This is a genomic window from Kitasatospora sp. NPDC058492 (assembly GCF_042720685.1).
Lineage (GTDB): Bacteria > Actinomycetota > Actinomycetes > Streptomycetales > Streptomycetaceae > Kitasatospora.
Map to the genome: position 1 here is coordinate 1 of NZ_JBHXMU010000031.1, position 55,733 is coordinate 55,733.

48 protein-coding genes, 1 tRNA gene, 1 rRNA gene and 1 pseudogene (1 of these 51 running past the window's edge) are annotated in these 55,733 nt (G+C 73.3%); 20 read left to right on the forward strand and 31 right to left on the reverse strand.

All coding sequences use genetic code 11. The features are described 5' to 3' along the window. A 5S ribosomal RNA gene (rrf, locus tag ACFWPI_RS21025) occupies positions 1-87 on the forward strand; the annotation flags it as partial. A 96-nt stretch (positions 88-183) separates the two neighbouring features. On the opposite strand, the gene ACFWPI_RS21030 is transcribed toward rrf, so the two are convergent. Both ACFWPI_RS21030 and ACFWPI_RS21035 read right to left on the reverse strand, forming a co-directional pair. After that, positions 184-636: a GNAT family N-acetyltransferase gene (locus ACFWPI_RS21030; protein WP_380377804.1), complete on the reverse strand. Its 453-nt coding sequence runs from the start codon at positions 634-636 to the stop codon at positions 184-186. Positions 637-725: 89 nt separating this feature from the next. Further along, on the reverse strand, positions 726-1,517 hold the full coding sequence (locus ACFWPI_RS21035) for a VOC family protein (protein ID WP_380377806.1): 792 nt from the start codon (positions 1,515-1,517) through the stop codon (positions 726-728). Between the two features lie 236 nt (positions 1,518-1,753). Here ACFWPI_RS21035 and ACFWPI_RS21040 point away from each other — a divergent pair, with 236 nt between their 5' ends. The 3 genes from ACFWPI_RS21040 to ACFWPI_RS21050 all read left to right on the forward strand — a co-directional run bounded on the left by ACFWPI_RS21040 (position 1,754) and on the right by ACFWPI_RS21050 (position 6,759). Further along, positions 1,754-3,988 (forward strand): ATP-dependent RecD-like DNA helicase, encoded by a 2,235-nt coding sequence (locus tag ACFWPI_RS21040; RefSeq protein ID WP_380377808.1) that lies wholly within the window; start codon positions 1,754-1,756, stop codon positions 3,986-3,988. Between the two features lie 225 nt (positions 3,989-4,213). Next, the gene (locus ACFWPI_RS21045) at positions 4,214-5,503 is read left to right on the forward strand and encodes a citrate synthase (protein ID WP_063349392.1); all 1,290 of its coding nucleotides are present in this window, start codon (positions 4,214-4,216) and stop codon (positions 5,501-5,503) included. A gap of 536 nt (positions 5,504-6,039) precedes the next feature. Next, positions 6,040-6,759 (forward strand): SDR family NAD(P)-dependent oxidoreductase, encoded by a 720-nt coding sequence (locus tag ACFWPI_RS21050; RefSeq protein WP_063349393.1) that lies wholly within the window; start codon positions 6,040-6,042, stop codon positions 6,757-6,759. Between the two features lie 63 nt (positions 6,760-6,822). Here the strand turns inward: ACFWPI_RS21050 and ACFWPI_RS21055 are convergent, their stop codons facing one another. From ACFWPI_RS21055 to ACFWPI_RS21065, 3 genes are all read right to left on the reverse strand, one after another. After that, positions 6,823-9,039 (reverse strand): heavy metal translocating P-type ATPase, encoded by a 2,217-nt coding sequence (locus tag ACFWPI_RS21055; RefSeq protein WP_380377840.1) that lies wholly within the window; start codon positions 9,037-9,039, stop codon positions 6,823-6,825. 176 nt (positions 9,040-9,215) lie between these two features. Beyond that, positions 9,216-9,545 (reverse strand): heavy-metal-associated domain-containing protein, encoded by a 330-nt coding sequence (locus tag ACFWPI_RS21060; RefSeq protein WP_380338027.1) that lies wholly within the window; start codon positions 9,543-9,545, stop codon positions 9,216-9,218. A gap of 38 nt (positions 9,546-9,583) precedes the next feature. Continuing rightward, positions 9,584-10,522 carry a PrsW family intramembrane metalloprotease gene (locus ACFWPI_RS21065; protein ID WP_380377810.1) on the reverse strand — a complete coding sequence of 313 codons (939 nt, stop codon included), beginning with the start codon at positions 10,520-10,522 and terminating at the stop codon, positions 9,584-9,586. A gap of 160 nt (positions 10,523-10,682) precedes the next feature. On the opposite strand from ACFWPI_RS21065, the gene ACFWPI_RS21070 reads away from it, so the two are divergent. Next, entirely contained in the window at positions 10,683-11,855 is a 1,173-nt protein-coding gene (locus ACFWPI_RS21070) for a PP2C family protein-serine/threonine phosphatase (protein WP_380377812.1), read from the forward strand. 51 nt (positions 11,856-11,906) lie between these two features. Here ACFWPI_RS21070 and dhaL read toward each other — a convergent pair whose 3' ends face one another. Together dhaL and dhaK are read right to left on the reverse strand one after the other, a co-directional pair. Further along, positions 11,907-12,566, reverse strand: a complete 660-nt coding sequence (gene dhaL / locus ACFWPI_RS21075) for a dihydroxyacetone kinase subunit DhaL (RefSeq protein WP_380377813.1) — start codon at positions 12,564-12,566, stop codon at positions 11,907-11,909. Between the two features lie 13 nt (positions 12,567-12,579). After that, complete coding sequence (gene dhaK, locus ACFWPI_RS21080) at positions 12,580-13,575, reverse strand: dihydroxyacetone kinase subunit DhaK (RefSeq protein ID WP_380377814.1); 996 nt, start codon at positions 13,573-13,575, stop codon at positions 12,580-12,582. A gap of 157 nt (positions 13,576-13,732) precedes the next feature. On the opposite strand from dhaK, the gene dhaM reads away from it, so the two are divergent. Next, complete coding sequence (gene dhaM, locus ACFWPI_RS21085) at positions 13,733-14,125, forward strand: dihydroxyacetone kinase phosphoryl donor subunit DhaM (protein ID WP_380377816.1); 393 nt, start codon at positions 13,733-13,735, stop codon at positions 14,123-14,125. Between the two features lie 34 nt (positions 14,126-14,159). Here dhaM and ACFWPI_RS21090 read toward each other — a convergent pair whose 3' ends face one another. Continuing rightward, positions 14,160-15,875, reverse strand: coding sequence for a bifunctional 3'-5' exonuclease/DNA polymerase (locus tag ACFWPI_RS21090; protein ID WP_380377818.1), 1,716 nt, complete (start codon positions 15,873-15,875; stop codon positions 14,160-14,162). Between the two features lie 155 nt (positions 15,876-16,030). Here ACFWPI_RS21090 and ACFWPI_RS21095 point away from each other — a divergent pair, with 155 nt between their 5' ends. Next, entirely contained in the window at positions 16,031-18,055 is a 2,025-nt protein-coding gene (locus tag ACFWPI_RS21095) for a M3 family metallopeptidase (RefSeq protein ID WP_380377820.1), read from the forward strand. A gap of 21 nt (positions 18,056-18,076) precedes the next feature. Here the strand turns inward: ACFWPI_RS21095 and ACFWPI_RS21100 are convergent, their stop codons facing one another. Then, positions 18,077-19,537: a cellulase family glycosylhydrolase gene (locus ACFWPI_RS21100; RefSeq protein WP_380377821.1), complete on the reverse strand. Its 1,461-nt coding sequence runs from the start codon at positions 19,535-19,537 to the stop codon at positions 18,077-18,079. An 85-nt stretch (positions 19,538-19,622) separates the two neighbouring features. After that, complete coding sequence (locus ACFWPI_RS21105; RefSeq protein ID WP_380377822.1) at positions 19,623-20,261, reverse strand: TetR family transcriptional regulator; 639 nt, start codon at positions 20,259-20,261, stop codon at positions 19,623-19,625. A gap of 127 nt (positions 20,262-20,388) precedes the next feature. Between ACFWPI_RS21105 and ACFWPI_RS21110 the strand changes: the two genes are divergently transcribed. Continuing rightward, entirely contained in the window at positions 20,389-21,615 is a 1,227-nt protein-coding gene (locus ACFWPI_RS21110; protein WP_063349402.1) for an acyl-CoA dehydrogenase family protein, read from the forward strand. A gap of 38 nt (positions 21,616-21,653) precedes the next feature. Here ACFWPI_RS21110 and ACFWPI_RS21115 read toward each other — a convergent pair whose 3' ends face one another. The 3 genes from ACFWPI_RS21115 to ACFWPI_RS21125 form a co-directional block, all read right to left on the reverse strand. Beyond that, a complete protein-coding gene (locus ACFWPI_RS21115) occupies positions 21,654-22,256 on the reverse strand; it encodes a hypothetical protein (protein ID WP_363376314.1) in 603 nt (200 codons plus the stop codon). A 168-nt stretch (positions 22,257-22,424) separates the two neighbouring features. Further along, a complete protein-coding gene (locus ACFWPI_RS21120; RefSeq protein WP_079135891.1) occupies positions 22,425-23,234 on the reverse strand; it encodes an enoyl-CoA hydratase/isomerase family protein in 810 nt (269 codons plus the stop codon). Between the two features lie 35 nt (positions 23,235-23,269). Then, entirely contained in the window at positions 23,270-23,959 is a 690-nt protein-coding gene (locus ACFWPI_RS21125; RefSeq protein WP_380377825.1) for a TetR/AcrR family transcriptional regulator, read from the reverse strand. Between the two features lie 175 nt (positions 23,960-24,134). Here ACFWPI_RS21125 and ACFWPI_RS21130 point away from each other — a divergent pair, with 175 nt between their 5' ends. After that, positions 24,135-25,601: an MFS transporter gene (locus ACFWPI_RS21130; RefSeq protein WP_380377827.1), complete on the forward strand. Its 1,467-nt coding sequence runs from the start codon at positions 24,135-24,137 to the stop codon at positions 25,599-25,601. A gap of 84 nt (positions 25,602-25,685) precedes the next feature. Here the strand turns inward: ACFWPI_RS21130 and ACFWPI_RS21135 are convergent, their stop codons facing one another. Continuing rightward, positions 25,686-26,234, reverse strand: coding sequence for a GNAT family N-acetyltransferase (locus ACFWPI_RS21135; protein WP_380377829.1), 549 nt, complete (start codon positions 26,232-26,234; stop codon positions 25,686-25,688). Positions 26,235-26,325: 91 nt separating this feature from the next. Here ACFWPI_RS21135 and ACFWPI_RS21140 point away from each other — a divergent pair, with 91 nt between their 5' ends. Next, positions 26,326-26,943, forward strand: a complete 618-nt coding sequence (locus tag ACFWPI_RS21140; protein WP_380377831.1) for a TetR/AcrR family transcriptional regulator — start codon at positions 26,326-26,328, stop codon at positions 26,941-26,943. A gap of 354 nt (positions 26,944-27,297) precedes the next feature. Here ACFWPI_RS21140 and ACFWPI_RS21145 read toward each other — a convergent pair. Beyond that, positions 27,298-27,373 (reverse strand) — tRNA-Arg (locus ACFWPI_RS21145). A 643-nt stretch (positions 27,374-28,016) separates the two neighbouring features. Here ACFWPI_RS21145 and ACFWPI_RS21150 point away from each other — a divergent pair. From ACFWPI_RS21150 to ACFWPI_RS21170, 5 genes are all read left to right on the forward strand, one after another. After that, the gene (locus ACFWPI_RS21150) at positions 28,017-28,616 is read left to right on the forward strand and encodes a single-stranded DNA-binding protein (RefSeq protein WP_380377841.1); all 600 of its coding nucleotides are present in this window, start codon (positions 28,017-28,019) and stop codon (positions 28,614-28,616) included. 354 nt (positions 28,617-28,970) lie between these two features. Next, the gene (locus ACFWPI_RS21155) at positions 28,971-30,476 is read left to right on the forward strand and encodes a Cys-Gln thioester bond-forming surface protein (protein ID WP_380377832.1); all 1,506 of its coding nucleotides are present in this window, start codon (positions 28,971-28,973) and stop codon (positions 30,474-30,476) included. Between the two features lie 213 nt (positions 30,477-30,689). Next, entirely contained in the window at positions 30,690-32,354 is a 1,665-nt protein-coding gene (ettA, locus tag ACFWPI_RS21160) for an energy-dependent translational throttle protein EttA (RefSeq protein WP_079135893.1), read from the forward strand. Between the two features lie 109 nt (positions 32,355-32,463). Next, positions 32,464-32,907 carry a thioesterase family protein gene (locus ACFWPI_RS21165; protein ID WP_063349408.1) on the forward strand — a complete coding sequence of 148 codons (444 nt, stop codon included), beginning with the start codon at positions 32,464-32,466 and terminating at the stop codon, positions 32,905-32,907. Between the two features lie 33 nt (positions 32,908-32,940). Continuing rightward, positions 32,941-33,633: a hypothetical protein gene (locus ACFWPI_RS21170; RefSeq protein ID WP_380337993.1), complete on the forward strand. Its 693-nt coding sequence runs from the start codon at positions 32,941-32,943 to the stop codon at positions 33,631-33,633. Positions 33,634-33,661: 28 nt separating this feature from the next. Here ACFWPI_RS21170 and ACFWPI_RS21175 read toward each other — a convergent pair whose 3' ends face one another. From ACFWPI_RS21175 to ACFWPI_RS21220, 10 genes are all read right to left on the reverse strand, one after another. After that, positions 33,662-34,066 (reverse strand): globin, encoded by a 405-nt coding sequence (locus tag ACFWPI_RS21175; protein ID WP_063351424.1) that lies wholly within the window; start codon positions 34,064-34,066, stop codon positions 33,662-33,664. Positions 34,067-34,164: 98 nt separating this feature from the next. Continuing rightward, positions 34,165-35,313 carry an ABC transporter permease gene (locus ACFWPI_RS21180; RefSeq protein ID WP_380377834.1) on the reverse strand — a complete coding sequence of 383 codons (1,149 nt, stop codon included), beginning with the start codon at positions 35,311-35,313 and terminating at the stop codon, positions 34,165-34,167. Continuing rightward, a complete protein-coding gene (locus ACFWPI_RS21185; RefSeq protein WP_363376284.1) occupies positions 35,310-36,227 on the reverse strand; it encodes an ABC transporter ATP-binding protein in 918 nt (305 codons plus the stop codon). The genes ACFWPI_RS21180 and ACFWPI_RS21185 overlap by 4 nt, the downstream gene beginning before the upstream one ends. Before the next feature lie 144 nt (positions 36,228-36,371). Continuing rightward, positions 36,372-37,583 (reverse strand): FHA domain-containing protein, encoded by a 1,212-nt coding sequence (locus ACFWPI_RS21190; RefSeq protein WP_380377836.1) that lies wholly within the window; start codon positions 37,581-37,583, stop codon positions 36,372-36,374. Between the two features lie 73 nt (positions 37,584-37,656). Beyond that, on the reverse strand, positions 37,657-39,015 hold the full coding sequence (locus ACFWPI_RS21195; RefSeq protein ID WP_380377838.1) for a VWA domain-containing protein: 1,359 nt from the start codon (positions 39,013-39,015) through the stop codon (positions 37,657-37,659). A 142-nt stretch (positions 39,016-39,157) separates the two neighbouring features. Then, positions 39,158-40,483, reverse strand: coding sequence for a protein phosphatase 2C domain-containing protein (locus ACFWPI_RS21200; RefSeq protein ID WP_380424966.1), 1,326 nt, complete (start codon positions 40,481-40,483; stop codon positions 39,158-39,160). Between the two features lie 3 nt (positions 40,484-40,486). After that, positions 40,487-43,087: a tetratricopeptide repeat protein gene (locus ACFWPI_RS21205; protein ID WP_380380001.1), complete on the reverse strand. Its 2,601-nt coding sequence runs from the start codon at positions 43,085-43,087 to the stop codon at positions 40,487-40,489. Positions 43,088-43,092: 5 nt separating this feature from the next. Next, positions 43,093-44,448, reverse strand: coding sequence for a hypothetical protein (locus ACFWPI_RS21210; RefSeq protein ID WP_380379998.1), 1,356 nt, complete (start codon positions 44,446-44,448; stop codon positions 43,093-43,095). A gap of 192 nt (positions 44,449-44,640) precedes the next feature. After that, on the reverse strand, positions 44,641-45,615 hold the full coding sequence (locus tag ACFWPI_RS21215; RefSeq protein ID WP_380379995.1) for a transporter substrate-binding domain-containing protein: 975 nt from the start codon (positions 45,613-45,615) through the stop codon (positions 44,641-44,643). A gap of 15 nt (positions 45,616-45,630) precedes the next feature. Next, complete coding sequence (locus tag ACFWPI_RS21220) at positions 45,631-47,124, reverse strand: hypothetical protein (RefSeq protein WP_380424969.1); 1,494 nt, start codon at positions 47,122-47,124, stop codon at positions 45,631-45,633. 418 nt (positions 47,125-47,542) lie between these two features. Between ACFWPI_RS21220 and ACFWPI_RS21225 the strand changes: the two genes are divergently transcribed. Further along, entirely contained in the window at positions 47,543-48,118 is a 576-nt protein-coding gene (locus ACFWPI_RS21225; RefSeq protein WP_244293463.1) for a nucleosidase, read from the forward strand. Positions 48,119-48,251: 133 nt separating this feature from the next. Here the strand turns inward: ACFWPI_RS21225 and ACFWPI_RS21230 are convergent, their stop codons facing one another. Continuing rightward, the gene (locus ACFWPI_RS21230) at positions 48,252-49,172 is read right to left on the reverse strand and encodes a sigma-70 family RNA polymerase sigma factor (RefSeq protein ID WP_380379989.1); all 921 of its coding nucleotides are present in this window, start codon (positions 49,170-49,172) and stop codon (positions 48,252-48,254) included. A 147-nt stretch (positions 49,173-49,319) separates the two neighbouring features. Here ACFWPI_RS21230 and ACFWPI_RS21235 point away from each other — a divergent pair, with 147 nt between their 5' ends. Together ACFWPI_RS21235 and ACFWPI_RS21240 are read left to right on the forward strand one after the other, a co-directional pair. Beyond that, positions 49,320-49,850, forward strand: a complete 531-nt coding sequence (locus ACFWPI_RS21235) for a hypothetical protein (protein WP_380379986.1) — start codon at positions 49,320-49,322, stop codon at positions 49,848-49,850. A 158-nt stretch (positions 49,851-50,008) separates the two neighbouring features. Continuing rightward, positions 50,009-50,824, forward strand: coding sequence for an SDR family NAD(P)-dependent oxidoreductase (locus tag ACFWPI_RS21240; protein ID WP_380379983.1), 816 nt, complete (start codon positions 50,009-50,011; stop codon positions 50,822-50,824). Positions 50,825-50,950: 126 nt separating this feature from the next. Here the strand turns inward: ACFWPI_RS21240 and ACFWPI_RS21245 are convergent, their stop codons facing one another. Both ACFWPI_RS21245 and ACFWPI_RS21250 read right to left on the reverse strand, forming a co-directional pair. Beyond that, the gene (locus ACFWPI_RS21245; RefSeq protein WP_380379980.1) at positions 50,951-51,469 is read right to left on the reverse strand and encodes a hypothetical protein; all 519 of its coding nucleotides are present in this window, start codon (positions 51,467-51,469) and stop codon (positions 50,951-50,953) included. A 252-nt stretch (positions 51,470-51,721) separates the two neighbouring features. Further along, entirely contained in the window at positions 51,722-52,438 is a 717-nt protein-coding gene (locus ACFWPI_RS21250) for a TetR/AcrR family transcriptional regulator (RefSeq protein WP_063351429.1), read from the reverse strand. 128 nt (positions 52,439-52,566) lie between these two features. Between ACFWPI_RS21250 and ACFWPI_RS21255 the strand changes: the two genes are divergently transcribed. Both ACFWPI_RS21255 and ACFWPI_RS21260 read left to right on the forward strand, forming a co-directional pair. Continuing rightward, complete coding sequence (locus ACFWPI_RS21255; RefSeq protein ID WP_380379977.1) at positions 52,567-53,487, forward strand: NAD-dependent epimerase/dehydratase family protein; 921 nt, start codon at positions 52,567-52,569, stop codon at positions 53,485-53,487. Between the two features lie 138 nt (positions 53,488-53,625). After that, complete coding sequence (locus ACFWPI_RS21260; protein WP_380379974.1) at positions 53,626-54,627, forward strand: hypothetical protein; 1,002 nt, start codon at positions 53,626-53,628, stop codon at positions 54,625-54,627. A 19-nt stretch (positions 54,628-54,646) separates the two neighbouring features. Here the strand turns inward: ACFWPI_RS21260 and ACFWPI_RS21265 are convergent, their stop codons facing one another. The 3 genes and pseudogenes from ACFWPI_RS21265 to ACFWPI_RS21275 all read right to left on the reverse strand — a co-directional run. After that, positions 54,647-54,874: a hypothetical protein gene (locus tag ACFWPI_RS21265; protein WP_380379971.1), complete on the reverse strand. Its 228-nt coding sequence runs from the start codon at positions 54,872-54,874 to the stop codon at positions 54,647-54,649. 21 nt (positions 54,875-54,895) lie between these two features. Beyond that, positions 54,896-55,249 (reverse strand): annotated as a pseudogene (locus tag ACFWPI_RS21270) (IS982 family transposase); the annotation flags it as partial. Between the two features lie 297 nt (positions 55,250-55,546). Continuing rightward, positions 55,547-55,733, reverse strand: partial view of a hypothetical protein gene (locus ACFWPI_RS21275; RefSeq protein WP_380424972.1) — the end only. The gene runs 371 nt beyond the window's last position; the window shows 187 of its 558 coding nt (coding positions 372-558); the start codon falls outside the window, past its right edge; it ends in the stop codon at positions 55,547-55,549.

The window sequence follows — 55,733 nt, forward strand, 5'->3', positions numbered from 1 at the left end:
GGTTACATTCCGAACCCGGAAGCTAAGCCTTACAGCGCCGATGGTACTGCAGGGGGGACCCTGTGGGAGAGTAGGACGCCGCCGAACAATCATTCACAGAGAACCCCCATCCGGGAAACCGGATGGGGGTTCTCTGCATTTCCGGGGCTTTGGGACTTCAAGGTCTCAGAGCTGGGGAAGGCCTCAGAGCTGGAGTTTGAATCCGACGTGCGACGGGACGAAGCCGAGCTTCTCGTAGAAGCGGTGGGCGTCGGTGCGGGTCGCGTCGGAGGTGAGCTGGACGAGGTCGGCGCCGAGCTCGCGGGAACGCTCGATCGCCCACTGGATCAGTTCGGTGCCGAGGCCGCTGCCCCGCTCGTCGGCGTGGATGCGGACGGCCTCGATGACGGTCCGGGTGGAGCCCTTCCGGGAGAGCCCGGGGATCACGGTCAGCTGCAGGGTGCCGACGGTCCGGCCGGCGCGCTCGGCGGCGACCAGGTGCTGGTGCGGGTCGCCGTCGACGCGGGCGAAGGCGGCACGGTACGGCGTGAGGTCGTCGGGGCTCTCGCGGGTGGCACCCAGGGCGTCGTCGGCGAGCATGGCCACTATCGCCGGCAGGTCCTCCGCGGTGGCCCTGCGGATCGTCAGGTCAGTCATGATCAGAGGATAGGCGCGCCCTGTTTCCCGCACCCCGCCGCCGCTGCCCGTAGCGCCCCCTCAGGCCCCTTCTCGGGGGTGATCTGCCGTCACCCCCCGGGCTTGGCACTGGTGATGACGGCGAAGACGGCGCCGTGCGGGTCGTGGAACTGGGCGAGGCGGCCCACGCCGTGGACGTCCATGGCGGGGATCCGCACGGTGGCCCCGAGCTTGTCGGCGATGGCGAGGCTGGCGTCCACGTTGGGGACCTCGAAGTAGGGGAGCCAGTGCGAGGTGGTGCCGCGGGCGGTCTGTTCGGGGCCGAGCTGCATGATGCCGCCGTGGGCGTCGTCGCTGCCGGCGCCGGCGGGGGTGAGGACGGTGTAGGAGGTGCCTTCGAGCGGCACGTCCTGCTCCTGCCAGCTGAAGACGGTCCGGTAGAAGGTCTTGGCGCGTTCGGCGTCGACGCTGTAGCACTCGGCCCAGCAGAGGCTGCCCTCCTCGTTGACGACCTCCAGGCCGCGGGTGTCGTGCGGCTGCCAGACGGCGAACTCGGCGCCGGTCGGGTCGGTGTAGCCGGCCATCCGGCCCGCGGTGAAGACGTCGAAGGGGGTGAACCGGACGTGCCCGCCGGCCTGTTCGACGAGTTCGGTGGTGCGGTCGGCGTCGAGGGTGGCGAAGTACAGCGTCCAGGCGGGCAGGGAGCCCTCCTCGGCGAGCGGGCCGAGGGCGGCGACCGTCCGGCCGTCGAGCTGGAAGAAGCCGTACCCGCCGGCTTCGGGGCCGGCCGGGTCGAAGGTCCAGCCGAACAGGGCGGTGTAGAAGTCGACGGAGGCCCGGGTGTCGGGACTGCCCAGGTCGAGCCAGTCGGGGGAGCCGGGGCGGAAGGCGGTGTTGAGCATGGGCACTGCTCCTCGGACGGGGCCCGGACGGGCGCGATCGTCCCCCCCTGCCCGTCCCAGCCTGGCACCTCGGCGGGGGCGCTGCACGGCGGGGCGCTGCACGGCGGGGCGCTGCACGGCAGGGGCCCGCAGGCGCTCCTGCCGCGGGGGCGGTCGGGCGCGGGTGCGGGCTTGTCGTGGCCGGGCGGTACGGTGCGTAACGAAAGGTCCACCCGTACTGGTCGAAGGGGGTCCCGGTGGCCAGGCAGGCGCAGTCGGGGCAGGAGGCGCCGCGCCAGCTCGCGCAGGTCGAGGGCGTGCTGGAGCGGATCACGTACGCCAACGAGGACACCGGTTACACGGTGGCCCGGGTGGACACCGGCCGGGGCGGGAACGACCTGCTGACGGTGGTGGGCGCGCTGCTGGGAGCCCAGGTGGGGGAGTCGCTGCGGCTGCACGGGCGGTGGGGCTCGCATCCGCAGTACGGGCGGCAGTTCACGGTGGAGAACTACACGACGGTGCTGCCGGCGACGGTGCAGGGCATCCAGCGGTACCTGGGTTCGGGGCTGATCAAGGGGATCGGGCCGCGGTTCGCCGAGCGGATCGTGGAGCGCTTCGGGGTGGACACCCTGGAGGTGATCGAGAACGAGCCGGGCCGGCTGATCGAGGTGCCGGGGCTGGGGCCGAAGCGGACGAAGAAGATCGCGGCGGCCTGGGAGGAGCAGAAGGCCATCAAGGAGGTGATGGTCTTCCTCCAGGGGGTCGGGGTGTCGACCTCGCTCGCGGTGCGGATCTACAAGCAGTACGGGGACGCCTCGATCGGGGTGGTGAGGAACGAGCCGTACCGGCTGGCGTCGGACGTGTGGGGGATCGGCTTCCTGACGGCGGACCGGATCGCCCAGGCGGTGGGGATCCCGCACGACAGCCCGGAGCGGGTGAAGGCGGGGCTGCAGTACGCGCTGTCGCAGAGCAGCGACCAGGGGCACTGCTACCTGCCGGAGGAGCGGCTGATCGCGGACGGCGTGAAGCTGCTGCAGGTGGACGTGGGCTTGGTGATCGACTGCCTGGCGGAGCTGGTCGCGGCGGAGGGGGTGGTGCGGGAGTCGGTGCCGGGGGAGGCGGGCGAGGCGATCACCGCGGTGTACCTGGTGCCGTTCCACCGGGCGGAGATCTCGCTGGCCAACCAGCTGCTGCGGTTGCTGCGTTCGGATTCCGACCGGATGCCGTGGTTCGGCGGGGTGGACTGGCCGGTGGCGTTGGAGTGGCTGGCCAAGCGTACCGGGGCCGATCTCGCGCCGGAGCAGGAGCAGGCGGTGCGGCTGGCGCTGACCGAGCGGGTCGCGGTGCTGACGGGTGGTCCGGGCTGCGGCAAGTCGTTCACGGTGAAGTCGATCGTGACGCTGGCGCTGGCCAAGCGGGCGAAGGTGGTGCTGGCGGCGCCGACCGGGCGGGCGGCGAAGCGGCTGGCGGAGCTGACCGGGGCGGAGGCCTCGACGGTGCACCGGCTGCTGGAGCTGAAACCGGGTGGGGACGCCGCGTACGACCGGGACCGGCCGCTGGACGCCGATCTGGTGGTGGTGGACGAGGCCTCGATGCTGGATCTGATCCTGGCGAACAAGCTGGTCAAGGCGGTGCCGCCGGGGGCGCACCTGCTGTTCGTGGGGGACGTGGACCAGCTGCCGTCGGTGGGCGCCGGCGAGGTGCTGCGGGATCTGCTGGCGGAGGGCGGCCCGATCCCGTCGGTGCGGCTGACCAGGATCTTCCGGCAGGCCCAGCAGTCGGGGGTGGTGACGAACGCGCACCGGATCAACGAGGGGCGGCCGCCGCTGACGGACGGTCTGCCGGACTTCTTCCTGTTCGCGGAGGACGACGCGGAGTTGGCGGCTGGTCTGACGGTGGACGTGGTGGCGCGGCGGATCCCGCAGCGGTTCGGCTTCGACCCGCGGCGGGACGTCCAGGTGCTGGCGCCGATGCACCGGGGTCCGGCCGGGGCGGGGAACCTGAACACGCTGCTCCAGGGGGCGGTGACGCCGGCCCGGGAGGGGCTGGCGGAGCGGCGGTTCGGCGGGCGTACGTTCCGGGTGGGGGACAAGGTCACGCAGGTGCGCAACAACTACGACAAGGGGCGCAACGGGGTCTTCAACGGCACAGTGGGAGTGGTGACCGCCCTCAGCGTGGACGACCAGCGGTTGACGGTGCTCACCGACGAGGACGAGGAGGTGCCGTACGACTTCGACGAACTGGACGAGCTGGCCCACGCGTACGCGGTCACGATCCACCGCTCACAGGGGAGCGAGTACCCAGTGGTGGTGATTCCGGTCACCATGTCCGCTTGGACGATGCTCCAGCGAAACCTGCTCTACACCGCTGTGACCAGGGCAAGGAAACTGGTGGTACTGGTGGGGTCACGGAAGGCGATCGCCCAGGCCGTGCGGACCGTCAGTGCAGGTCGACGGCATGCGGCGCTCGATCATCGACTGGCAACTGGATGATTATCCAACAGGATGGTTGCCTCTAATGTTCTCTTGACGTGAAGAGATTTACGGCAGAGCCTAGGGTGGTGCCGATCTTGTCCGGTTCGTACCGGCTGCGGCAGCAGGTTTTGTAGGGGCGGGCCCTTTCGGGCCACCCCGGGTGCGCGGCTGTCCTCCAGATGGGGGATGGTAGAGACAGTCAGGGCACCTTGGAAGAGGATTCATTTCGTCGGTGAGGAAGACGTGAGCGACAACTCGGTAGTACTGCGGTACCAGGACGGCGAGTACGAGTACCCCGTCGTCGAGAGCACTGCGGGCAACGCCGGCTTCGACATCTCGAAGCTGCTCCCGCAGACCGGCCTGGTCACCCTGGACAACGGCTTCGGTAACACCGCCGCGTACAAGTCCGCGATCACCTTCGTGGACGGTGACAACGGCATCCTGCGGTACCGCGGCTACCCGATCGAGCAGCTCGCAGGGCAGGGCGGCTTCATCGAGACCGCGTACCTCCTGATCAACGGTGAGCTGCCCAACGCGGACCAGCTGGCCGAGTTCAACCGCGAGATCACCCAGCACACCCTGCTGCACGAGGACGTCAAGCGCTTCTTCCAGGGCTTCCCGCGGGACGCCCACCCGATGGCCATGCTGTCCTCGGTGGTCGGCGCGCTCTCCACGTTCTACCCGGAGAGCCACAACCCGTTCGACGCCGGCCAGCGTCACCTGTCGACCGTCCGCCTGCTCGCCAAGCTGCCGACGATCGCCGCCTACGCGTACAAGAAGGCGATGGGCCAGCCCTTCGTCTACCCGCGCAACGACCTGAGCTACGTCGAGAACCTCCTGCGGATGACCTTCGCCGTCCCCGCCGAGGACTACGAGCTCAACCCGGTGATCGTCAACGCCCTGGACAAGCTGCTCATCCTGCACGCGGACCACGAGCAGAACTGCTCGACCTCCACCGTGCGCCTGGTCGGCTCCAGCCACGCCAACCTGTTCGCCTCGATCTCGGCGGGCATCTCGGCGCTCTGGGGCCCGCTGCACGGCGGCGCCAACCAGGCCGTGCTGGAGATGCTGGAGAGCATCCAGAAGGACGGCGGCGACGTCGACGCGTTCATCACGAAGGTGAAGAACAAGGAAGCCGGCGTCAAGCTGATGGGCTTCGGCCACCGCGTCTACAAGGCCTTCGACCCGCGCGCCGCGCAGGTCAAGCTGCTCGCGCACGAGGTCCTCGGCCAGCTCGGCAAGAACGACGAGCTGCTGAACATCGCGCTCAAGCTGGAGGAGCACGCCCTCAAGGACGACTTCTTCATCTCGCGCAAGCTCTACCCGAACGTGGACTTCTACACCGGCCTGATCTACCGCGCCATGGGCTTCCCGACCAGCATGTTCACCGTGCTGTTCGCCCTCGGCCGGCTGCCGGGCTGGATCGCCCACTGGCACGAGATGATCAACGACCCGACCAGCCGGATCGGCCGTCCGCGCCAGATCTACACCGGCGTCGAGATCCGCGACTACGTCGCCCTCGGCGACCGCTGACGCTGCACCCGGAAGGGCCCGGTCGCCACTTGGCGGCCGGGCCCTTCCGCGTCCCCGTGCGGTGGGCCCGGGTGGGCGCCCGCGCTGGGGCGGAACCGTACGGCGCACGACTCCGGGGCCGGGCCGAAGCCGGGGACGGCCGCTCAAAGCGTCCCTGACCCGCCGCAACCCCGGCGTCGTGCGCGAAGGCCGTCAAGGTCGACGACCGTCCCGGGGCCCGCCGGAGCCCCGTCGGCGGCAGTCGGTGGAAGCGCGGGGACGCATTGCCGTTCGTCGCGTCCCCGCTCATCGGAAAACTGCCGCACTACCAACCTAAGACGTATCAGGGTGCGAGAAGTTACGCCCGGGGGGTGTGAGCTGCCTCTCGCCACGCTCCGTGTGCACCTCGTGCCGAGCCCATATCACACGTTCCCGCGCGTGCGACGTCACCCTCCCCGCAGTCACGGCAACCGAGCGTGATAGGAATCGTGGCATTCCGGTACGGACCGTCCCGCACCCTCGCAGCGTGGCGGCGGAGCTGGGGAGGGAGTGCGCAGATGGCCAGGAACGTCGTTGTCACCGGCGGTGGCACGGGAATCGGGTACGAAGTCGCGCGGCGGTTCGCCGAGGCGGGCGAACGGGTCGTGATCGTGGGCCGCCGCCGCGCGGTCCTGGAGAAGGCCGCGGCGGACCTCGGGCCGAACGTCACCCCGCTGGTGTGCGATCTCGCCGACCCCGATGCCGTCGAGGCCGCGCTCGCCGAACTGCCCGAGCGGATCGACGTCCTGGTCAACAACGCCGGCAGCCGGGAGACCGTGATCGGCGCCGGGCCGCACGCCCTGCTGGCCCGCTGGCGCGGCGACTTCGAGCGCAACGTGCTGACCGTGGTGCTGCTCACCGAGTCGATCCGGGACCGGCTCACCCCCGGCGCCGGCCGGGTGGTCACCATCAGCTCGATCGCCGCCCTGCGCGGGGCCGGCTCGTTCGGCGCGGCGAAGGCCTCGCTGCACGCCTGGAACCACTTCCTGGCTGCCCAGTTGGGCACCTCCGGGATCACCGCCAACATCGTCGCGCCCGGGACGGTGGCCGGCACCGAGTTCTTCGGCCCCCGGCTGGACGAGGCCGAGGTCTCCCGCCGGGCGGCCCGCACCCTGCTGGGCCGGATCGGGGAGACCGGTGAGGTCGCGGCCGCGGTCTACTTCCTGGCCTCGCCCGAGGCCGGGTTCATCACCGGCGAGATCCTGCACTGCAACGGCGGCGAGCTGCTCGGGCGGTGACGCGCTGGCGCAGGGAAGGGCCCGGACCTGGCGGTCCGGGCCCTTCCGCGTCGCGCGGGTGGGTCAGGCGGGCTGGAAGCGGCGCAGCCGCAGGCTGTTGGTGACCACGAAGACCGAGGAGAAGGCCATCGCGGCGCCGGCGACCATCGGGTTGAGCAGCCCGGCGGCGGCCAGCGGGATCGCTGCCACGTTGTAGCCGAAGGCCCAGCACAGGTTGCCCTTGATGGTGCCGAGCGTGCGGCGGGAGAGCCGGATGGCGTCGGCCGCCGAGCGCAGGTCGCCGCGGACCAGGGTGAGGTCGCCGGCCTCGATCGCGGCGTCGGTGCCGGTGCCCATGGCCAGGCCCAGGTCGGCCTGGGCGAGGGCGGCCGCGTCGTTGACGCCGTCGCCGACCATCGCCACGACCTTGCCCTCGGCCTGGAGCCGCTTGACGGTGGCGACCTTGTCCTCGGGCAGCACCTCGGCGACCACGTCCGCCGGGGCGATGCCGACCTCGGCCGCGACGGCCTCGGCGACCGCCCGGTTGTCGCCGGTCAGCAGCACCGGACGCAGGCCCAGCGCGCGCAGCCGGGCGATCGCCTCGGCGCTGGTCGGCCTGACCGCGTCCGCGACCTCCAGGACGGCCCGGGCCTCGCCGTCCCAGCCCACCGCGATCGCGGTCCGCCCGGCCGCCTCGGCCGCGGCCTTGGCGCGGGCCAGGACGGGCGGCAGGTGCTGGGCCCGGTCGGCGAGCAGGGCCTCGCGCCCGGCGACCACCGTCCGGCCCTCGACGACGCCCTGCACGCCCCGCCCGGGGAGGTTGCGGAAGTCCTCGACCGGCGGCAGCGCGCCGGCCCGCTCCGCGGCGGCGGTGGCGATGGCGGCGGCGATCGGGTGCTCGGAGGCGTGCTCCAGGGCGCCGGCCAGGCGCAGCGCCTCGGTCTCGTCGACGCCCTCGGCGGTGTGCACGGCGAGCAGGGTCATCCGGCCGGTGGTGACGGTGCCGGTCTTGTCCAGGACGACGGTGTCCACCCGGCGGGTGGTCTCCAGTACTTCGGGGCCCTTGATCAGGATGCCCAGTTGGGCGCCGCGGCCGGTGCCGACCATGAGCGCGGTCGGGGTGGCCAGGCCCAGGGCGCACGGGCAGGCGATGATCAGCACGGCCACGGCGGCGGTGAACGCCTCGGTGGGGCTGTCCGAGGCCAGGAGCCAGCCGACCAGGGTGGCGAGCGCGAGCAGGATGACGATCGGGACGAAGACGGCGGAGATCCGGTCGGCGAGGCGCTGGGCGGCGGCCTTGCCGTTCTGCGCGTCCTCGACCAGCCGGGCCATCCGGGACAGCTGGGTGTCCGCGCCGATCCGGGTGGCCTCGACCACCAGCCGGCCGCCCGCGTTGACGGTGGCGCCGGTGGCCTGGTCGCCGACGCCGACCTCGACCGGTACGGACTCGCCGGTGAGCATCGAGGCGTCCACCGCCGATCCGCCCTCGACCACCACGCCGTCGGTGGCGATCTTCTCGCCCGGCCGCACCACGAACCGGTCGCCCACGGCCAGGCCGCCGACCGGGATCCGGACCTCGGCCCCGCCGCGCAGCACGGTGACGTCCTTGGCGCCGAGGTCGAGCAGGGCGTGCAGGGCGGCCCCGGCCCGGCGCTTGGAGCGGGCCTCCAGGTGGCGGCCGAGCAGGATCAGCACGGTGACGGCGGCGGCCGTCTCCAGGTAGAGGGTGGAGGGGGCGTCGGTGTCGCCGATCGCCAGTGAGAAGTCGTGGTGCATCCCGGGCAGGCCCGCGTGGCCCCAGAACAGTGCCCAGAACGACCAGCCGAAGGCGGCCAGGGTGCCGAGCGAGACCAGGGTGTCCATGGTCGCGGCGCCGTGCTTGAGGTTGGTCCAGGCGGCGCGGTGGAACGGCAGGCCGCCGTAGACCACGACCGGGCCGGTGAGTGCGAAGGCGAGCCACTGCCAGTTGGCGAACTGGAGGGCCGGGATCATCGACAGCATGACCACCGGGACGCTGAGGACGGCGCTGATCAGCAGCCGGTCGTACAGCGGGTCGGCGGTGTCGGTACCGGTACTGGCACCGCTACTGGCGTCGGCGCCGGTCGGGAGGGCGGGGGCCGGGGGCGGCGGGAGTTCGGCGGTGTAGCCGGTGCGCTCGACCGTGGCGATCAGGTCCTCGACCGTCACCCCGGGGCCGTAGTCGACCCGGGCCTTCTCGGTGGCGAGGTTGACGGTGGCCTCGACGCCGTCCATCCGGTTGAGCTTCTTCTCGATCCGGGTCGCGCAGGAGGCGCAGGTCATGCCGCCGATCGACAGCTCGACCCGGTCCCGGACCCCGGGGGTGCCCTGGACGCCGGGGGCGGTGGTGACCAGTTCGCTTCGCTCGCTCATGCGGATCGGCTCCTCGGCAGCTCCTCGGTGGGGGTGTACGGCGGGGTCCGCTGCCCGGGCCCCGCCGTACCGGGCGTACAGGGGGCCTAGGCGCTGCGGCCGACCAGTTCGTAGCCGGCCTCGTCGACGGCGCTGCGGACCTGCTCGTCGTCCAGCGGGGCGAGGGAGGAGACCGTCACGGTGCCGGCCTTGGAGTCGGCGGCGACCTCGGTGACGCCGGTGAGGGCGGAGAGCTCCTCGCTGATCGCCTTCTCGCAGTGGCCGCAGCTCATGCCGGTCACGGTGTAGGTGGTGGTGCTGGACATCCGGGCCTCCGGGAGGTGTGGCGCCCCGGGCGTCGGCCCGGGTTCTACTCTGACAACACCATACCCCTCAGGGGTATTTCCGGGAGGGGTGGGTGAAGTGGCGCGCGTCACGGGCGCGCGCGCCGGTCGAGCGTATGCGCCGGACCGCCTCAGGCCGGGGAGGCCGGGAGCTGGGCCGGGATCGGCGCGCGCTCGCGCCGGATCAGCAGCCGCAGCCAGAGCAGCCCGCCCAAGGAGACCACGAGCAGCCCGGCCGTGTCGTAGAGGGTGTACAGGTGCACCTGCTCGCTGGTGGGGTCGGGCATGTGGCCGAGCTCGAACAGGGCGCGCTGCCAGGAGCTCGCGGTGGTCTTGGCGACCAGCCAGACGGCGATGCCGCTCGTGCTGTCCCAGAGCGCGTGCAGCAGCGATACGCCCAGGTAGGTGACGGCGACCGGGGTGGTGAAGCGGAACCGCCCGCCGCGGCGCTCGCTGAACAGCACCCCGCCGACGATCGCCGTCCACAGGATGTGGCCGACCGGCGCGAGCACCCCGCGCAGGATCTCCGTCTCGACCAGGTCCTCGAGCGAAAGCCCCTGGTTGCTCAGCACGGCGTTGAACGCGTATCCGGCACTCTCGAACGCGGCGAACCCCGCGCCGACGGTGGCGCCGAGCACCAGCCCGTGCCGCAGCCCGCTGACCCGCAGTCGGCGGCTCACCATGACCAGGGCGGCCAGCTTGGCCGCCTCCTCGATCAGCCCGACGGCGACGTACATCGAGGCCGAGGGCGAGACCAGGTAGCTCTCCAGCACCGAGGCGCCCAGGACGCCGATGATGCCGCCGACGCCGAAGCAGGCGAAGATCCGGTCCGGGCCGAGGTCGCCGGCGTAGCGCTCGTAGGCCCAGATCACCACGGTGGCCGGGACCAGGAAGCTGCCGAGCAGCACGATCGTCGGGACGAGGTTGCTGTTCCCGGTGAGGAACGTGACGACGACGGTGGCGCCCCAGAGCAGCAGGCCGACGGCGAAGACCCTCAGCCAGTGGTCGGACGTGGCCGTCGTGCGGGCCGGGGCGTCGGAGATGCGGGGGGTGTTGCGGTAGCCGGACACCGGTCAGGGCCTCCTCGGGGTAGCCGCTTTGGTCGAACTGTATGACAAATAGGGCATTTAGGGGCGATCGGGACGCCCGTGCGGCGGGGCGGCGGCCGCGGCGGACGGAAACGCGGTAGGCGGGCGGGTGGGTGCCGCGAACGTCCCTTATGTTCGGTATGTGTTCCCGACCCGCCGTGCCCAGTCCCCCTCGGCCCCCAGCGCCGCCGGGCTGCCGCCGGACCGGCGGCGCGGCGCCCTGCTGGCCGCCGACCTCCAGGACGTGCCGTTCTGGCGGCGGGCCAGCCCGGCGCTGCTCGCCGTGCTCCTGGTCGCACTCGCTGACCTCCTCTCCGGCAAGGACCGCTACCTGGCACCGCTGATGACCGTCGTCCCGGCCGCCGCCGCGCTCACCCTCAGACCGGGCGAACTGCTCGCCGTCTGCGCGCTCGGCCTGCTCGCGGTCTTCGGGCTCAGCCACTACGACGAGGTCGACAACATCAACGACGCGCGCTTCCTCTACGGTGCGATGGTCAGCTATGTCGTGTTGACGCTCTTCTCCGCCTGGGTCGCCAAGATCCGGATGCGGCGCGCGGCGGCCTTCGCGGCCGTCAGCTCCGTCGCCGAGGCCGCCCAGCGGGCCCTGCTGCGGCTGCCCGGGCCGGCCGTCGGGCCGCTGCGGCTGGCCGTCCGGTACGTGTCGGCGGCCGACGCCTCACGGATCGGCGGGGACCTGTACTCGGTGCTGGAGACGCCGCACGGCACCCGGGTCGCGGTCGGGGACGTCCGGGGCAAGGGTCTCTCCGCCGTGCAGACCGCGGCCGTGGTGCTCGGCGCGTTCCGGGAGGCTGCGTACGACGAGGCCGGGCTGCGGGGCGTCGCGGCGCGGATCGAGGCCAGCGTCGAGCGGCACGTCCCGGACGGGGAGTTCACCACCGCGCTGTTCGCGGAGTTCCGCACGCCCGGGGTGATGGAACTGCTGCAGTACGGGCACGTCCCGCCGATCCGGGTCGACGGCGACGGGCGGGCGCACGTGCTGGACGCCCCCGACCCCTGGGTGCCGCTCGGCCTCGGACGGCTGGCGACGGGCGAACCGGCCAGCTGGGACCAGCCGTTCGGGGCGGAGGACGTCCTGGTGCTCTGCACGGACGGGGTGGTCGAGGCGCGGCACCGCAAGAGCGGGGAGTTCTACCCGCTGGCGGAGCGGGTCGGGCCGCTGGTGCGGGGCGCCACGCGGTCGGAGGGGGATCTGGAGGCGGCGGTGGGGCGGGTGTACGCGGACCTGCTCGCGCATACGGGCGGGGAACTGCGGGACGACGCCCTGCTGTTGCTGATCGCCAGGACGGACGGCTGAGGGCCGGCCTCCTCCCCCTCCCCGCGTGGGGAGGGGGAGGAGGAGGGCGCCTCAGGACGCGGTGACGTCGGCGAGGGCGCGGAAGAGGAGGGCGGTGGAGGTGGCGCCAGGGTCCTGGTGGCCGATGCTGCGCTCGCCGAGGTAGGAGGCGCGGCCCTTGCGGGCCTGGAGGGGGACGGTGTCGCGGGCGCCCTGGTCGGCGGCCTCGGCGGCGGCGGCCGCCGCCTCGGGGAGGGTGGCCCCGGCGCCGGCCGCGGCGCGGAAGGCGGCGACGGCCGGGGTGTAGGCGTCGACGATGGTCTTGTCCCCGGGCACGGCCTTGCCGAGGGTGCGGACGGCGTCCAGGCCGGCCGCCAGTGCCTCGGCGACGGCGGCCGGGCCGGCCGGGTCGGCCGGGTCGGTGGGGTCGGCCAGGGCGGGATCGGGCAGGGCGGCGCCGATGGCGCGGAAGGCCTTGCCGTAGAGCGGGCCGGAGGCACCGCCGACCTTGGAGATCAGCGTGCTGCCCACCTTGGTGAGCACCGCGCCCGGGCCGGCCGGCCGGAGGCCGTCGAGGGCGGCCAGGGCGGCGGAGAAGCCGCGCCGGAGGTTGCTGCCGTGGTCGCCGTCGCCGATCGCCGAGTCCAGCTCGGTGAGCCGGCCCTGCTCCTTCTCGACGGCCGCGGCGATCGCGCGGACCCAGGCCTCGGCGAGGGGGGTGTCGAAGTCCATGGCGTCTCCCGGCTCAGGCCCGCTTGAGGGCGGGGGTGTCGACGGGCGCGTCCCACAGCTCCAGCAGCTGCGGGTCGGCCTTGGTGAGGGTGAGCGAGAAGCCCGCCATGTCCAGACTGGTGACGTAGTTGCCGACCAGGCTGCGGGCCACCGTGATGCCGCGCTCGGCGAGCCGGGCGGCGACCTCGCCGTAGGCGATGTACAGCTCCAGCAGGGGGGTCGCGCCGAGGCCGTTGAGCAGGGCGATCACCTCGTCGCCCGGGGCCAGGTGGTGGTCGGCGAGGATGGTGTCGACCACCTCGGCGGCCAGCGCGCGGGCCGGGCGCAGCTTCTCGCGGCGACGGCCGGGCTCGCCGTGGATGCCGACGCCGACCTCGATCTCGTCCTCGGGCAGGTCGAAGCCGGGCTTGCCGGCGGCCGGGGTGGTGGCAGCGGTGAGCGCGATGGCGAAGGAGCGGGAGGCGGCGTTGACCCGCTCGCCCAGGGCGGCCACCTCGTCGAGCGGGGCGCCGCGTTCGGCCAGCGCTCCGGTGGCCTTCTCGACCAGGACGGTCGCCCCGGTGCCGCGGCGGCCGGCCGTCCAGGTGGAGTCCTCGACCGCGACGTCGTCATCGACCAGGACGGTGCGGACCGCCAGGCCCTCCTCGGCGGCGAGTTCGGCGGCGAGCTCGAAGTTCATCACGTCGCCGGTGTAGTTCTTCACGATGAAGACGACGCCGGCGCCGCTCTCCACGGTCTGGGCGGCGGCCAGCATCTGGTCCGGTACCGGGGAGGTGAAGACCTCGCCGGGGCAGGCGGCGTCCAGCATGCCGGGGCCGACGAAGCCGCCGTGCAGCGGCTCGTGGCCGGAGCCGCCGCCGGAGATCACCGCGACCTTGGGCCCGGCCGGGCGGGCGGCCCGGGTGATCACCCGGTTGGGGATGTCCACCGTCAGCTCGGGGTGGGCGGCGGCGACTCCGGCCAACGCGTCCTCCAGGACGCTCTCCGGGGTGTTGATCAGCTTCTTCAACGCTCTTCGCTCCCTTGTGCGGGTCGTCGGCCGTGGACGCTGCTGCCCCGACGCTACGCCAGACGGGGGTGGTGGGCACGGGGTGCGACACGCGGGATTCGCGTCACTCTCCCGGAGTAGCGGCGTCGGCCACGAGGTCGGTCGTAGGGTCGGGCGCATGAGCGAACACGTGGGTATCGTCCTGGTCTCGCACAGCGCCCGACTGGCCGCCGGGCTGCGCGAGCTGCTCGCCGAACTCGCCTCGGGCGGCGTGCGGGTGGTGTGCGCGGGGGGTACGGAGGACGGCGGGCTCGGCACCAGCTACGACCTGATCGCGCGGGCCGTCGCGGAGGCGGACGGCGGGGCGGGCGTGGTCGTGCTGCCGGATCTCGGCAGCTCGGTGCTCACCGCCGTCACGGTGCTGGAGGACGAGCCGCGCCCGGGCGTGCGGCTGGTGGACGCGCCGTTCGTGGAGGGCGCGGTGGCGGCCGCCGTCACCGCCTCGACCGGGGCGGCGCTGGCGGAGGTGGTCGCGGCGGCCGAGGAGGCCCGCTCGTTCCGGAAGCTGTGAAGCCGCGGGGCCGGAGACCGGGAAGAGGGGGCGGCTACTTGGCGTCGGCGTAGCAGTCCACCACCGCCGTGGTGAGCGGGAAGCGGACCGGGGTGTCGCCGAACACCAGGCGGCGGGCCTCGTCGGCCGCCTCGGCGACCGCGGCGGCCACCTCGTCGGCGAGGTTGGCCGGGGTGTGCACGATCACCTCGTCGTGCTGGAAGAACACCAGGTGCGGGCGTTCCGCCGGGCCGGCCGCCGGCAGCTCGCCCAGCCGGCGGCGCAGGGCGGCGAGCAGGGCGAGTGCCCAGTCGGCGGCGCTGGCCTGGATGACGAAGTTGCGGGTGAAGCGGCCGCGGGCGCGGGCCTGCCGGCCGCCGGCCTCGCCGGCCGTGTCGGGGGCCTCGGTGAGGTCGAGGAACTCGGCGGAGGCGGGCGGGCAGACCCGGCCCAGCCGGGAGGCGACCACCCCGCCGTCCTCGCCGGTGCGGGCGGCGGCCTCGACGTAGCCCATCGCGGCGGGGTAGCGGTGGCGCAGGGTGTTCAGCAGCGGGCCGATGTCGCCGCTGGTCTGCCCGTACATGGCGCCGAGCAGGCCGAGCTTGGCCTTGTCGCGGTCGCCCTGGAAGGCGTTGGCGGCCAGCGCCTCGTACAGGTCGCCGCCGGCGGCGGTGCGGGCCAGCCCGGCGTCCTGGGAGAGCGCGGCGAGCACCCGGGGCTCCAGCTGGGCGGCGTCGGCGACGACCAGCAGCCAGCCCGGGTCGGCGACGACGGCGCGGCGCAGGATGCGCGGGATCTGCAGCGCGCCGCCGCCGCGGCTGGCCCAGCGTCCGGAGACCACGCCGCCGACCACGTACTCGGGCCGGAACCGGCCGCCGCGGGCCCAGGCGTCCTGCCAGGCCCAGCCGTGCGCGGCGTGGATCCGGGACAGCTCCTTGTAGCGGATCAGCAGCGCGGCGGCCGGGTGGGCGACGCCCTTGAGCTCCCAGGAGCGGGTGGAGCCGAGCTGGATGCCGTTCTCGGCGAAGGCGCGCAGCACCTGGGTGTGCGAGTCGGGGTTGAACGGGCGCCCGCCGAGGGCCTGTTGGAGTTCGACGGAGAGGTCGGCGAGCAGTCTCGGCTGGGCGCCGGGGACGGTCGGGCGGGGGCCGAGGAGTTCGGTGAGCAGTTGGTCGTGGACGTCGGCGCGCCAGGGCAGCCCGTCGTACGCGATCTCGGCGGCGACGAGTGCGCCGGCGGACTCGGCGGCGACCAGCAGCCGGAACCGGTGCCGGGCGGCCGGGTCGGCGATCGCGGCGATCCGGCGCTGCTGCTCGGCGTGGACGGCGACGACGGCGGTCAGCGGGTCGGCGCCGGGCGGCAGTTGCAGCCGGTCGGGCGCGAACAGGGTGTCCTGCCCGTCGTCGGCCTCGGCGGAGCCGGGCTCGGGCAGGTCGTCCGGGACGGGCAGGCCGCGCAGCCGGGACCAGGCGGCGCCGAGCGAGCGCGGCGCGCCGAACCGGCCCTCGTGCGCCAGCAGCAGGGCCTCGACCAGGCGCAGGTCGTGGCAGCGGGCGAGCCGGTCGGGCAGCCGGGGCAGCAGCGGCGCGTAGGCGCTGTCGGTGGCGGCCCACACCCAACGGGAGTGCTCGGCGGCCTCCCGGGCGGCGACGGCGGCGGCGAGGTCGGGGACCTTCTCGGGCGGGCCGAGCGGGGTGCCGGCGTCGTCGAGCGGCTGGAGCCGGCCGCCGGGGCCGTGCGGGTCGGGGGCGAGGGCCGTCCTGGGTGCCACGGGGGCGTCTCCTCTCCGGCGCGCTGTTCTGGCGTGCGGGTACGGGCACGGGTGTGCGGTCGTTCGGGTGTCCGGGCTCGACGTTAACGGGTGGGTACGACAACGGGGGCGGGGGCGCATAGGCAGGGTGGGTGACACGGCGTAGGGTCGGCGAAATGACCGAGAACCCGTTCTTCAAGCCCAGCCCCCTGGTCTACGAACTGCCGCCCTTCGCCGAGATCCGGCCGGAGCACTTCCTGCCCGCGTACGAGCGCGGGATGGCGGAGCAGCTGGCCGAGATCGCGGCGATCACCGCGGATCCGCGGCCGCCGACGCCGGACAACACCCTGGTCGCCCTGGAGCGTTCCGGGGAGCTGCTGCGCCGGGTGGACGCGGTGTTCCGCAACCAGTCGTCCTCGGACACCAGCGAGCCGGTCGACGAGGTGGAGACCGCGGTGAGCCCGCTGCTGGCCGCGCACCACGACGCGATCCACCTGGACCGCGCCCTGTTCGCCCGGATCGAGGAGCTGTACGGGCGCCGCGCCGAACTGGGCCTGGACCCGGAGTCGCTGCGGCTGCTGGAGACCCGGCACACCCGTTTCGTCCGCTCCGGCGCCCGGCTGGGCGAGGCCGAGCAGGCCCGGCTGCGCGAGCTGAACGCCGAACTCGCCGCGCTCGGCACGACGTTCCAGCAGAACGTGAACGCCGCCAGCAAGGCCGCCGCGCTGGTCGTGGACGCGGCCGAGGAGCTGGACGGGCTGTCCGCGGACGAGGTCGCCGCCGCTGCGGAGAACGCCCGGGTGCTCGGGCAGGAGGGCCGGTTCGTGCTGTCCCTGAAGAGCACCTCCGGCCAGCCCGAACTGGCCCGGCTGACCGACCGGTCGGTGCGCGAGCGGCTGCTGGCGGCCTCGCTCGACCGGGGCCTGGCGGTCAACGGCCCGCTGGCGATCCGGATGGCCGGGCTGCGCGCCGAGCGGGCCGCGCTGCTGGGGCACCCGAGCCACGCCGCGTACGTGGTGGAGGACGAGACCGCGGGCACGGTGGAGGCGGTGTCCGGACTGCTGGCCCGGCTGGTGGGTCCGGCGGTGGCCAACGCCGGCCGGGAGGCCGCCGAGCTGGCCAAGCTGGCGGCGGCGGACGGGATCGAGGAGATCGCCGCGCACGACTGGGCGTACTACTCGGAGAAGGTCCGGCAGAGCTCCTACCAGGTGGACGCGGCGGTGCTGCGCCCGTACTTCGAGCTGGAGCGGGTGCTCCGGGACGGCGTGTTCTTCGCCGCGGGGCTGGCGTACGGGCTGACCTTCACCGAGCGGACGGACCTGACGGCCCACCACCCGGACGCGCGGGTCTTCGAGGTGTTCGAGGAGGACGGCGGTTCGCTGGGCCTGTTCATCGGCGACTTCCACGCCCGGGCGTCCAAGCGCGGCGGTGCCTGGATGGACGAGCTGGTGAGCCAGTCGGGGCTGACCGGCCGCCGGCCGGTGGTGATCAACAACCTGAACATCGCCCGCCCGGCGCCGGGCGAGCCGGTGCTGCTGGCCTGGGACGAGGTGCGCACGCTCTTCCACGAGTTCGGGCACGCGCTGCACGGGCTGTTCTCGGACGTGCGGTACCCGCTGTTCGCGGGCACCTCGGTGCCCCGGGACTTCGTCGAGTTCCCCTCGCAGGTCAACGAGATGTGGATGGTCCGGCCGGAGGTGCTGGCCAACTACGCGCGCCACCACGTGACCGGGGAGCCGCTGCCGGCCGAGCTGGTCGAGCGGATGGTGGCGGCCGAGGGCTTCGGGGAGGGCTTCCGGACGGTGGAGTACCTCGCGGCGACGCTGCTGGACTGGGCCTGGCACACCGTGCCGCAGGGCCGGGAGATCGCGGACGCCGAGGAGTTCGAGGCACGGGCGCTGGCGGAGGCCGGGATCGCGGTGCCGGCGATCCCGCCGCGCTACCGGACGGCGTACTTCCAGCACGTCTTCGCCAGCGGCTACAGCGCCGGGTACTACGCGTACATCTGGTCGGAGGTGCTGGACGCCGACACCGTGCAGTGGTTCGAGGGCAACGGGCGCGCGGTGCGGGAGAGCGGCGAGCTGTTCCGGCGCGAGCTGCTGGCGCGCGGCTACGGCCGGGACCCGCTGGAGTCCTTCCGCGCGGTGGTCGGCCGGGCGCCGGAGACCGGGCCGCTGCTGGCGCGGCGGGGCCTGGTCTAGCCGTTTCGGCCCCGGTGGCGGTCAGCGCGGTGTGACCGTGACCGTCACCGGGGTGCCCGGGCGGGCGTGCGGGAGGCGGATCCGGACGGTTCCGGCCCGCCCGCCGGCTGGCTGTTCGACGTCGACGCGGGCGGCGGCGGGGGTGACGGTGACGTCGGCGCCGTGCGGGAACGCCGCCGGGGGCAGGACGAGTTCGCTGCCGTGCCGGGTGCCGTCGGCGCTCCAGCGGACGGTGGTGGCGCCGGTGCGCACGTCCGTCCCGGCGACGGCCGCCGGGTACGGGCCGAAGGCGGGTTCGTCGCCGGGGGCGGGGCGCCCGGCCGGGTCGAGCGCGCAGTAGCCGCCGGTGCCGCGGCACCAGTACCACATGGTCCAGCCCTCGGCGAAGCCGTCCATCGCGGCGACCTGCCGGCGGACCAGCAGGGTGTTGCCCGGCCTGCGGGAGTCGGGCGGGCCCCATTCGCCGACCAGGACGGGCAGGCGGTGGGCGGCGGGGTAGGCGGTGATCGCGGCGGTGTAGCGCTCGACGAAGCCGTCGGCCGGGTCCCAGTCGGCGCCGTTCTCGACCGCGGTGTCGTAGAAGTGCGGCGCGTAGCCGAGCCGGGGCGGGCCGGGGCGCGGGTCGTCGAAGCCGGGCAGCCGGGTGGGTACGCCCTGGCCGACCAGGACGGTGGGTTCGACGAACAGCCAGGCGCGGGAGTCGACCCGGCGCACGGCGGCGATCAGGCGGCGGTACATGTCGGCGAGCCGGCCCTGTTCGAGGGCGGCGGAGGCGGCGGCGAGGACGGCCGGGTCGGTCGGGTCGCCGTCCACCGGGCCGAACGGCTCGTTGAACAGGTCGTAGCCCAGCAGCGAGCGGTGGCCGCGCAGTTCGAGGGCGAGCCGGGTGTAGAAGTCGGCCTGCCAGGCGCGCAGGTCGGGGTCGTCGTAGAGGTGGCGGAAGGCGGCCTGGACGGCGGGCTGGAAGTAGCCGGCGAACCAGTCGTTCGGGTCGGGGGTGAACGGCAGGCCGTCGTCCCGGGTGGCCCAGGGCGGGATGCCTCGGTCGCCGCCGCCGAACGCCGGCCCGTAGACGTCCTGGTGCAGGTCGATCAGGGCGAGCAGGCCGTACCGGTCGGCCCAGCCGAGGAGTTGGCGCAGCCGGTGCAGTTCGGTCGGGTCGAGGCGGCCGCGGACGGGCTCCAGCCTGTTCCAGGAGACCGCCACCCGGATCAGGGTGAAGCCCTGCGCGGCCAGGGACTTGAGGTCGGCCTCGGTGGTCTCGGCGTACTTGTCGAGGTTGAAGCCGCGCAGGTGGAGGCGGCGGCCCTGGGCGTCGGTGAAGGCGGTGCGGCCGTCGGGGCCGGTGGCCGTCGCGGCGGGGAACCGCGCGGGCGGGCCGCCGTGGGCGCCGTCGTGCGCGGCGGCGGGGGTGGCGGGGGCCGCGGTGAGGGCCGTGGTGGCGGCGAGCAGCAGGGCGGCGGCGGTGCGGCGCAGGCGCATCGGGACCTCGTACGGCGCGGGGGTGGGGGCCCGATGATGCCTGCGGTGCCGGGTGTCGCACAAGGGCCTTGCGCGGAAGGGGAGTTCAGTCGGCGTCCGGGGCCGAGGTCGGGGCCGGGGCCGGGGCCGGGGTGGCGGGGGTGGGCAGGTCCGCGGCGGCGGCCAGGCGGCCCCAGAGCAGGTCGGCGAGCGCCTGCACCATGCGGGTGCGTGAGCAGGGTCTGGTCTCCAGCCACCAGTCGCCGGCCGCCAGCACCATGCCGGTGATGCCCCGGCCCCAGGCCTCGGCGAGCAGCTCGCGGTCGGCGCCGAGGTCGACCTGGCTCTGCACGGCCCGGGTGATCTCCGCGGCGATCTGCCGCAGTGCGGGGGCGAGTGCGGTGCCGGGGCCGCTCGGGTCGCCCGGTTCGGGGTGGGTGAGCAGTCGGTAGACCTGCGGGCGGGCCTCGATCCCGGCCAGGTAGGTGTCCAGGACGTGTTCGACCCGGTCGCGGCGCTCCAGTGGTTCGGCGAGGGCGGCCCGGACGGCGGCCAGCAGGCCGCTGGTGTGGCGCTCGGTGAGGGCTGTGATCAGGCCGTTCCGGTCGCCGAAGTGGCGGTAGAGGATCGGTTTGGTGATGCCGGCCTCGGCGGCGATGGCGTTCATGCTGGCGGTCGGGCCGTTCCGCTGGATGACCCGGTCGGCGGCGTTGAGCAGCTGCTCGCGGCGGGGCTCTCGGGACATGTGCTGCTCCTTGGATTCGGGGTCTGACTGGGCGTTGACACCGGTTACCAATCAGTAGCAGACTCCGACGATGTTACCCGAGGTAACCCCCCTGGTCGGCCGTACCCCTTCTTCGGAGGCAAGCACCATGAGCAGCACGTTCTCGCTGGACCCGGGTGCGGACCAGCTCGCCGTACGCGACTGGCTGCACGGCTTCGCCGCCGACGTCGTCCGCCCCGCCGCGGCCGAGTGGGACGAGCGCGAGGAGACCCCCTGGCCGATCATCCAGGAGGCCGCCAAGCTGGGCATCTACTCGCTGGACTTCTACGCCCAGCAGTACTTCGACCCCTCCGGCGTCGGCATCCCGATCGCCATGGAGGAGCTGTTCTGGGGCGACGCGGGCATCGGGCTGTCCATCGTCGGCACCACGCTGGCCGCCGTCGCGGTGCTCGCCAACGGCACCGACGAGCAGATCGGCACCTGGACCCCGCAGATGTTCGGCACCCCGGACGACCTCAAGGTGGCCGCGTTCTGCTCCTCCGAGCCCGACGCCGGCTCCGACGTCTCCGCGCTGCGCACCCGAGCGGTGTACGACGGGGCCAAGGACGAGTGGGTGCTCAACGGCACCAAGACCTGGGCCACCAACGGCGGGATCGCCGCCGTCCACGTCGTCGTCGCCACCGTCGACCCGGAGCTCGGGGCGAAAGGCCAGGCCTCCTTCGTCGTCCCGCCGGGCACCCCCGGGCTGAGCCAGGGCCAGAAGTTCAAGAAGCACGGCATCCGCGCCTCGCACACCGCCGAGGTGGTGCTGGACGGCGTCCGGGTGCCCGGCAGCTGCCTGCTCGGCGGCAAGGAGAAGCTGGACGAGCGGCTGGCCCGGGCCCGCGAGGGGGTCAAGCGCCCGGGGGGCAGGGGCAACGCGGCGATGGCCACCTTCGAGGCCTCCCGGCCGGCCGTCGGCGCGCAGGCGATCGGCATCGCCCGGGCCGCGTACGAGGTGGCGCTGGACTACGCGAGGACCCGCGAGCAGTTCGGCCGCCCGATCATCGACAACCAGGGCGTGGCCTTCCAGCTCGCCGACATGAAGACCCGGATCGACGCCTCCCGCCTGTTGGTGTGGCGGGCCTCCTGGATGGCGGCCAACAACCAGCCGTTCACCGCGGCCGAGGGCTCGATGTCCAAGCTGTACGCGGGCGAGACGGCCAAGTGGGTCACCGCGCAGGCGATGCAGATCCTCGGCGGCAACGGCTTCACCCGGGAGTACCCGGTGGAGCGGATGCACCGGGACAGCGCGATCTACTCGATCTTCGAGGGGACCAGCGAGATCCAGCGGCTGGTGATCGCGCGGGCGATCTCGGGGATGCCGATCCGCTGAGCCCGGCTACCGGGCTGTTGGGTCGTCGGCCCGCCGGGCTACCGGGCCGCCCAGAAGGCGAGTCCGGCGGTGAGCGCGCCCACCGCCGCGCCGACGACGGTCTGCGCGGTGGTGTGGTCCCGCAGCACCACCCGGGACCAGCCGATCGCCGCGACCAGCGGGGCGAGCAGCAGCCACAGCGGGCCGAGCGCGATCCCGAGGCAGACCACCGCGCCGGCGGCCACGGCGGTGTGCACGGAGACCTTCCACCAGACGGTGATCACCAGGATCGGGACCAGCGAGGCGAACATCGCCAGCACCATCGCGGTCAGGTCGGCCGGGGCGTCGAGCCAGAGCATCACGGCGAAGCTGGTCGCGACCGAGCCCATGATGAACGGGATGACGGTCAGCCGGCGCTGCCGGTGGCCGACGTGGCGGTCCTCCAGGGTGCCCTTGCGGATGCCGCGCTGGATGAACATGGTCGGGATGACGGCCGCGAACAGGGCCGCGAAGGCCGCCCAGCCGAGGCCCGTCCAGCCGTAGCGGATGACGCCCATCAGCGGGAGCATCGCGATGATGACGTTCTTCGGCTCGACGCCGTCGGTGACCCGGCGGGCCCAGATCGTCCGGCTGGTGGGGGCGGTCGTGGCCTCGGTCGTCATCGGGGTGTGTGCTCCGGGTGCGCAAAAGGGGTCGGCGTGAAGGGTCGGCGTGAGGGGTCGGCGTGAAAGGTCGGCAGACGGGGGCGTCGGGACGGCCCGGCGCCGATCGGATGATCGTACGCGAGCCCGTCCGTGCGGCCGGTGCCCGGACCTGAGGCCCGGCCCCGGTCAGAACCGCGCCGGGCGGCCCTCCAGGAACGCGGCCAGCCCCTCGGGCACGTCCGAGGTCTCCCGGGAGCGGCGCTCCCAGGGCGCCAGCGCCTGCGCCGCCCGCTCCGCCGGGACGGCCAGCGCGGCCTTCACCGCACCGATGGTCTGGGCCGAGCGCCGGGTCAGCAGTCGGGCGAACTCCAGCGCGGCGGCGTCCAGTTCGGCGCCCGGCAGGACGCGCTCCGCCAGGCCCAGCGGCAGCGCGTCGCGGCCCGTCACCAACTCGCCGGAGAACAGCAGGTACTTGGCGCGGGCCGGGCCGACCAGCCGGGCCAGTCGTACGGTCGGCACCGCCGGGTAGACCACGCCGAGCTTGGCCGGGGTGATCCCCAGCCGGGCGTCCTCGGCGACGAACCGCAGGTCGCACGCGACGGCCAGCTGGCAGCCGCCGCCCACGCAGGCGCCCTGCACCACGGCGACGGTCGGGTGCGGGAAGGCCGCCAGTGCCTCCTCGGCGGCGACGTTGACCGCGTGGTAGGCGTCCGCGCGCTCCGGATCGCCGTACACCTCGGCGAGTTCGGCGATGTCCGCGCCCGCGCTGAAGGTGCCGCCGGCGCCGGTGACCAGCAGGGCGCGCACCCCCGGCTGCTCGGCGAGGCGCAGCAGCACCTTCGGCAGCGCCTGCCAGATCTCCAGGGTCACCGCGTTGCGCCGGTGCGGTCGGGCGAACTCCAGGACGGCGACGCCGTCCTCGCCGACGTACGCGTGCAGGCCCTCGGCGTGGGCGGGCAGGGCGGAGCGGTCCCGCGTGAGCAGCGGCTGGTCCATGCGCACCTCCGGGCGGTCGTGGTGCGCCCACTCTCTCAGGAGGTGACGGCGCAGTAGTCACCGAGGCCGCCCTCGACCAGGGCGAAGGCGCGCGCGGCCCGGTCGAGGGCGGCGGGCAGGGCGGCCGCGGCGCGTTCGCCGGTCAGTATCCTGCGCTGGTTCTCGGTGGTCAGGGCCAGTCGGGCGGCCAGCAGTTGGGCGGCGGCGATCTGTGCGGTGAGCTCGTCGTGGGCCGGGTCCTGGGCGAGGAGTTCGGTGGTCAGCAGGCCCTGCGCGTGCCGGCCGAAGCCGGCGGTGGCGCGCATCGCCAGGGCCGGGGTGCGGTGGATCAGTCGGACCACGTCGAGCACGAGCGGTTCGTCGCTCAGCCCGGTGGCCGGGTCGTGCTGCTCCAGCGCGGCGAGGTACTGCTCGCGCAGCGCCGCCACCGCCGAGGTGCCGGGGGCGCGTTCGCGGACCACCCGGGCCGGCTCGTCGAGGTGCTGCTCCATGGGGGCCATGACCAGGTCTTCCTTGGTGGGGAAGTAGTTGAAGACGGTCATCTTGGACACCTCGGCGGCGGCCGCGATCTCGGCCACCGAGACCTGGTCGAAGTCCCGCTCGGCGAACAGCCCGATGGCGGTGCGCCAGATCCGGATGCCGGTCTGGATCTTCTTGCGCTCGCGCAGCGGGAGGGCGTCGAGGTCGCGGTCGTCGTCGGGGCTGAAGCCGGTGTGCGTCGCCATGGCTCGACTGTACCAGGATCAAAGATCGACCAGGATGAAGATTGAGCTGAGCTTAAGAATTGACCAGGTATAAAAAAACTGCCATGGTGAGGACGTGCCGCCGGCCGCACCGGCCCGGCCCGAACTCCACCGACCCTGGGGGGACTTACCGATGGCGCCCGCTGCCCCTGCCTTGATGACACCGGCCCAGCGCAACCTGGGCATGCTGCTCTGCCTGGTCACGATCGTGCTGGCCGTGCTCGACATGAACATCGTGTCCGCGGCCACCGTGCCGATCGTCCGGGAGCTCGACCCCGTCCACGGCGTCGACCGGCTGCCCTGGCTGATCAGCTCGTTCGCCCTCGCCGCGACCGCGCTGCTGCCGCTCTACGGCAAGCTCTGCGACCTGTACGGCGCCAAGCGCGTGCTGCTCGGCGCGGTCGGCACCTTCCTGGTCGGCTCGGCGCTCTGCGGGTTCGCGCAGTCGATGGGCCAGCTGATCGCCTTCCGGGCCCTCCAGGGCATCGGCGGCGGCGGGCTGATGAGCGTCACCATGGTGGTCGTCGCCCACCTCAAGGACCCGGCCGAGCGCGGCAGCGGCAAGGGCGGTGCGATGGGCGGGATCGTCGCGGGCATCGGCATGGCGGTCGGCCCGCTGATCGGGGCGCTGTTCACCGACCACCTCGGCTGGCGCTGGATCTTCTACATCAACCTGCCGCTCGGCCTGCTCGTCCTGGTCGGCACCGCCCTGGTGATCAAGCTGCCGCCGGCGGCAGGCCGCCGCAGCCTGGACTTCCTCGGCGCGGCCCTCGCCGCCGCCTTCGCGACCGGGCTGCTGCTGGTCACCGAGTGGGGCGGCAAGGACTACGCCTGGACCTCCCCGGTGATCCTCGGGCTCGTCGCCGCCACCCTGGCCGCGTTCGGCCTCTTCGTGTGGCGCCAGGCCACCGCCGCCGAGCCGGTGCTGCCGCTGTCGCTGTTCCGGATCGGCGTGGTGCGCCTCGGCTTCGCGATCCAGGGCCTGGTCGGGATGGGCATGACCGGCTCGATCGTCTACGTGATGCTCTACCTGCAGATCGCCCGCGGCGTCGACCCCACCTCGGCCAGTCTCTACCTGATCCCGATGGCGGGCGGGATGACGGCGGTCGGCCTGCTGGCCGGCCGGCTCACCGCCCGCGGCCATGCGGAGCGCACCTTCCTGGTGGCCGGCGCGGGCTGCGCGGCGATCGCCCTGCTCCTGCTCGGCCTCAGCGGCCCGACCACCGGGCTGTGGGCGGTCTGCGGCGAACTCGTCCTGCTGGGCGTCGGGATGGGCCAGCTGATCGGCCAGCTGGTCACGGTGGTGCAGGAGTCCGTCCCCCGGCACCAGCTCGGCGTCGCGACCACCGGGATCCGCTTCTTCCAGACCCTCGGCAGCGCGCTCGGCGCGGCGCTCTTCGGCACCGTGCTGGCCCGGGAGTTCGCGGACGGCGCGCCCGGCCTGCCGCTCGGCGCCGTCCGGACGCTCGGCGGCGCGGCCCGCGAGCACGCGCTGCGCAGCTTCACGGACGCCGTCGACGTGGTGTTCCTGTCGGCCGGCGGTCTGCTGGTGCTGGTCCTGCTGCTCGCGCTGCGGGTGCCCAGGGCGGTGGTGGCGGCGGAGCCGCCGGTGCTGGCGGCCTGAGGGGCCTGAGGGGTCTGGGGCGACGGTCCGGGGTGCGGGGTCCGGTGGGACACGGGGGTGTCCACCGGGCCCCGCCGCGTCCGGTCAGGCCCCGGGCGTCCACTCCGGAGCCAGGATCGACCAGATCTGCTTGTCGTGGCGGACCCCGTTGTGCGGGTACCACTCGCGCAGGGTGCCGTCCAGGCTCATGCCGATCCGCTCGGCGACGGCCCGGCTGCGGGCGTTGCCGGCGGAGCACCACCACTCGGCGCGGTGCAGGCCGCGGGTGGTGAAGGCGTAGTCGATCAGCACCCGGACGGCGGCGGTGATCAGCCCGCCGCCCTCGCCGGCCGGCTCGGTCCAGGCGCCGATCTCGCAGACGCCGCTCTGGGCGTTGAAGCTCACGAACATCACGCCGCCGACCAGCGTGCCGTCCCGCCAGATGCCGTAGATCCGGCCGCTGTCGGCGGCCTGCTGGTCGGCGTAGCGCTGGAGGGTGGCGCGGGCGGAGCCGAGGTCGGTGGAGCGGGTGGCCCAGGGGATCCACGGGTCGGTGTGGGCGCGGGCGCGGTCGATGTGGGCCAGGAACTCGGCCGCCTGCCACGGCTCCAGCGGGCGCAGTTCGGCGTTCTCGGCGAGCGGTACGGCAAACATGGGCTGGCCTTTCACGGGATGCACGGTCCACGGGATGCGCGGTGTGCTGGGAACCATACATAACAAACGTTTGGTATGTACGATGACCCCCATGACACCGGCCCGTGGAGACCATGACGCCCGCCGCCTGGAAGTGTCCGAGGGCGTGTGGCGGGTGCTCTCCAGCCGTGGCTTCGAAGGGCTGACCCTGCGTGCCGTGGCCACCGAACTGAGCGCCTCCACCGGCCTGTTGACGCACTACTTCCCCAACAAGCGGGCCCTGCTGAGCCACGCCCTGGACGAACTCGACCGGCGCTCCGGCTCCCGGCCCCGGCGCACCGCCCCCGCCGACGGCACCCCGCCGCCACCCCCCGGGCTGGCCCGGCTGCGGGCCGCGCTGCTCGACGTCCTGCCGCTGGACGGGGCGGCGGTGGCCGGCAACCGGATCTGGGTCGGCTCCTGGGACGTCGCCCTGTCGGACCCCGCGCTCGCGGCCGCGCACGCGGGTCGCTACGCCCGCTCGCGTGAGGCCCTCGCGGTGCACGTCGCGGACGCCCAGCGGCTCGGGGAGCTCCCGGCCGGGGCTGACGCCGCCGCGCTCGCGACCGGCGCGCAGGCCTTCGCGCTCGGCCTGGTGGTGCAGGTGCTGTTCGCCCCGGCGGAGTTCCCGCCCGAGCGGCAGACCGCTCTGCTGGACGCCTACCTGGCCGGGCTCGCCACCGCCGACTGACGCGCCACCGGCGGCAGACTCGCCGCCATCGGCTGAGCGGCCGGCCGGGCTCGCGATCACGGGCCGAGCGGCCGGTCGGGAACCCGACCGAGCGGCTCCCGGCCGGGTCGGTGGGGCGGATTGTCCCCGGAGCGTGATTCGCCCGGGATTTCGGTTGTTCGGGTCTTCTCCCGCATCCGATCCGCAGTGGCGGTCATCCGGAGCAGCCTGTTATCGCGGTGGCCATGACACGCATCGTCACGGGTTAGGTGCGGTGGGTGTACGCAATCAGGCGGTGTGCGGAGGGGATTTCCGGGAGCCCGCGACGGCCGGGCAATGCGGCCGCCGGCCTGGCGGCCTGCGGGAATGCCGAGGTGGTGCCCCCAGCAGGATTCGAACCTGCGACCTACCGCTTAGAAGGCGGGTGCTCTATCCGCTGAGCTATGGGGGCGGGACGGGCTGCGCCCGGGCGGGCGTGACCGTGGCCGGGTCGGGCGACGAGCGCCGGGGGCGCGCGTGTCCGGCCCCGTACCGTGAGGGTGGGGGTGGGGGTCGGTGGGCCCTCGACCTGTCGGGGACAGGATAAGGGTGCCCAGTTCCTCGGCCGAGTGTGACGACACCGCCGTTGGTGTGTCGGTTCGGTGGAGCGGTCCGATAATCGCAGGTGAACGCCGTGAGTGCAGCGGTCTGGGAGTGTTCCGAGCCGGACGTTGTGCAGTCGTTACGGGGCTGCCGCCCCACCCGTTATGGATTCGGCACGGAGAATGTGTCGCCACCGGTGCGGGTGGGGGGCCGTATTCGGCTTCCTCCGGTCGGATGACGTGCGCGGACGGTCGGTCGGCGCTGTTCCGGGGCGTGTCGGTTGGGGGCGGCGAGCAGCCGGTTTGTTGTCATGGCCGCGATGAGATGGGCTCGAAGGGGTGCCGAAAGGCCGAAATTCACCCCTGCGAGTGACGTCGGTTTTCCGAGGCATCGAGTTGTCCACAGGATTTCAGAACTCTCTGGCGGGGATTTCCCGCGAAGCGCACTCTCGACGCGCACCGGTCGATTCCGTACGGTGCATCGGCGAGAACGGAGAGTGCACTGTGAACGAGATGCAGGTGACGATCGTCGGCATTGTCGCGACGGAGGTGAGCTACGGCGAAACGGGCAGCGGGGTGCCGATGGCCAAGTTCCGGCTCGGCTGCACCGAGCGCCGGTACGACCGGCAGCGCGAGTGCTGGGCGGACGGCGAGACGCAGTGGCTGACGGTGACGGCCTGGCGGGGGCTCGCGGTCAATCTGATCGGTTCGCTCGCCAAGGGGGATCCGGTGTTGGTGAGTGGTCGGCTGCGGCTGCGGGAGTGGGCCGACGGCGAGGTGAAGCGCACCGGGGCCGAGATCGACGCCCGATCGGTCGGACACGACCTCACCCGTGGTACCTCGGCGTTCCGTTGGGCGGCGGGGGTGCGCGGGCAGCCGTCGGGCGCCACCGGGCCGAGCGGGGCGCAGGCCGGGGCAGGGGTGGTGCCGGGGTGGATCGCCGACGCGCTGGAGGCGCGGAAGGCCTTGGCGGTGGCCTCGGCGCCGCGCCCGCCGGAGCCCCCGCCGCCGGCGCGGCCGGTGTCGGACGGGGCGTCGGAGGCGGAGGCGGGGGAGCGGGGCAGGGTGGCCGAGGGGGAGCGGGGAGGTGACGAGCAGGCTGCGCTGATCTGACGGGTCGATGACCTTAACTGTCGACAAATATGTTGATCGAGACTGTTGTTGCGCCCGCATGCGCAATCTCGCCCGGATAACGAAAAGTCGCGAGGAGATTCTGGCTGATCGTCAGCTTGTGTCGAAACTGAGGGGGTTGATAACGATCCAGATACGGAATCGTCCTGATTTCGCATGGGGGTTTCGGGGCCTGCGGGGCTCAATAGGATTCGTCTGGTTCATACCCGCAGCAGCGCCACAGGGGGCGCGCGCGGCACGGCAAGTCGGCGGGCTGTCCATCGGTGCGGCCCGGCCCCGGAGGGATCCCAGATGTTCCAGAGGCAGGTGCGGAGTCTCCCCCGCATAACCACTGTCATGCTCACGACCAGCCTGGTGTTGGGCGGGGGCCTGTTCGCGGCCGGTGCGGCGGCCGCGGCGGACACCCCGGGTGCGGGCGTCAAGGCCGTCCTCCAGAACACGATGGTGGGCGAGAAGATCGACGTCGAGGGCAAGGGGACCGTCGACGGCGGTCTGTTCACCCTCAAGACGTCCAACGGCGAGATCCAGACCTACTGCATCGACTTCGACAACCCGGTCTACCTGGACAGCGCCGCGAAGTACCAGGAGTCGGACTGGAAGTCGAGCTCCCTCGGCGGCAAGAACAAGGTCGAGGCGGCCTCCAAGATCCGCTGGATCCTGGAGAACTCCTACCCGCAGGTCAAGGACCTGACGGCGCTCGGCAAGACCGTCGGCGTCGACGGCCTGACCGCCGAGGACGCCGCCGCGGGCACCCAGGCCGCGATCTGGAAGTTCTCGGACAACAAGAACGCCACCCCGCGCAACGCCAAGGCCAAGAAGCTGCGCGACTACCTGCTCGGCGACGCCAACAAGGGCATCGCCGCCGAGCCCAACCCCTCGTTGACGCTCAACCCGGACTCCGTCTCCGGCAAGTCCGGCAACAAGCTCGGCCCCTTCACCCTCAAGTCCAGCGCCGCCGAGGTGAAGCTCACCGTCACCGGTGACGCCGCCGACAAGGTCAAGGTGGTGGACAAGGACGGCAAGCCGGTCGGCGCCACCCTGACCGGTCCGATCAAGGAGACCCAGCTGTTCCTGGACGTGCCGGCCGGCACCCCGGACGGCTCCGTCGCCCTGGCCGCCGCCGCCGACACCGTCGTGCCCAGCGGCCGGGTCTTCCTCAGCGAGGGCTACGACCCGAAGCGGCACAGCCAGAGCATGATCCTGGCCGGCTCCAGCAAGCTCAGCGTCTCCGCCGGCGCCAAGGCCACCTGGAAGCAGGGCCAGGGCGCGCTGGTCGACAGCACCGCCCAGGTCGAGTGCGAGAACAACGGCGTGCGCGTCACCGTCACCAACGGTGGTGACGAGGCCGCCACCGTCACGGTCAAGCCGGGCAAGCAGCTGACCGTCCAGCCGGGCAAGACCGAGAACGTGCTCGTCCCGGTCGCCGAGAAGGCCGCCTACGACATCAACGTCACCGGCCCGAACGGCTTCGCCAAGGAGTTCAAGGGCGTCCTGGACTGCAAGACCGGCGTGACCCCGCCGACCTCCGGCCCGTCGACCCCGGCCGCGAGCGGCACCCCGAGCGGCGCCCCGAGCACCGCCCCGAGCACCGCCCCGACCGGCACCCCGAGTGGCACCCCGAGCCAGGCCGGCACCCCGTCGGCCGGTGCCAGCACCGCCGCCGGCGCGCACCCGAGCCCGGCCGCGACCAACTCCGCCCCGGGCACCGGTGGCCTGGCCCAGACCGGTGCCAGTGACTCGACCCCGATCCTCGCCGCCGTCGCCGGTGGCCTGGTCCTGGCCGGTGGCGCCGCGGTCTTCGTCCTGCGCCGCCGTGGCCGCCACGGTCGCACCGCCGCCTGAACCGCCCCGCAGGCCCGGAGGCGCTGACCTCCTGAGGCCCTGACGGCACCCGGCCCGGCCCCCGCACCCGCTGCGGGGGCCGGGCCTTCGCCGTTCAACGCCGCGCTGCGGATACCCCCGTGGGGCACACCGGGCGTTCGGGGCCCCCGGCCGGGTGCGGCACAATGGAAGGCTGCAAGCCGAATACTCCCGACGACGCCGGAGCGATCTCACGTGGCGGAATACATCTACACGATGCGCAAGGTGCGCAAGGCGCACGGAGACAAGGTCATCCTTGACGACGTGACGCTCAGCTTCCTCCCCGGGGCGAAGATCGGCGTCGTGGGCCCCAACGGCGCGGGCAAGTCCACCGTGCTGAAGATGATGGCCGGCCTGGAGCACCCCTCCAACGGCGACGCCTTCCTCTCGCCCGGTTTCACCGTCGGCATGCTGCTCCAGGAGCCGCCGCTCGACGAGACCAAGACCGTCCTGGAGAACGTCGAGGACGGCGTCAAGGAGATCAAGGGGAAGCTCAACCGCTTCAACGAGATCGCCGAGCTGATGGCGACCGACTACTCGGACGCCCTGCTGGACGAGATGGGCAAGCTCCAGGAGGACCTGGACCACGCCAACGCGTGGGACCTGGAGGCCCAGCTGGAGCAGGCCATGGACGCCCTGGGCTGCCCGCCCGGCGACTGGCCGGTCACCAAGCTCTCCGGTGGCGAGAAGCGCCGCGTGGCGCTCTGCAAGCTGCTGCTGGAGTCCCCCGACCTGCTGCTGCTCGACGAGCCCACCAACCACCTGGACGCCGAGTCGGTGAACTGGCTGGAGCAGCACCTGGCCAAGTACCCCGGCACCGTCGTCGCCGTCACCCACGACCGGTACTTCCTGGACAACGTGGCCGGCTGGATCCTGGAGCTCGACCGCGGCCGCGCCATCGGCTACGAGGGCAACTACTCCACCTACCTGGAGTCCAAGCAGTCCCGCCTCAAGGTCGAGGGCCAGAAGGACGCCAAGCGCGCCAAGCGGCTCCGCGAGGAGCTGGAGTGGGTCCGCTCCAACGCCAAGGGCCGCCAGGCGAAGTCCAAGGCCCGTCTGGCCCGCTACGAGGAGATGGCGGCCGAGGCGGACAAGATGCGGAAGCTGGACTTCGAGGAGATCCAGATCCCGCCGGGCCCGCGTCTGGGCAGCATCGTCATCGAGGTGGAGAACCTCTCCAAGGCCTTCGGCGAGAAGATCCTGATCGACGACCTCAGCTTCACCCTGCCGCGCAACGGCATCGTCGGCATCATCGGCCCCAACGGCGCCGGCAAGACCACGCTGTTCAAGATGCTCCAGGACATGGAGACCCCCGACTCCGGTGTGGTCAAGGTCGGCGAGACCGTCAAGATCAGCTACGTCGACCAGAGCCGCGCCAACATCGACCCGAAGAAGACCCTCTGGGAGGTCGTCTCCGACGGTCTGGACTGGATCAACGTCGGCCAGGTCGAGATGCCGTCCCGCGCCTACGTGTCGGCCTTCGGCTTCAAGGGCCCGGACCAGCAGAAGCCGGCCGGCGTGCTGTCCGGTGGTGAGCGCAACCGCCTGAACCTGGCGCTCACCCTCAAGCAGGGCGGCAACCTGCTGCTCCTCGACGAGCCCACCAACGACCTCGACGTCGAGACGCTCTCCTCGCTGGAGAACGCCCTGCTGGAGTTCCCCGGCTGCGCCGTGGTCATCTCCCACGACCGCTGGTTCCTGGACCGGGTGGCCACCCACATCCTCGCCTACGAGGGTGAGAGCAAGTGGTTCTGGTTCGAGGGCAACTTCGAGTCGTACGAGAAGAACAAGATCGAGCGGCTCGGCGCCGACGCGGCCCGCCCGCACCGGGCCACGTACAAGAAGCTGACCCGCGGCTGACACCCAGCCGTCACGGCGGCCCGGCAGACTGCCCCTCGGGGCGGCCTGCCGGCCGCCGGCCCGCCGCCACCGCACGGCGGCGGGCGACCGGACGTCGAGGAGAACACCTGTGGCCCGCCACATCTACGCCTGCCCGCTGCGCTGGTCCGACATGGACGCGTTCGGCCACGTCAACAACGTGGTCTTCCTGCGCTACCTGGAGGAGGCCCGGATCGACTTCATGTTCACCCAGGCCGCCGAGGCCGGGGCGGGGGAGTTCGCGGGCGGCTCGGTGGTGGCCCGCCACGAGATCGACTACAAGCGCCCGCTGGTGCACCGGCCGGAGCCGGTCACCGTCGAGACCAGGGTGACCCGCATCGGCGGCGCCTCGCTGACCGTGTCCTACGAGATCAAGGACGTCGCCGAGGACGGCACCGAGACGGTGTACGTCCAGGCGTCCACCGTGGTCGTGCCCTACGACCTGGCGGAGGGCCGGCCGCGCCGGATCTCGCCCGTGGAGCGGGAGTTCCTGTCCCGTTTCATGGACGAGGAGCCCGCCGTAGTCGCCGCCTGAGCACCCACCTCCGACGATTCGAGCTGACCCGCGTTGACCATCACCGCCCGCCTCGCCCTCACCGACGCCGGGGAGGCCGCCGACCTCTCCGCGTTCCTGCTGCGCCTGCTGCGCTTCGACAAGGCGGCGGCCGTCCGGTTGCAGGCGGTGGCCCCGGCCGGGGAGGACGGCGTGCTGGCGGTCTTCGGTCGGCTGCCGCTGGGCGGTTCGGGCGCGCTGGCGATCCGCACCGCCCGGCTGACCGGGCCGGCCGAGCCGACCGATCTGACGGTCTCGGCGGGCCAGTTGCTGGACGGCGTGGACGCCGGGACGGGTGCCGTCGCGCTGCCCGCCCCGGTGACCGGGCCGGCCTGGGCCGGGCTGCTGCCGCCGCGCACCGGCTGGCGGCCGGTCGGGGCGCCGCCGGCGGCCGAGGTTTACCCCGAACTGATGGCCGGGGTGCGGGAGTTCCGTGAGCGCAGCGAGGCCGTCCCGGCGCACCACCGCGGCCGTGCGGTGCTGGACGCGCTGGCCGACGAGATCTGGTCCCGCCCGGTGTCCGTGCTGCCGGAGCTGCCGCTGCGGGCGGTGCACGCGGCGTACGTGATCGGCTTCCTGAAGCCCGGGGCGCCGCTCACCGTGCACCGGGCGGGCGGCTGGCTGCGGCTGAGCGCCCCGGCCGGCTCGGTGGCGGTCCGGACGGTGGCCGCACCCGGCGCGGGGCTGGGGCTCAGCCCGCTCCGCTGACCGGAGCCAGCCCGGCCCGGCCCGGGGATCAGCCCGGAGTGTTGATCATCGAGGCGGCGGCGTAGGTGAGGTAGTCCCAGAGCTGCCGCTCGGCCTCGGCGGGCAGGGCCAGGTCGTCCACGGCCGCCCGCATGTTCCTGAGCCAGGCGTCGTGCGCGGCGCGGTCGACCTTGAACGGCACGTGCCGCATCCGCAGCCGGGGGTGGCCGCGTTGCTCGCTGTAGGTGCGCGGGCCGCCCCAGTACTGCATCAGGAACAGGGTCATCCGCTCCTCGGCCGGGCCGAGGTCCTCCTCGGGGTACATCGGCCGGAGCAACTCGTCCTCGGCGATGCCCTGGTAGAACCGGTGGACCAGTCGCCGGAAGGTCGGTTCGCCGCCGACCTGGTCGAAGAAGGTCTCCTCGCTGAACGTTCCTCGCCGGATCTCTTTCACCCGACCATGGTCGCAGACGCCGACGGGGTCGTACACCGGGACCAAAGGCGTACGACCCCGCAGGGCGTGTGTCGGGGCTCAGGCGACCGGGGCGGCGGTCACACGTCCTCCCACTTGAACAGCTTCCAGGAGATGCCGGTCAGCACGGCCGCGAAGAGCAGCAGTCCGCCCATGGTGGGCAGGGCGTCCATGACGCCGCCGCCGCGGGTCAGTACCGACTGGGCGGCCGTCACCAGGTAGCGCAGCGGCATGACCTTGGAGATGGTCTCCAGCCAGCCGGGCGCGCTGTCCAGCGGGATGAACGCGCCGGACAGGAAGGACATCGGCAGCACGATGATCTGCGAGATGCCGTTGGCCGCCTCCTCGGTCTTGGCGACCGATCCGGCCAGCAGGCCGATCGACATGAAGGCGAGCGTCGCGCAGGCCACCAGCGGGATGACCAGCCACCAGTTGCCGGTGAGCTTGAGCCCGAAGAAGTTGGTGGCGACCGCCAGGAAGACGGTGGTCTGGAGAAGCGAGGTCAGCAGCGAGACCAGGATCCTGGAGCTGATGACCGTGCCCGCACTCACCGGGGCCAGCCGCAGCCGGCGCAGCACCTTGCTCTTGCGCCACCCGACCAGGGTCAGTGCGGCACCGAACACCGCGCCGGTGGCGACGGCCCAGCCGAGCAGGCCGGGGGTGAGGAACTGGATCGGCTTGAGCGACTGGTCCTCGACCTGCTGGGCGTCCAGCACGTAGGCCGGCTTCTGGCCGGTGGCGGCCTGGTTGGCGCTCTGGACCACCGAGTTGACGATGCCCCGGAGCGCGCCGGCGCGGACGGTGTCGGCGGCGCTGAAGCGCAGCTCGACCTTGCCGTCCGGACCCTGCTCGATCATCGCGTCGAAGTCGCCCTTGCGGACCTTCTCCAGCGTGGCGGCCGCGTCGTCGGTCCTGGTGATGGTGAGGACCTTGTCCAGGTCGACCCGGCCCTCGCCCTGGATCGAGTCGAACAGCTTCACCGCGCCGACCTGCGCCACCTTGGCGTGCGGGCTGCTGGAGCCCTTGCCCACGGTGCCGAAGAACACCAGGAACACCAGCGGGAAGAGCAGGATGAAGAAGGTCGCGGTGCGGTCGCGCTTCATGCCGAGCAGCATCGCGCGGGACAGGCTCCAGAACGCGCTGACCCGCTCCCGCTCGGCGCTCGCGCCGCCGCTCGGACCGTCGCTCCGGGCGGGGGTCTTCGGCTCGGTGGACGTGCTGGCGGTCATGCGCGGTACTCCCGTCCGGTCAGCTGGAGGAAGACGTCCTCCAGGGTGGCGCCGCGCACTTCGAGGCCGCGCAGCGCGTTCTGCTCGGCCAGGACGCTCAGGACCGGGGCCGGGAGGCGGGTGGAGACGGAGAGCGAGACGCTGTCGTCCTCCAGGGCGGCGATGTCGGCGCCGGCCGCGGTGAGCAGGTCCCGGGCGCGCTCGACGGACAGCTGGCCGGACGCGACGCTGATCCGGACGGTGTCGTCGATCTCGCGGATCAGCGTCGCCGGGGCGCCGGTGTGCAGGATCTTCCCGTGGTCCATGATCGAGACCCGGTCGCAGAGCACCTCGGCCTCGTCCAGGTAGTGGGTGGTGAGGACGACCGTGCGGCCCTCGCCGTTGATGTCCCGCAGGAGGTCCCAGAGGTTGCGCCGGGCCTGCGGGTCGAGGCCGGTGGTGGGCTCGTCCAGGAAGACGATCTCCGGGTCGTGGGCCAGCGCGCAGGCGATCGACAGGCGCTGCGCCTGACCGCCCGACATCTGGTCGGTCATGACGTCGGCCTTGTCGGTCAGGCCGACCCGCTCCAGCATCGCGTCGGCCCGCTTGGGGCCGACCCCGTAGAACGACGCGAAGGTGCGGATGGTCTCCCGGGCCGTCAGTTTCCGGAAGAAGGCGGAGGCCTGGAACTGCACGCCGATGCGCGGCAGCAGTTTCGGATTGCGCGGCCAGGGAGCCATCCCCAGCAGCTCGACCCGGCCCTCGTCCGGCTTGCGGACGCCTTCCAGGATCTCCATCGTGGTGGTCTTCCCGGCGCCGTTGGGGCCCAGGATTCCATAGAATTCGCCGGCCTCGACGGTGAGGGACACCCCGTCGACGGCCTGCACGTCCCCGTACCGCTGACGGATGCCGTCGGCGGATATAGCTGCAGTCATGTGGCCTGAGCCTAGGGCTTGCGGAGGGCCCTGTGCACGTCGGTGACGACGAAATTTGTGGATTGTCCGAGGGATCGGGAACAAGCCGGGCCGGGCGGAAGTTGAATTCCACCCGGCCCGGCCGGAGTTGTTGCCGACGGTCTTTCAGGCGCGGTGCACCGTGATCGTCGTCCAGGCTCCGATGTGGATCCGGTCACCGTCGTTCAGCGGCACGGCGGTGTGCGGGGCGATCGGCTCCGAGCCGCCGTTCACGGTGGTGCCGTTGGTCGAGTCCTGGTCCACCAGGACCCAGCTGCCGTCCGCCTGTTCGGCGAGCAGCGCGTGCTGGTGCGAGGCGCCCGGGTCCTCCGGCGGCACCGACAGGTCGATCTCCGGCACGGTGCCGCGGTGCTGGCTGCGCCGCCCGATCCGCAGCTGGCCGCGGCCGGTCAGCGGGATGCGACGCTCGGGGCAGTACGGCGGGAAGAACAGCCCGGCCGCCTCGGGGCCGCTGCGGGCCATCATCTCGGTGAAGTACTCGCGGTCGGCGGAGACCACCGCGATCCAGTTGGCCCGGAGCGGCTCCGCGGGGGCCGCCGCCGGCTGTGGCTGCTGAGGCTGGGGCTGCTGCTGATGCGGCGGGGCGAGGTGGAACGAGGTGCCGAAGTCGCCGCCGCGGTTGTTGGGGCCGGGGGGCTCGGCGTACACCGGGCCGGAGTCCTCGCGGACGGGGGCCTCGGGGAACGCCCCCTCCGGCGCGGGCCCCTCCGGCCCGTTGGCGGGCAAGGAGGGAGGGTAGCCGTAGGTGTGCGCGGGCGCGGCGGCCTGCTGCGGGTGCTGGGTGTGCTGCGGCTGTGGCTGCTGCGGGACGGGCGGGCCGTACGGCGGTTGGCCGTACGGCGGCTGGGCGGCGGGCGCGCCGCCGTACGCCGCCGGGATGTTCAGCGGCTGCTGCGCCTGGCGGCGCGAGGGGGTGGAGAGCTCGTAGTCGTACCCGCACTCCTCGCAGAACCGTCCGGTCTGCGGGCTGCGGCAGATCGGGCAGACCGTCAGGCCCTCGGTCAGGTTGGGGTAGCCCTGGGCCGGTGGCGGCGGCATCGCGCCGGGCTGTGGCGGGACGTTCCCCGGCGGCACCGGCGGCGGCGACAGCGGCGCGCCGTAGGGCGTACCGCGGTGGTCCGGGTGCTGGGACTGCTCGAACGAGCCGGGCGCCTCGGGCGCCGGGTGGGAGCCGTACGCCCCCGGGTGGGTCCCGTGGGCCCCGTGGGCTCCCGGGTGGGCTCCGGGCGGCGGCGGGGCCGGCGGAGTCATCGGGAAGCCGCAGAAGTCGCACCAGTCCTCGGCCTGCGACTCGTGGCCCCTCGGGCAGATCGGCATCAGTTCCCCCTCACATCGAGCCGGCTTGGGGCGGCGTCGCACCGGGTCGTCGGCCCGGTCACGTCTTCAGCGGTCACTTCTTCACACGCACCGTCTTGGTCGACCGGGTCTCAAGGGTCATCGAGTCGGCCTCGCTCACGTTCTTACGGAACCGAACCGTACCCTCCTTCGGGTCCACCACGTCCACCACCTTCTGCAGCAGTTTGTAGGTGCCCTCGTTGCCGGTCGCGTGCGCGATCCGGACGGCGGCGCCCAGCTTGGAGGTGGCGGTGTCGACGTCCCCGGCCCGGTGGGCCTCCAGGCCCTCCTGGATGGAGGAGGCCAGCTCGGCCTGCCCGGTGTAGTGGGCGACCTGCGGGCTGATCCGGGTGGAGGAGGCCAGGTCGTCGGTCCACACCGCCTTGACCAGGCCCTGGGAGAGCACCTCGGGGGTGCCGCTGCCGACCTGCGGGGGCAGCACCAGGCTGATCCGGGCGGCGAGCATCTCGTTGCCGATGGAGGCGGCCGGGACCTCGACGCAGACGTGGTAGTCGCGGCTCTCGTCGCCCCAGGAGCCGGTGGGGTAGTCGCCGGCCCGGGGGCCGGCCTCGGCGCGCCGGGCGGTGAGGTCCTCGACCGCGGGGGCGACCTGCTTGACGAACTTGACCGAGGCGTTGGCCGGGGTCCAGATCCGCAGCGCGACGTCGGCGACCTGCTTGCCCATGGCGCCGGCCATCATCGAGCGGAAGTCCTCGGCCAGGCCGGAGGGTTCGGCGACGATGTCGACGGTGCCGAGCAGCGCCGAGGAGATCTTGCGCAGCTCGTCGATCCGCCAGTCGGTGCCGACGCCGCGGCAGTCGGCGGTGAAGTGGCCGGTGACCCGCTCGATGGCGCGTTCCAGGTCGACCGCCGACTCGTGCTCGTTGTTGCCGTCGGTGAGCAGGACGGCGTGCCGGATGGCGATGTCGCGGCGGGTCAGGAAGAGCTTGTCGGCCTTGGCCAGCCAGGTGCCCATCGCGGTGCCGCCGGCGGCGGTGAGGCGGCGCAGGGACTCCTTGGCGTGGCCGCGGGTGGTGGCGGAGGCGGTGGCGAGGGTGCCGTCGCCGGGGTAGATGTCGCGGGCCTCGTGGGTGCCGGCGACCACGGCGAAGGCGGTGCCGTCGCGCAGCGCGTCGATGGCGGCGGCGGTGGCCTCACGGGCGCCGTTGATCTTGGTCTTGGGGTAGTCCATCGAGCCCGAGCAGTCCACCAGGATCACCACGGCCGCAGCGGTGTCGGCGCTCTGCGGGCCGCCCGCGTCGGCGATGCCGAGCGGGCGGCCGCCGGAGGTGCCGCCGCCGGTCGCGGTGACCGTGACGATGGCGTTGACCTCGCGGGCGCCGTCGGCAAGGTACTCGTTCTGGAAGATCTCCACGTCGAACCTGGGCAGGTTCGGCTTCGCCAGTGTTGCCATGGGCCGGTGGCTCCCGTCGGAAGGGTCGTCGGTACGGATCGGTCGGTGGGGGCCGGCCGCGTCGGGGGCGGGCCGGCCGCGTCGGGGGCGGGCCGGCGGACCGGGTGGCCGCCGGGGTCGGCCCCGGGCGGGCGGCGTCCGGTCAGGCCGTCGGCGGGTGCGGCGGCTGCGGGGGGACGGCGGGTGCGGTCGGCGGTGCGGCGGGGGGTGCGGTCGGTGCCGGCGGGGCGGTGGGGGGCAGCGGGGCGGCGGGGGAGCCGATCACCGGGAGGTCCGGCAGGGTCGGCTCGTAGTCCTCGTCCTCCTCGGCGGCCCTCCTGGCACCCGCCGCGGTGATCAGCGGCAGGTCGAGCGCGGTGGCGGTCCGGGGGTCGTCCTCGTCCTCGCCCTGGTCCTCGGCTCCGGCACCGGCGCCCGCGGCCGGCGGGTCGATCGGCAGGACGGCGACGGTGATGTTGTCGTGGCCGCCGGCGGCGACCGCGAACTTCACCAGGGTCTGCGCCGCCGCGAGCGGTTCGGTGCGGGCGTCCGGCCGGACGAAGTACGCCAGGTCGGTGGCGGCCTCGGCGTAGTTCCACAGTCCGTCGGTGCAGATCAGCAGCACCCCGGGGACGTGCGGCGTGAAGTCGAGGGTGTGCGGGACGACCTCCTCGGCGTCGGCGCCGAGCCACCCGGTGATCGCGTGGGCGCGCGGGTCGGCGTACGCCTCGGCCTCGCTCATCAGCCCGGCCTCGACCATCCGGGCCGCCCAGGAGTCGTCCTGGGTGAGCCGGAAGGGCTCGGCGCCGGCGCGGTCGTCCGGGATCCAGTAGGCGCGGGTGTCGCCGACCCAGCCGATGGTGATCCGGCCGCCGGAGGCTATGGCGCTGACGTAGGTGCAGGCGGGCGCGTTGAGGTCGGGCCGGGCGGGCCCGGGGCCGGCCTGGGCGAGGTCGGCGACGGCCCCGGCGGCGTCGGCGATGGCCTGGCGCATGGCGGCGGTGGGTTCGCGGCCCGCCTCCAGGGCGCTCAGCAGCGACTCGGAGGCGGCGTCGACGGCGGTCTCGGAGGCCTCGTCCGGCCGGTCGGAGGAGGAGACGCCGTCGCAGACCACGGCGACCACGACGGGCTCGCCGCCGGGCAGCGAGGTGGCGGCGATGGTGAAGGAGTCCTCGTTGCGGTGGTGGCGCAGGCCGCGGTCGCTGACCCCGGCGACGCCCGCGAGGGACTTCTCCATGTGGTCGCGCGGGCGCGGCTGGGCGCCGCCGCAGGCCTCGCAGTAGCCGTCCGCGGTGACCTGCGGCAGCCCGCAGTGCGCGCAGACCGGCCCGTGCTGGGGCGGGGCGCCCTCGGCCCGGGCGGCGGCCCAGTTCGCGGGCATCGCGCCCGGGGCGGCCCGGCCGTCCCGGCTGGCGCCGCAGGCGCCGCAGTAGGCGTCCTCCGGCTCCAGCGGTTCGGAACAGCTCGGGCACACGGTCTGCTGCGGCATCGGCTACACCCACGTCCTGGGGCGGGCGCGGTTGGCCCGCTCCACCATTTCGATCCTGGTCTCGGCCCGGTCGGCCAACCGGGCGAGTACCCGGTAGGACTGTTCCAGGGCGAAGCGCAGTTCCCGCTCCACCGCAGGTCGTCCCAGGACCGTGGTGCCGCCGCCCTGCTGGGCGCCGGTCGAGCCCGCGGTGACCCAGCCGAGGGCGGCGCCGAGCAGTTCGACGGCCAGTTCCTCGCGGCGGCGGTCGTCCAGGCGCAGCGCGGTCAGCTGGTCGGAGCTGGCGCCGAGGTCGGCGGCGAGCGGGTCGGTGGCGGGCCGTTCGCGCAGCCGGGCGCGGACGGCCGCGATCCGGGCGGCGGTGTACTGGTTGGAGGTGGCCGGGACGGACTCCAGGACGCGGACGGCGCCGGGCCGGTCGTCCTCGGCGAGCCGGACCCGGGCGAGCCCGAAGGCGGCGCTGAGGTAGGCCGGGTCGGTGGTCCAGACGAGTCGGTAGAACTCGGCGGCGTCGCCGCCGTCGCCGAGGAGTTCGGCGCAGATGGCGAGGGCCAGCTTGGGGGCGGCCTCGCCGGGGAAGGCGTCGTAGACCGCGTCGAAGGCCTCGGCGGCGGCGCGCAGCCCGGCCTCGTCGGGCGAAGCCGGGCCGTCCGGGCCGCCTGCGGCGCCGACCAGGGCGACCGAGCTGCCAGGGCTGTCCGGGCCGTCCGGGCCGTCCGGGCCGTCCGGGCCGTGCACGGCGCCGACCAGGGCGACCAGGCCGCGGTACCAGACGACCCGCCAGTCGTCCGGGTACTCCCGCTCCAGGGCGTCGAGGGCTTCCTCGGCGGCGGCGCGGTGGCCGAGTTCGAGGTGGGCGCGCAGTTCGCGCAGCCGCCGTTCGATGGAGAGGGCGGGCGCGCCGGCCAGAGCGGCGAGCGCCTCCTCGGGGTCGGTGGCGAGCAGGGTGGCGAGGAAGCCGGCGTTGGGGTCGCCGGGGTCGACGCGCGGGACGGGCAGTGCGAGGGCGGCGGCGGCCGGGTCGAGGGCGGTCACCAGGAGCTGTCCGGGCTGCTCGGTGGGCATGACCAACTCGGTGTCCACGACGCGTAGTTCGGGCCCGAAGAGGGTGGACAGGGCGGGCCGGGCCCGGCCGTCCTGGAGGGCGAGTATCTCGCGCAGCACGCCGGTGAGCTGGTCGGCCATCTCGTCGGCGGAGGAGAACCGGCGGGCCGGGTCCGGGTCGGTGGCGCGGACCAGGAAGCGGTAGTACGACTCGTAGCGGGCGAAGACCTCGACGTCCTCGGGGCCGGGCAGGGTGTCCCGGTAGGTGGTGCTGTAGCCCTGGAAGTCGAAGGTGAGCACCGCGAGGGTGCGGGCCACGGTGTAGAGGTCGGAGGCGGGGGAGGGGCCGTGGGTGGCGATCTCGGGGGCCTGGTAGCCGACGGTGCCGTAGATCGGGCCGTCGTGGTCGAGGCGGCAGACGGCGCCCATGTCGATGATCTTGAGCGCGTCGCCGCTCTGGATCACGTTGTCGATCTTGAAGTCGCAGTAGATCAGGCCCCGGCTGTGCAGGTACCCGAGTGCGGGCAGTGCCTCCAGCGCGTACGCGATCGCCTGCTCGACGGGCAGCGGCTCGCGCCGGCCGTCCGGGGTGCGGCGGTCGTTGGCGATGTCCTTGAGCGACTTGCCGCCGACGTACTCCATCACGATGTAGCCGTCGGTGGAGCCGGAGCCCAGGTCCAGGTGCTCGGCGAAGTTGATGATCCGGACGATGTTCGGGTGGTCCACCTCGGCCAGGAAGCGGCGCTCGGCGACGGCCACGGCGAGCGCGTCCTCGTCCCCGGTGTCCAGCAGGCCCTTCAGGACCACCCACTTGTCGTTGACCCGCCGGTCGATCGCCAGGTAGATCCAGCCGAGGCCGCCGTGCGCCAGGCAGCCCACCACCTCGTACTGCCCGCCGACCAGGTCGCCGCGGCGCAGCTTGGGCGTGAACGAGTACGGCGTGCCGCACTTGGTGCAGAAGCCGTCCGGGCGGCCCGGCCGGCCGTTCTTCTCCCGGCCCACCGGGGTCTCGCACTTGGAGCAGAACCGCTTGCGCTCCGGGACCTCCGGGTTCTCCAGCACCGCCAGCGACGGGTCGGCCGTCTCGACGGTCGGCACCGTCACCAGGCCGGCGCCCAGCCGGTTGCGGGTGCCCGCGCTGACGCTGCCGCGGGTGCTGCGCACCGAGACCGAGCGGCTGCTGCCGGTGCGGGTCGAGCGGTGCGAGCGGGAGCGGCCGGACATCGAGCGGGCCGAGCCGGTGCGGGTCGAGCGGATCGAGCCGCTGCGTGCCGAGTCGGTGGAGACCCGGGAGGAGGGGACGTAGGGCTGGGTGACGCCGGTGTCGCCGCCGGGCGGGGTGAGGCCGCACTCGTCGCAGTAGCCGTCGGTGTCGATGGCGCCCGAACAGTCCCGGGGGCAGGGCGCGCCGGGGCCGGCGGCCGGCGGGGCGCCGGTGGCCGCCGTCGAAGCTGCCACGGTGCCGCCGCCCGCCGGGGCGAGCCCGCACTCGTCGCAGTAGCCGTCCGCGTCGATCCTGCCGTTGCCGGAGCACTCCGGCCGTACGCACGTCCCGCCCATCAACCTCAGCCCCCCTGGACCTGTCCGTCGACCGGCGTCTGGCCGGTCGTCTCCTGTGCGGCCTCGGCCTGCGCCGGCCGCAGCGACTGCTGGAAGCGGGCCACCGCGGCGGCCGCCGCCCGCAGGTCGCAGGGCGCGCTCCACAGCAGCCAGCGCGCCTTCTCGTACCGCTCGATCACTTCCGGGTCCTCGGAGACCCGCAGCCGGGCGGCCATCGCCTTGTAGGCGTCCAGCCGGCCGCGCAGTTCGGCGCGGACGGCCAGCGGCTGGGTCACCTCGGTGAGCGACTGCCGGGCCCGGGCCAGCTCCTTGGCGGCGGCGTCCTCCAGCGTGTCCAGCAGCGGCGCCAGCCGGCCCCACTGCCCGCCCTGGCGCAACTCCAGTGCCGTCACGATCCGTTCGCGCAGCGCCGAGGCCGGCCCGGGCACCGCCGGGACGTCGCTGGAGGCTATCTTCGCCAGCACCTCGCCGCGCGCCCGGCGGGCCTCGGCCAGGGTGGCGTCGGCCCGCTGGAGCAGGTCGCCGACGCCCTGGAGGCGCTCCTCGGCGTCGTCGCGCAGCCGCAGCAGGTTCTCCAGTTCCACCCGGACGCCGTCCAGCGCCCGCCCGGCCCGGTCGAACCGCTCGGTGTCCACCACCCCGGCGGGGGTGGCGAAGGCGCCGCCCTCCGGCACGGTGCCGCGCTGGGCGGGCACCCGGGCCGGGCGCCACAGCGCCAGCGGGTCCTCGCGTACCTCGGCGCGCAGCCCGGTGAGGTCGGCGTCCAGCCCGGCCAGGTCGTCGGCGAGCGGGTGGTTGCCGGCCCGCACGCCGAGCGAGGCGGCGAGGTTGCCCACCCGGTGGAGTTCGGCCAGCAGCAGGTCGATCCGGGCCGGCAGCGCCGACCAGACCGCGTCGGCGGCGCTGACCACCTCCAGCACGGTGGCGTACCAGGAGTTCATCCGGGTCATCAGCGCGTCCAGGCTGATCCGCTCGACCAGCCGGGCGGGCGCGCCGAGCAGTTGCGGGCCGTCCGGCAGCGCGCCGCCGGGGACGGTCACCGCGTCGCCGGTGAGCAGTTCGCTCAGCTCGGCGAGTTCGGGCGCGCCGGGCTTGGCCTTGCGGGCCCGTACCGCGCGCGCCGAGGCCAGTGCCTCCGCGTAGCGGTCGAACAGGGCCCAGAGCAGTGGCAGGCCCTTCCCGGCGACGGACCAGCGCTCCAGCGTGCGTCCGGTCAGTTCGGCGCCGTCGAGCAGCCGCAGGCCCGGATGGTCCTGGAGGGCGAGCAGCGCCGACTCGACCGCGTCCCGCTCCGCGCCGAGGCGCGCCAGCGCGCGGTCCACCTCCTCCCGGTTCAGTACCGGGCCAGCCGAAGCCGCCAACGCCGTGTCCTTCCTTCCTCGCGTGCGATCCCGACGTACCTGACGTGCGATCCCACGACAACCCCCGTGCCCACCACCGGTCTCCCCGTGGTGATCGTCCCGAACCCTAGCCGGTGGCCGTTCGGGCGGAGCGGGCGGTGGGCGTCAAGACCGCGTCAACGGCCTGCTGACGCCCGTGCGCCGCCCGGTGCGTCAGCGGGCCGGCCAGTACAGGCCGGGGTCCTTGGAGTTCTCGGGCAGGTAGGGCTGGACCCACCGCTCGAACGACTTCTGCCAGCCCTTGTCCTTGTCCGCGTAGTAGTCGGAGATCACCTGGTTGACCCGGGCGGTGAGGTCGGTGCTGTTCTGGCGCATCGCGACACCGATCGTCTCCGGCTGTTCGAAGCCGTCCACCACCTTCACCGTCTGGTCCTGCGCGGCCTGGCCGACCGCCAGTTCGTCGTCGGTCATGGTGGCGTCGACCTTGCCGAGCTGCATGCGGACCAGGCAGTCGAGCTGGTTGGTCACCAGGACGAGCTGCTTGGCGCTCTTCTTCGCGTTCAGCACGTCCTTGGCGACCGAGCCGTCCGCGGCGCAGACCGTCTTGCCGCCGATCGCCTCGTCGAGGTTCTTGGCCGTGGACGACCGGGGCACCAGGACCCGCTGCTTGATATTGAAGTACGACCGGGAGAAGGCGACCTTCTTCAGGTTGGCGCAGCTGATCGTCATGGTGCGGACGATCAGGTCGACCTGGTTGCCCGTGAGGGCGTCGGCCCGGCCGGCGGTCGACACCGGTTTGAGCACCACCTTGGCCGGGTCGCCCATGACGGCCGCGCCGATCGCCCTCGCGAGGTCGATGTCGAAGCCTTCGAGCTCACCGGTGTTCGGGTTGCGGGCGCCCCAGCGGTAGCTGTTCTGGTCCACGCCGATGATCAGGGTGCCCTTGGCCTTGATGGCCTTCACCGCCGTGCCGTCCACGGTGCTCGGCGGCACGGTGCTGGTCAGGTCGCAGGACTCGGCCTCTTCCTGCCCGGCCTCTTCCTGCCCGGTCGACCGGACGGCCTGCGGTGCGCCCGTGGCGGCCGCGGGTACGGCGCCGGACGGCCCGCCCCCGCCGAGCACGGCCGCACCGGCGGCCAGCAGCGCCAGCGCGGCGGCCGCCCTGGTGCCTGCGGTTCTCCTGCGCATGTGTCCGTTCCCCCTCTACCGGTACTCGGCCAGGCGGCGGCCCAGGCCGCGCAGCGCGGCGGCCGCGGCCGCCACGCCGAGCAGCGCGGCCGCGAGGGCGGCGAGCCGGAGGTCGCCCTCGGTGCCCTTGGCGGAGCGCTCGAAGTGGTCCTGCTCGGTGGTGGCGGCCTGGTCGAGCGCCCGGTCGGTGGCCTTGAAGGCGCCGTCCGCGGTGTTCGCCTCGGCGGCCGGGTCCGCCGTCACGGTCGCCTGCAGCGCGCCCTGGTAGTCGGCCTGCTGGGTCTCCAGGGTGTGCGCCGCGTCGTGCCGGGTGCGCCACGTCTCGTACTGCCGGTCGGCCTCGCCGATCTGCTGCCGGGCGTCCGCGGGGGCCAGGTCGAGGGCCTGGCGCAGCGAGCCGGAGTGCTGCTCCATCGGGACGTTCGCCGGCTCGCCCCCGGCGAGCTGCTGGGTGATCGTCGTCCACTGGTCCGCGTACGCGGTGGTGGAGCCGCGGGCGACGAGGTTCAGGTTCTCCGCCAGCCGGGCGGAAAGCACCTGCACCCGGGCGGTGTTGAGCGCCCGCAGCGGCTGCGCGCCCTGCTTCCAGCTCTGCTGGAGCGCGGCGTTGGTGGTCAGGCCGGTGACGGCCAGCCAGAGCGCCCCGGCCAGGACGGCGGCGGTGGCCCCGAGCAGGCCGGGGTTGAACACCCGGTTGGTGCGGCGGAACAGCGTCAGCTGCACCCAGACCAGCGCGCCGAGGGTGAGCACCCCCAGGCCGTACGCGGCCCACGGGCTGGACTTCGCCTCGGCGTAGTCCTTGTCCAGCTCGTCGTTCTCGATGGCGGTCAGCTCGGCGGCGCGCGGCAGCAGGGTGCCCTGCATCTGCTCGGAGGCGTACCGCAGGTAGGCGCCGCCGAGCGGCAGGCCCAGCCGGTTGTTCGCCCGCGCGGTCTCCACCAGGCCGGCGTAGACGGGGAGTTGCTTGTTCAGCTCGGTGAGCTTCTGGTAGGCGGGGGAGCCGACGGTGGTCTGCGCGGCGGCCTTGGTGATCAGGTCGGTGGCCGCGGCCAGATCGCCCTCGTAGTCGCCGCGGACGGCCTTCGTCTCCGCCCCGGCGAGCAGGAAACCGGTGGCCGCGGTGGTGTCGGCGCGGGCCAGCAGGCGGTGGATGTCGGCCGCGTCCTTGCTCAGCGGCTGGCTGTGCTGGACCACCCGGTTGGCGGCCTCCGCCTTGGTCTCCAACTGCCAGGCGGTCAGCGCGCCGAAGGCCACCGTCAGCACCGCGAGCACAGCCCCGGCCAGCCGCAGCCGGCCCGGCGCCGTCCGGGTGGCGTTCGCCAGCCGGGCCCGCAGACCGGACAGGCCGCGCGGCGCGGGCCCGGCCGACGGCCGCCGGGCCGGCACGGCGCCGGGTCTGGACGCCGGGACGCCCCGGACACCCGGCACGGCCGGTGCCGTGCCCGGCGGGCCGCTCGGCCGTGCCGGGACCACGGCGCCCGGTGCGCCGTTACCTACTGGTGTTGCCACCCGCCTCATCCTCCCCAGGGGTCGGGCCCGCTGTCCGGGGCCCGGCCGATGCCAGCAGTATGGCCGTGACTCCCCCTGGCCATACCCGAATTGCGCCGATCTTGAGCTTGCCCTGCACGCGCCGCGCACGCCTCCCGCACGCCCCCGGGGCCCCGCTGCCCGGCGGCCGGCGGTGAACCGTCCGACGCGGGATGCACCCTATGCGGTTCCTCCGACAGGCCGGAGCGGCGAGGTCCGGTTGCGGCGGCGGCACGCGGCGAGTCGAGGACTGACCCCGGTCCGATCGCGGCGTCGGCGCGCAGGTAGTCGAGGCCGGACCCCGGGGCCGGCTGCGGGGGGCGATCCCGCCGTGACGCCACCGTTCCCGGCGCGGTCGGTGCACCTGGTTTCGGCGGACACCCTCCGTACGATGGGCAGCATGCGCCTGCTTGGAACGATCACGCCCGACCGCCCGCTGCTCGTCGTCGCCGTGCGCGAGGAAGCCGCCCACCTCGACGACCGGCTGCCCGTCCTGCTCACCGGAATAGGGAAGATCAACGCCACCGCCGCGCTGGCCACCGTCCTCGCCCAGGGCGAGAAGCCGTCCGAGGTGATCAACCTCGGCACGGCCGGCGCGCTGCGCCCCGGCTGGGAGGGCACCCACCACGTCGTCCAGGTCATCCAGCACGACCTCGACACCCCGGCCCTGCTGGCGCTCACCGGCCGTAGCTACGGCGCCCCGCTGGTGGTCGGCAAGGGCGACGGGCCGGTGCTGGCCACCGGCGACCTCTTCGTCTCCGACCCGGCGGCCCGCGACCGGCTCGCCGAGCACGCCGACCTGGTCGACATGGAGGGCTACGCCGTCGCCGCCGTCGCCCACCGCTTCGGGGTGCCGGTGCGCCTGGTCAAGCACGTCAGCGACGAGGCCGGCGAGGGCGCGAGCCACACCTGGCGCGAGTCGGTCGACGCGTGCGCCCGCCACCTCGCCGACTGGGTCGTCGCGCAGGGCTGGTGACGGCGCGTCCCGAGGACGTGCGGCGCCGACCGGCGCGGGCGGGTGAGAGGGCGGCCGGCCTCCCTCTCGCCCGCCGCGTTCAGTCGCGGAACCTCGTCCGCCGCGTTCAGTCGCGGAACCTCGCCCGCCGCGTTCAGTCGCGGAACGCCGAGAGGTCAAGCGCCGCCAGCCGCTCCGGATCGGTGAGCACCTCGATCGCCGCGATCGCGCCGTCCACCACGGTGAACGCCATGACCGACAGTGGCCGGCCGCCCTCGCCGATCGCCACCGCGCCCGCGGCGCCGTTGACCAGCGCCGGGCGGGCGAACGGCGACAGCCCGCCCCACAGCACCGGCTGGTCGGCCACCGCGGCCGCGCCCGTCAGCACCACCGGGTGCCGGGCCCGCACCGCGCCGCCGTCCGAGCGCAGCACCACGCCCGGGGCGAGCACGGCCACCAGCGCGCCCAGGTCGCCGGCGCGGGCGGCCGCGAAGAAGGCGTCCACGGCGGCCCGCTGACGGCCCGGGTCCGGGTCGGGCGCCGGCGCCTGGTCCTGAACCCGGCGGCGGGCCCGGTCGGCCAGCTGGCGGGTCGCGGCCGCCGTCCGCTCGATCAGCGGGGCGATCTCGGCGAACGGCACCGCGAACAGGTCGTGCAGCACGAAGGCGATCCGCTCGGCCGGGGCCAGCGACTCCAGCACCACCATCAGCGCCAGGCCCACCGAGTCCCCGAGCAGCACCTCCTGCCCGGGGTCGGCCACCCCCTCGCGCCGCAGCAGCGGGTCCGGGATGCGCGCCGGGCCAGGATCACCCGCCTCGGCCTCCGGCGGCTCCTCGCGGCGCAGCTCCCGGCCGCGCAGCAGGTTGAGGCAGACCCGCGAGACCACCGTGGTCAGCCAGCCGGGGAGGTTCTGCACGTCGGAGGTGTCGGTGCGGTCGTAGCGCAGCCAGGCCTCGTGGACGGCGTCCTCGGCCTCGCTCACCGAGCCGAGCATCCGGTACGCCACGGCCCGCAGCCGGGGCCGCTGCGCCTCGAACAGTGCGGCCCGCTCGTCCGGAGGTAATTTCTCGTCCACCGTGTCACATTCCTTCGCCGCTGGGGGTCAGAGCAACAGGAGCCACCCAACAACGGCTGCGCCGTAGAGATCAACTCCCCACCCGGGGCGAGTCGGAGACGACGGGTGGCGGGGTGGGTGTCACCAGGGCGTCCTAGGCTGGCGGCCATGCCGACGACCCCGCTGCTCGACGCGATCCGCGCCAACCCCGCCGCCCTCGACTTCCTGGCCTGGCCGGGCGACCTCAGCCTCGACCACTACCCGCACGTCGAGGAGGTGGTGCTCGCCTCCGGGGAGGCCCTGGAGCCGGTGGCCAAGGACGGCGCGGGCGGCACCTTCTTCCTGTGCGGGGAGGGCGGCGAGGAGCGTCCCGTCCTGTACGCCGACTCGGAGGGCGGCGCGGCGGTGCTGGCCGTCGGGCTGCCGGAGCTGGTCCGGCTGCTGCTGGCGGTGCCGTGGTGGCGGGACTGCCCGCGGCTGACGGTGGAGGAGAGCGCGGAGGCCGCCGAGGAGTATCTGGAGGACGAGCCCGGCCTGTACGCGGAGCGGGACGCGGCCGCCGCCGCGCTCGGCCTCGAAGTCCCGGGCGTGGCTGCGGCGTTGGCCCGGCTGCGGGAGGTCGCGCTCGGGCTCGGGCCCGCGTACGTGCTGCTCAACGCCGAGGAGGGCGGCGCCTACGAGCCGCTGTTCCAGGCCTGAGCGGGTGGTCGAGTGGTTGGTCGTGCGGGTGGTCGTGCGTGCGGGCGGCATCAGCTCTCCGGCCCCGGGCATACATGAAGGGTTGTCCGGCATCGGGTCGTGACGGCGGGAGACCGGCCCCGGATCCGACCGGGGGCGGCGCGAGGGAAGAGGCGATCGTGGGCGAACTGGACGGCAGGACGGCGCTGGTGACGGGCGGCTCGCGCGGGATCGGGCGGGCGGTGGCGCAGCGGCTCGCCGCCGACGGGGCACTGGTCGCGGTCCACTACGGCGGCAACGAGGCGGCCGCCGCGGAGACCGTGGAGCTGATCGCCAAGGCCGGCGGCCGGGCGTTCGCGGTGCGGGCCCGGTTCGGCGAGAGCGGTGCGCTGGACCAGCTGTTCGAGGGCCTCGCCGCCGGGCTGGCGGAGCACGGCGAGCAGGGTGGGGACGGCGAGGTCGGTGGGGACGGCGGGTCCGGCCTGGACATCCTGGTCAACAACGCGGGCATCCACCTGGCCGGGTCGATCGGGCAGCTCACGGAGGAGGAGTTCGACCGGTTGATGGCGATCAACGTGCGCACGCCGATCTTCGTGATCCAGCGGGCGATTCCGCTGCTGCGGGACGGAGGCCGGATCGTCAACGTGGCCTCGGCGGCCGCCCGGATCGGCTCCCCGGTCCAGATCGGCTACACCGTCAGCAAGACGGCGCTGGTGGCCCTCGCCGCTCCGCTCGCCAACGAGCTCGGCCGACGCGGGATCACCGTGAACACCGTCAACCCCGGGGTGATCCTCACCGACATGACGTCCCAGTGGACGGGTGTCCCCGAGGCGATGGCCGGGCTCGAATCGATCACCGCACTCGGCCGGATCGGCCAGCCGGAGGACGTCGCGGACGTGGTGGGCTTCCTGGCGGGCCCGCAGGGCCGCTGGGTGACCGGCCAGACCATCGACGCCTCCGGCGGCACCTACCTCGGCCCGATCCCGCCCGCGTGATCCCTCGGGGCGCCGAGAAGTCGGCGGGGTGGCAGCCCTCAGCGCCGCCACCCCGTTCGCTTCTCGGCACGGAAGGTGGGGTTCATTGAGTCAAACCCCACCTTGGGATGATGTTTTGAGGCAGCGTCAGAATGCTGACGGGGGCTGAAGAGCCAGATCGAGGACGGACGCCCAGCGCTCGTCGGGTGCGGTGACGATCGCGTAGCCCTCCTGGCCGGGGAGGCGGGGGAGCAGGGCGCTGCGGCAGCCGTGGCTGTGGTGGATCTCGACGGGGACGGGCTCGCCGTCCAGGTGGATCTCGCCGGCGCTGATGGATTCGGGGTCGAGCGGGCCCAGGTGATGGCGCGGGTCGATGCGGCCGGAGTTGCCGAGGAAGTTGAAGAGCTGCGATCCGGGGGTGGTCAGGGACTTCACCCGGAAACCGTCGGGGACGGGCCGGGAGGTCTGGACGATCGCGACGAGCTCGCGGTCCAGGTGGTAGTTCAGGTCGACGTGGCAGAGGTAGCCGTCGCTGCCCATCCGCCCGAGGAGGACGAACCACTCGGGCGGCACGTCGCGCAGGACGGCGATCCGCCCGCCCCACTCCTCGGCGGTCTCACGGTCGGTGGGGATGTGGAACTTGCGCGGCTCGCTGCTGCGGAACACGGAATTCCCCCAACTGATCGGCGAAAAAAGGTTGTTGGTTCACCAGTAGACCGCCGCGACATGCCTGCGAACGAGTGAATTCCCGCTCGGCGCCCGGGCCCCACCGGTACCCGGTCGGTGGGGCTTGCGCCAGTGGGGCGGGCGCGGTCCGCGAGGAGCGCGCCCGCCGCAGGCCCTGTTGCCCGCCGTCCTCGTGATGGGCCATGCCGGTGTCCACCGCGGGTGCCGGACCAGGCCGCTGGTAGTGGAGTGTCACGCAGGAGGCGACAGGACATCGAGCCCGATTGCCTCGGCGGCAATGGTCATGGCGGCGTCGAAGTACGCGGGGTAGTCCGTGATCACCTCGTTCAGGTGACCGAACAGCTCGAAGCTGATCGTGCCGATCAGGGAGATCCACAGGGTGAGCGACCGTTCCACCAGGTCCGCGTACGGTTCGGCCGGTGCCCCTCCCGCGCTGTCGAGCACCTGCTGGGCGACGAGCCTCGGCCCGGGGAGCGGCTGCGTGGGGGGTCGCAGGAGGCCCGAGGCGTGTGCCTCGACGACGAGACCGGCCATCAGGCGGGTGACCCGGGTGGCGGGGTCGACCGTGTCGGTGGGGGCCTGGTAGCCGGGGACGGGCGAGCCGTAGACCAGGGCGAACTCGTGCGGGTGGGCCAGGGCCCACTGGCGGACCGCCCGGCATGCGGCAAGCCACCGGGCGCCCGGATCGGCGGGAGCGGCGGACGCCGCCCCTGACTCCGCGGCCGCTCCGACCGCGTTGAACGCGTCGATGATCAGCGCGGTGAGCAGTGCGTCCCGGCTGGGGAAGTAGCGGTACAGCGCCGAGGAGGCCAGGCCCAGGTCACGCGCCACCGCGCGGAGCGACAGTGCGGCCGCCCCGGTCTCGGCGAGCTGGCGAGTGGCGGCTTCCTTGATCGCGCGAGTGAGCTCGGCGCGGGCCAGCTGCCGCGCGGTCTGCGATGCCGTCATGCCGTTCATCCTCTCATTCGAGAGCAGTGCACACAAGAGAGAGCACTGCTCTTGACTTCTCCCCGCCACTGCGCGAACACTCCTCAACGAAGAGAGCACTGCTCTCTCAATTCTCCAGGAGGACCTGCATGGCACGGCACATCGTCATCGGCAAGGGCCCCGTCGGCGCCACCACGGCGCGACTGCTCGACGAACAGGGGCACGAGGTCGTCGTCCTGAGTCGCTCCGGCGGCGACGGGAGTACGGCGCTCGACGTCACTGACACGGCGTCACTCCGGCAAGCCACCAAGGGCGCCGAGGTGATCTACAACTGCGCGAGCCCGCTGTACCACCGGTGGCCCACCGACTGGCCGCCGATCTCGAACGCCCTCCTCGACGCGGCCGAGGCCGCCGGCTCGGTGCTGGTGACGATGGGCAACCTGTACGGCTACGGCCCCGTCGACGCCCCCATCACGGAGGACCTGCCGCTCGCAGGCACCGGCACCAAGGCCCGGGTCCGCATCGGCATGTGGCGCGACGCGTTGGCCCGGCACCAGGCCGGCCGGATCCGCGTCGCGGAGGCGCGCGCCTCGGACTTCTTCGGGCCCGGCGTCACCGAGGCCGGCCACCTCGCCCAGCGGATGATGCCCGCGCTCCTGGCCGGCCGTGCAGTCAGGCTGATCGGCAACCCGGACGCACCGCACAGCTTCACCTATGTCCCCGACATCGCCCGTGCGCTCGTACGGCTTGGTACCGACGAGCGGGCGTGGGGACGCGCCTGGCACGTTCCCACCGCCCCGCCGCTGTCGACCCGGGAGGCGGTCCGGCACCTGTGCCGGCTGGCGGGTCTGCCGCCGGCCAGGGTCGGCCGGATTCCTTGGTGGCCACTCCACCTGGTCGGCCTGGTCAACCCCACGCTCGGGGAACTGCGGGAGGTGCAGTACCAGTTCGACCGGCCGTTCGTGCTCGACTCCCAGGCGTACACCGCGACCTTCGGCGAGGTGTCGACCCCGATCGACGAGGCGCTGGGGGCAACCGTCGAGTGGTGGCGGGCGCGGCTCAGCCGGTAGCGCCACGTGCGCGGCATCGGCTGTCGGGCTGTGCAGACCCTGCGGCGAAGTCAGGAGCGGGCCGAAGCCGCGTTCAGTGAATCAACTCCGAGCACAGCGTGGCGTAGAGCAACGCCGTGCAGTCCACTCTCCGAGGAAATGATGACGATCCGCCTCTGGCACCGCCCGCTGGTACTGCTCGCCGCTGCCATGGCGGCCCTCGCCCTGGCATCCGCCGTCGGCCTCGCGGTCGACGACCGGATCCTGGTCGGGGAGCCGATCTGGCTGAAGCCCTTCAAGTTCTCCCTCTCCATCGCGATCTATTCGGTGACCCTCGCGTGGATGCTGTCCCTGGGCCGCACGGCCCCCCGCTGGGTCTGGTGGCTCGGGACGACGATTGCCGCCGCCAACGTGATCGAGATGGTGGTCGTCGTTGGCCAGGTGCTCCGCGGCAGGCAGAGCCACTTCAACGTCGCCACACCGCTGGACGCCGGCCTCTGGTTCGCGATGGCCGCCTCGATCGTCACCTTGTGGCTGGCCAACCTCGGCATCGCGGCCAGGTTGTTCCGCGAGCGGACCGGGGACCGCGCGGCCACCTGGTCCGTCCGGCTCGGCCTGCTCCTCGCACTGGTGGGCATGGCATTCGGCTTCCTCATGACCAGCCCGACCCCTGCCCAACTCGGTGCCATGCGCAGCGGGGCCGCCGTGGGCATCGTGGGGGCACACAGCGTCGGCGTCGCCGACGACTCGCCCGGCATCGCCATCACCGGCTGGAGCAGCACCGGCGGCGACCTGCGCATCCCCCACTTCGTCGGCATGCACGCGCTGCAGGCCATCCCGCTCTTCGCCTGGCTGCTGATCACACTGTCCCGCAGGTTCCCGCGGTTGGCCGACGAGCGGACGCGCCTGCGCCTGGTCCTGGTGGCGACCGGGACCTACGCGGGCGTGCTGGCGGTCCTGACCTGGCAAGCGCTGCGCGGCCAGTCGCTCGTCCACCCCGACGGTGCGACCCTGACGGCCGTGGCCCTGCTGGCCGTTGGCATGGTGGCGTCCGTTGTGGCGGTCGCCCGGCACCACCATGTGCCACCGGCGCCGCACAGCAGCGCCGGCATGACCGGCCGCCCGGTCGAGCCGCGCTGCACCCGCGTCGCCGCGGACTAACCGAACGCCGAGCCCACCGTCACCTGCGCCCGGGGACCTTCTTCGCGCCGTCGTATCCGCGTGAGGACGCCGGCACCGTGGCCGCCGCGCGCAGGCACCGCGCGTCGATCACCGCGGCGGTCGGCTCCGGGTCGCGGCCGGCGTCCTCGCGGACCATGCCCCCCATCCGGTCGTGGAACTCGGCCAGCAGTCCCCGCGCGCGCCACCGCCGCGCGAAGGCGACGGGCAGCCCGTGCAGGGTGCACACCAGGTGCAGGCGCAGGCCTCAGAAGAACCGGGAGTGGCTGGCGCAGTAGCCGTACTCGGCCCATCCGGCCAGGTCGGAGCGCTTGGCCGTCTCGCGGGAGCGCCCGCACTCCACCAGTGTGGAGTCGACGACCCACACGGTGTCGGTCCACAGCGAAGTGTCGGTCGCCAGCAGCCGGTTGACCTGTGCGATCAGGTCGACGGCCTTGCGCAACCGCCGGTTGTAGCCCGACTGCCCGAGCAGGTACGGGAAGGGATGACGCAGGTGGGCATCGGCGTGGCGGATCCACCGGCGCTCGGAGGTGAAGCCGAGAAGGGCCTGCATCACGGGGAGGGTGACCAGCTCGGCATCACTGAGCCGGGGCGCGATGCCGATCTCTGAACTCCCTCGCTTCATGTCATGCGCGCCAGCGAGCCCTTGGCATCATTCATCTAGGCAGAATCAGGCCACTGCGGCCCTGGTGGCAGGCCCTGACCCTGGTGAACGAGATACGTACCCGGGCGGCCGGCCATTTCAGGCTGGAAGATGCTCATTGGGCGGTCGGCGGGTGGACATTGGCGGGGATGTCTGCCGGGGCGCAAGCGAGTTGGGCTGCGGCGGCCTGTCGGATCTCTCCGATGGGGCGTCTCGGACGAGTTGGGGCGGTGGGACGTGAAGCCACAGCCCGCTTCGTCAGGAACGTGCGGCTCGGGCTTGGGTGCGGCAGTGGGTGAGGGCGGGTTTGAGGCGGGGGTCGGGGGTGGGGGTGGTGGTGAGGAGTTCGCCGGCGGTGGTGAGGGTGGTCCAGTAGTGGGTGGGGTTGCCGGTGGTGGGGTGGGGGTGGGTGGTGGTGAGGGAGAGGTAGGCGGTGGTGAGGTTG

Excerpts from the sequence above, each read along its gene's own strand:
- ACFWPI_RS21030 (WP_380377804.1), bottom strand. The coding sequence starts at position 636 with ATGACTGACCTGACGATCCGCAGGGCCACCGCGGAGGACCTGCCGGCG.
- ACFWPI_RS21035 (WP_380377806.1), bottom strand. The coding sequence starts at position 1,517 with ATGCTCAACACCGCCTTCCGCCCCGGCTCCCCCGACTGGCTCGACCTG.
- ACFWPI_RS21050 (WP_063349393.1), top strand. The coding sequence starts at position 6,040 with ATGGCCAGGAACGTCGTTGTCACCGGCGGTGGCACGGGAATCGGGTAC.
- ACFWPI_RS21055 (WP_380377840.1), bottom strand. The coding sequence starts at position 9,039 with ATGACCTGCGCCTCCTGCGCGACCCGGATCGAGAAGAAGCTCAACCGG.
- dhaL (WP_380377813.1), bottom strand. The coding sequence starts at position 12,566 with ATGGACTTCGACACCCCCCTCGCCGAGGCCTGGGTCCGCGCGATCGCC.
- dhaM (WP_380377816.1), top strand. The coding sequence starts at position 13,733 with ATGAGCGAACACGTGGGTATCGTCCTGGTCTCGCACAGCGCCCGACTG.
- ACFWPI_RS21095 (WP_380377820.1), top strand. The coding sequence starts at position 16,031 with ATGACCGAGAACCCGTTCTTCAAGCCCAGCCCCCTGGTCTACGAACTG.
- ACFWPI_RS21100 (WP_380377821.1), bottom strand. The coding sequence starts at position 19,537 with ATGCGCCTGCGCCGCACCGCCGCCGCCCTGCTGCTCGCCGCCACCACG.
- ACFWPI_RS21105 (WP_380377822.1), bottom strand. The coding sequence starts at position 20,261 with ATGTCCCGAGAGCCCCGCCGCGAGCAGCTGCTCAACGCCGCCGACCGG.
- ACFWPI_RS21110 (WP_063349402.1), top strand. The coding sequence starts at position 20,389 with ATGAGCAGCACGTTCTCGCTGGACCCGGGTGCGGACCAGCTCGCCGTA.
- ACFWPI_RS21115 (WP_363376314.1), bottom strand. The coding sequence starts at position 22,256 with ATGACGACCGAGGCCACGACCGCCCCCACCAGCCGGACGATCTGGGCC.
- ACFWPI_RS21120 (WP_079135891.1), bottom strand. The coding sequence starts at position 23,234 with ATGGACCAGCCGCTGCTCACGCGGGACCGCTCCGCCCTGCCCGCCCAC.
- ACFWPI_RS21125 (WP_380377825.1), bottom strand. The coding sequence starts at position 23,959 with ATGGCGACGCACACCGGCTTCAGCCCCGACGACGACCGCGACCTCGAC.
- ACFWPI_RS21130 (WP_380377827.1), top strand. The coding sequence starts at position 24,135 with ATGACACCGGCCCAGCGCAACCTGGGCATGCTGCTCTGCCTGGTCACG.
- ACFWPI_RS21135 (WP_380377829.1), bottom strand. The coding sequence starts at position 26,234 with ATGTTTGCCGTACCGCTCGCCGAGAACGCCGAACTGCGCCCGCTGGAG.
- ACFWPI_RS21140 (WP_380377831.1), top strand. The coding sequence starts at position 26,326 with ATGACACCGGCCCGTGGAGACCATGACGCCCGCCGCCTGGAAGTGTCC.
- ACFWPI_RS21150 (WP_380377841.1), top strand. The coding sequence starts at position 28,017 with ATGCAGGTGACGATCGTCGGCATTGTCGCGACGGAGGTGAGCTACGGC.
- ACFWPI_RS21155 (WP_380377832.1), top strand. The coding sequence starts at position 28,971 with ATGCTCACGACCAGCCTGGTGTTGGGCGGGGGCCTGTTCGCGGCCGGT.
- ACFWPI_RS21180 (WP_380377834.1), bottom strand. The coding sequence starts at position 35,313 with ATGACCGCCAGCACGTCCACCGAGCCGAAGACCCCCGCCCGGAGCGAC.
- ACFWPI_RS21185 (WP_363376284.1), bottom strand. The coding sequence starts at position 36,227 with ATGACTGCAGCTATATCCGCCGACGGCATCCGTCAGCGGTACGGGGAC.
- ACFWPI_RS21190 (WP_380377836.1), bottom strand. The coding sequence starts at position 37,583 with ATGCCGATCTGCCCGAGGGGCCACGAGTCGCAGGCCGAGGACTGGTGC.
- ACFWPI_RS21195 (WP_380377838.1), bottom strand. The coding sequence starts at position 39,015 with ATGGCAACACTGGCGAAGCCGAACCTGCCCAGGTTCGACGTGGAGATC.
- ACFWPI_RS21200 (WP_380424966.1), bottom strand. The coding sequence starts at position 40,483 with ATGCCGCAGCAGACCGTGTGCCCGAGCTGTTCCGAACCGCTGGAGCCG.
- ACFWPI_RS21205 (WP_380380001.1), bottom strand. The coding sequence starts at position 43,087 with ATGGGCGGGACGTGCGTACGGCCGGAGTGCTCCGGCAACGGCAGGATC.
- ACFWPI_RS21215 (WP_380379995.1), bottom strand. The coding sequence starts at position 45,615 with ATGCGCAGGAGAACCGCAGGCACCAGGGCGGCCGCCGCGCTGGCGCTG.
- ACFWPI_RS21225 (WP_244293463.1), top strand. The coding sequence starts at position 47,543 with ATGCGCCTGCTTGGAACGATCACGCCCGACCGCCCGCTGCTCGTCGTC.
- ACFWPI_RS21235 (WP_380379986.1), top strand. The coding sequence starts at position 49,320 with ATGCCGACGACCCCGCTGCTCGACGCGATCCGCGCCAACCCCGCCGCC.
- ACFWPI_RS21250 (WP_063351429.1), bottom strand. The coding sequence starts at position 52,438 with ATGACGGCATCGCAGACCGCGCGGCAGCTGGCCCGCGCCGAGCTCACT.
- ACFWPI_RS21255 (WP_380379977.1), top strand. The coding sequence starts at position 52,567 with ATGGCACGGCACATCGTCATCGGCAAGGGCCCCGTCGGCGCCACCACG.
- ACFWPI_RS21260 (WP_380379974.1), top strand. The coding sequence starts at position 53,626 with ATGATGACGATCCGCCTCTGGCACCGCCCGCTGGTACTGCTCGCCGCT.